At 65.4% G+C, this 42,177-nt stretch carries 40 protein-coding genes (1 of these 40 only partly in view); 34 read left to right on the plus strand and 6 right to left on the minus strand.

Annotation, left to right across the window (positions count from 1 at the left end; genetic code table 11):
- The 7 genes from mnmC to U4Z64_RS29565 form a co-directional block, all read left to right on the plus strand.
- Window positions 1-949, plus strand: the final stretch of a protein-coding gene (gene mnmC / locus U4Z64_RS29535) for a bifunctional tRNA (5-methylaminomethyl-2-thiouridine)(34)-methyltransferase MnmD/FAD-dependent 5-carboxymethylaminomethyl-2-thiouridine(34) oxidoreductase MnmC (RefSeq protein ID WP_321821823.1). It extends 1,013 nt beyond the left edge of the window; only the last 949 of its 1,962 coding nucleotides appear in the window; the start codon falls outside the window, past its left edge; the stop codon is at window positions 947-949.
- Window positions 950-1,624: 675 nt separating this feature from the next.
- The gene (locus U4Z64_RS29540; protein WP_044845215.1) at window positions 1,625-2,839 is read left to right on the plus strand and encodes a cation:proton antiporter; all 1,215 of its coding nucleotides are present in this window, start codon (window positions 1,625-1,627) and stop codon (window positions 2,837-2,839) included.
- Between the two features lie 14 nt (window positions 2,840-2,853).
- Window positions 2,854-3,969: a YbdK family carboxylate-amine ligase gene (locus U4Z64_RS29545; RefSeq protein WP_321821824.1), complete on the plus strand. Its 1,116-nt coding sequence runs from the start codon at window positions 2,854-2,856 to the stop codon at window positions 3,967-3,969.
- Window positions 3,970-4,474: 505 nt separating this feature from the next.
- Window positions 4,475-5,113 (plus strand): MarR family winged helix-turn-helix transcriptional regulator, encoded by a 639-nt coding sequence (locus U4Z64_RS29550; protein WP_044845216.1) that lies wholly within the window; start codon window positions 4,475-4,477, stop codon window positions 5,111-5,113.
- Between the two features lie 28 nt (window positions 5,114-5,141).
- On the plus strand, window positions 5,142-5,852 hold the full coding sequence (locus tag U4Z64_RS29555; protein WP_321821825.1) for a glutamine amidotransferase: 711 nt from the start codon (window positions 5,142-5,144) through the stop codon (window positions 5,850-5,852).
- Between the two features lie 203 nt (window positions 5,853-6,055).
- The gene (locus U4Z64_RS29560) at window positions 6,056-7,168 is read left to right on the plus strand and encodes an NADH:flavin oxidoreductase/NADH oxidase (protein WP_321821826.1); all 1,113 of its coding nucleotides are present in this window, start codon (window positions 6,056-6,058) and stop codon (window positions 7,166-7,168) included.
- Between the two features lie 188 nt (window positions 7,169-7,356).
- Entirely contained in the window at window positions 7,357-7,887 is a 531-nt protein-coding gene (locus U4Z64_RS29565) for an SET domain-containing protein (RefSeq protein WP_124486811.1), read from the plus strand.
- A gap of 94 nt (window positions 7,888-7,981) precedes the next feature.
- Here the strand turns inward: U4Z64_RS29565 and U4Z64_RS29570 are convergent, their stop codons facing one another.
- A complete protein-coding gene (locus tag U4Z64_RS29570) occupies window positions 7,982-9,466 on the minus strand; it encodes a sensor histidine kinase (RefSeq protein ID WP_321821827.1) in 1,485 nt (494 codons plus the stop codon).
- Window positions 9,467-9,582: 116 nt separating this feature from the next.
- Window positions 9,583-10,275 carry a response regulator transcription factor gene (locus U4Z64_RS29575; RefSeq protein ID WP_006401494.1) on the minus strand — a complete coding sequence of 231 codons (693 nt, stop codon included), beginning with the start codon at window positions 10,273-10,275 and terminating at the stop codon, window positions 9,583-9,585.
- 122 nt (window positions 10,276-10,397) lie between these two features.
- On the opposite strand from U4Z64_RS29575, the gene U4Z64_RS29580 reads away from it, so the two are divergent.
- A complete protein-coding gene (locus tag U4Z64_RS29580) occupies window positions 10,398-10,628 on the plus strand; it encodes a DUF3717 domain-containing protein (RefSeq protein ID WP_044845220.1) in 231 nt (76 codons plus the stop codon).
- Between the two features lie 92 nt (window positions 10,629-10,720).
- Here the strand turns inward: U4Z64_RS29580 and U4Z64_RS29585 are convergent, their stop codons facing one another.
- Together U4Z64_RS29585 and phhA are read right to left on the minus strand one after the other, a co-directional pair.
- A complete protein-coding gene (locus U4Z64_RS29585) occupies window positions 10,721-11,029 on the minus strand; it encodes a 4a-hydroxytetrahydrobiopterin dehydratase (protein ID WP_044845221.1) in 309 nt (102 codons plus the stop codon).
- A 170-nt stretch (window positions 11,030-11,199) separates the two neighbouring features.
- The gene (gene phhA / locus U4Z64_RS29590) at window positions 11,200-12,093 is read right to left on the minus strand and encodes a phenylalanine 4-monooxygenase (protein ID WP_321821828.1); all 894 of its coding nucleotides are present in this window, start codon (window positions 12,091-12,093) and stop codon (window positions 11,200-11,202) included.
- A 138-nt stretch (window positions 12,094-12,231) separates the two neighbouring features.
- On the opposite strand from phhA, the gene U4Z64_RS29595 reads away from it, so the two are divergent.
- Window positions 12,232-12,717 carry an Lrp/AsnC family transcriptional regulator gene (locus tag U4Z64_RS29595; protein WP_006408082.1) on the plus strand — a complete coding sequence of 162 codons (486 nt, stop codon included), beginning with the start codon at window positions 12,232-12,234 and terminating at the stop codon, window positions 12,715-12,717.
- A 54-nt stretch (window positions 12,718-12,771) separates the two neighbouring features.
- On the opposite strand, the gene U4Z64_RS29600 is transcribed toward U4Z64_RS29595, so the two are convergent.
- Window positions 12,772-13,305 (minus strand): class IV adenylate cyclase, encoded by a 534-nt coding sequence (locus tag U4Z64_RS29600; RefSeq protein ID WP_257775114.1) that lies wholly within the window; start codon window positions 13,303-13,305, stop codon window positions 12,772-12,774.
- 359 nt (window positions 13,306-13,664) lie between these two features.
- The gene (locus U4Z64_RS29605) at window positions 13,665-14,564 is read right to left on the minus strand and encodes a LysR family transcriptional regulator (protein ID WP_044845224.1); all 900 of its coding nucleotides are present in this window, start codon (window positions 14,562-14,564) and stop codon (window positions 13,665-13,667) included.
- Between the two features lie 353 nt (window positions 14,565-14,917).
- Here U4Z64_RS29605 and U4Z64_RS29610 point away from each other — a divergent pair, with 353 nt between their 5' ends.
- The 25 genes from U4Z64_RS29610 (at window position 14,918) to U4Z64_RS29730 (ending at window position 42,124) form a co-directional block, all read left to right on the plus strand.
- On the plus strand, window positions 14,918-16,603 hold the full coding sequence (locus tag U4Z64_RS29610) for a GMC family oxidoreductase (RefSeq protein ID WP_321821829.1): 1,686 nt from the start codon (window positions 14,918-14,920) through the stop codon (window positions 16,601-16,603).
- 498 nt (window positions 16,604-17,101) lie between these two features.
- On the plus strand, window positions 17,102-17,881 hold the full coding sequence (locus tag U4Z64_RS29615) for an ABC transporter ATP-binding protein (protein ID WP_040142748.1): 780 nt from the start codon (window positions 17,102-17,104) through the stop codon (window positions 17,879-17,881).
- A complete protein-coding gene (locus U4Z64_RS29620) occupies window positions 17,878-18,633 on the plus strand; it encodes an ABC transporter ATP-binding protein (RefSeq protein WP_044845226.1) in 756 nt (251 codons plus the stop codon). The genes U4Z64_RS29615 and U4Z64_RS29620 overlap by 4 nt, the downstream gene beginning before the upstream one ends.
- A 77-nt stretch (window positions 18,634-18,710) precedes the next feature.
- Window positions 18,711-19,910, plus strand: a complete 1,200-nt coding sequence (locus U4Z64_RS29625; protein ID WP_044845227.1) for an ABC transporter substrate-binding protein — start codon at window positions 18,711-18,713, stop codon at window positions 19,908-19,910.
- Between the two features lie 99 nt (window positions 19,911-20,009).
- Window positions 20,010-20,894, plus strand: a complete 885-nt coding sequence (locus U4Z64_RS29630; protein WP_044845228.1) for a branched-chain amino acid ABC transporter permease — start codon at window positions 20,010-20,012, stop codon at window positions 20,892-20,894.
- Window positions 20,894-21,868: a branched-chain amino acid ABC transporter permease gene (locus U4Z64_RS29635; RefSeq protein WP_044845249.1), complete on the plus strand. Its 975-nt coding sequence runs from the start codon at window positions 20,894-20,896 to the stop codon at window positions 21,866-21,868. Before U4Z64_RS29630 ends, U4Z64_RS29635 begins: the two co-directional genes overlap by 1 nt.
- Window positions 21,869-23,010: 1,142 nt before the next feature.
- Window positions 23,011-24,168 carry an ABC transporter substrate-binding protein gene (locus tag U4Z64_RS29640; protein ID WP_321821830.1) on the plus strand — a complete coding sequence of 386 codons (1,158 nt, stop codon included), beginning with the start codon at window positions 23,011-23,013 and terminating at the stop codon, window positions 24,166-24,168.
- Between the two features lie 189 nt (window positions 24,169-24,357).
- Window positions 24,358-25,413 carry a branched-chain amino acid ABC transporter permease gene (locus U4Z64_RS29645; RefSeq protein ID WP_321821831.1) on the plus strand — a complete coding sequence of 352 codons (1,056 nt, stop codon included), beginning with the start codon at window positions 24,358-24,360 and terminating at the stop codon, window positions 25,411-25,413.
- Window positions 25,414-25,417: 4 nt separating this feature from the next.
- Complete coding sequence (locus tag U4Z64_RS29650; protein WP_321821832.1) at window positions 25,418-27,202, plus strand: branched-chain amino acid ABC transporter ATP-binding protein/permease; 1,785 nt, start codon at window positions 25,418-25,420, stop codon at window positions 27,200-27,202.
- Complete coding sequence (locus U4Z64_RS29655; RefSeq protein ID WP_321821833.1) at window positions 27,202-27,957, plus strand: ABC transporter ATP-binding protein; 756 nt, start codon at window positions 27,202-27,204, stop codon at window positions 27,955-27,957. Before U4Z64_RS29650 ends, U4Z64_RS29655 begins: the two co-directional genes overlap by 1 nt.
- Window positions 27,958-28,472: 515 nt before the next feature.
- On the plus strand, window positions 28,473-30,443 hold the full coding sequence (mnmG, locus tag U4Z64_RS29660) for a tRNA uridine-5-carboxymethylaminomethyl(34) synthesis enzyme MnmG (RefSeq protein ID WP_321821834.1): 1,971 nt from the start codon (window positions 28,473-28,475) through the stop codon (window positions 30,441-30,443).
- On the plus strand, window positions 30,440-31,126 hold the full coding sequence (gene rsmG / locus U4Z64_RS29665) for a 16S rRNA (guanine(527)-N(7))-methyltransferase RsmG (RefSeq protein WP_124486820.1): 687 nt from the start codon (window positions 30,440-30,442) through the stop codon (window positions 31,124-31,126). Before mnmG ends, rsmG begins: the two co-directional genes overlap by 4 nt.
- Window positions 31,127-31,177: 51 nt before the next feature.
- On the plus strand, window positions 31,178-31,957 hold the full coding sequence (locus U4Z64_RS29670) for a ParA family protein (protein WP_044845234.1): 780 nt from the start codon (window positions 31,178-31,180) through the stop codon (window positions 31,955-31,957).
- 31 nt (window positions 31,958-31,988) lie between these two features.
- Window positions 31,989-32,882 (plus strand): ParB/RepB/Spo0J family partition protein, encoded by an 894-nt coding sequence (locus U4Z64_RS29675; protein ID WP_006482728.1) that lies wholly within the window; start codon window positions 31,989-31,991, stop codon window positions 32,880-32,882.
- 61 nt (window positions 32,883-32,943) lie between these two features.
- Window positions 32,944-34,026: an SLC13 family permease gene (locus U4Z64_RS29680; protein ID WP_321821835.1), complete on the plus strand. Its 1,083-nt coding sequence runs from the start codon at window positions 32,944-32,946 to the stop codon at window positions 34,024-34,026.
- 121 nt (window positions 34,027-34,147) lie between these two features.
- The gene (locus U4Z64_RS29685) at window positions 34,148-34,273 is read left to right on the plus strand and encodes a hypothetical protein (RefSeq protein ID WP_321802035.1); all 126 of its coding nucleotides are present in this window, start codon (window positions 34,148-34,150) and stop codon (window positions 34,271-34,273) included.
- Between the two features lie 324 nt (window positions 34,274-34,597).
- A complete protein-coding gene (locus tag U4Z64_RS29690; RefSeq protein ID WP_044845236.1) occupies window positions 34,598-35,125 on the plus strand; it encodes an ATP synthase subunit I in 528 nt (175 codons plus the stop codon).
- A 119-nt stretch (window positions 35,126-35,244) separates the two neighbouring features.
- Window positions 35,245-36,096, plus strand: coding sequence for a F0F1 ATP synthase subunit A (gene atpB / locus U4Z64_RS29695; RefSeq protein WP_039351439.1), 852 nt, complete (start codon window positions 35,245-35,247; stop codon window positions 36,094-36,096).
- Window positions 36,097-36,171: 75 nt separating this feature from the next.
- Window positions 36,172-36,444 carry a F0F1 ATP synthase subunit C gene (atpE, locus tag U4Z64_RS29700; protein ID WP_021160442.1) on the plus strand — a complete coding sequence of 91 codons (273 nt, stop codon included), beginning with the start codon at window positions 36,172-36,174 and terminating at the stop codon, window positions 36,442-36,444.
- A gap of 129 nt (window positions 36,445-36,573) precedes the next feature.
- Window positions 36,574-37,044: a F0F1 ATP synthase subunit B gene (locus U4Z64_RS29705; RefSeq protein WP_006477283.1), complete on the plus strand. Its 471-nt coding sequence runs from the start codon at window positions 36,574-36,576 to the stop codon at window positions 37,042-37,044.
- A 2-nt stretch (window positions 37,045-37,046) separates the two neighbouring features.
- A complete protein-coding gene (locus tag U4Z64_RS29710) occupies window positions 37,047-37,586 on the plus strand; it encodes a F0F1 ATP synthase subunit delta (protein WP_014895498.1) in 540 nt (179 codons plus the stop codon).
- A 44-nt stretch (window positions 37,587-37,630) separates the two neighbouring features.
- A complete protein-coding gene (atpA, locus tag U4Z64_RS29715; RefSeq protein WP_014895499.1) occupies window positions 37,631-39,172 on the plus strand; it encodes a F0F1 ATP synthase subunit alpha in 1,542 nt (513 codons plus the stop codon).
- 69 nt (window positions 39,173-39,241) lie between these two features.
- Window positions 39,242-40,117 (plus strand): F0F1 ATP synthase subunit gamma, encoded by an 876-nt coding sequence (atpG, locus tag U4Z64_RS29720; RefSeq protein ID WP_034209645.1) that lies wholly within the window; start codon window positions 39,242-39,244, stop codon window positions 40,115-40,117.
- A 66-nt stretch (window positions 40,118-40,183) separates the two neighbouring features.
- Window positions 40,184-41,578: a F0F1 ATP synthase subunit beta gene (gene atpD, locus U4Z64_RS29725; RefSeq protein WP_044845237.1), complete on the plus strand. Its 1,395-nt coding sequence runs from the start codon at window positions 40,184-40,186 to the stop codon at window positions 41,576-41,578.
- Between the two features lie 120 nt (window positions 41,579-41,698).
- Window positions 41,699-42,124, plus strand: coding sequence for a F0F1 ATP synthase subunit epsilon (locus tag U4Z64_RS29730; protein ID WP_006477288.1), 426 nt, complete (start codon window positions 41,699-41,701; stop codon window positions 42,122-42,124).
- Window positions 42,125-42,177 lie beyond the last annotated feature (53 nt).

Here is a 42,177-nt window from a genome sequence, read left to right on the forward strand (position 1 = left end):
GCGCAGCACGCGCGGGATGATCCATCTCGCGGAATCGGCCGACGATTTCGTGCGGATGCGCGACGCGTTCGACGCGCTCGGCGCACCGTCCGACTACGTGTCGCTGCTCGACACGGACGCCGCGCGCGCGCATCTGAACCTGCCGGTCGCACATGGCGGCCTGCTGTTTCCGCACGGCGGCGCCGTCTGGCCGGCCGGGGTCTGCGCCGCACAAGTCGCGGCGGCCGGTGAACGCGTGACACTGCTCGCCGGCACCGAAGTCGCGCGACTCGAGCGCGATGGCGACACGTGGCGCGCCGTCGACGCGGCAGGCGCGACGCTCGCCGAGGCGCCGGTCGTCGTGCTCGCGAACGCCGGCGACGCCGTGCGTCTAGCGGGCCTGCGGCACGTCGCGCTGCAGCCGGTGCGCGGCCAGCTCACGCTGCTGCCGCCCGGCAGCACGGCACCGCTGCCGTGCCCCGCGATCGGCGACGGCTATGCGGTACCGCTCGACGACGGCACGCTGCTGATCGGCGCGACGTTCGAACCCGACGACCTCGATCCGGCGATGCGCGGCGCCGGGCATATCGAAAATATCGAGCGCGTCCGGCATCTGCTGCCCGGCCTGATCGGCGAGCTGCCGGACGTCGATACGCTGCGCGGGCGCGTCGCGTTTCGCTGGGTCGTCGCCGACCGCGTGCCGGTGATCGGCCCGCTCGCCGACGAAGCGCAGGCCGTCGCGAACGCACGCGCGCTGAGCGGTGCGAGGGCGCGCGACCTGCCGCGCACCGCGGGCCTGTACGGCGCATTCGGCTACGGTTCCCGCGGCCTCGTGTGGGCCGCGCTCGGCGCGGAACTGATCGCGTCGCAACTGGAAGGCGAGCCGCTGCCGCTCGAGCGCGAACTCGCCGATGCCGTCGACCCGGCCCGGTTCCTGATCCGCGCGCTGCGCGGCCGCCAGATCGGCTGATCTCGTCAGCCGAATCCTCACAGTCCTTCGATTTTTTCGCGCAAGGTTATCCACGCGACGCTGTGGATAACCGCGCGGAATCCGCACGCACTTCGTGTGCAATCACAGTGGACGTAAACTGGGCAACTCGGCACAGCTGTGAAACGGCCCGAAAGTTGCCCAACTCAAACCTCTGTGAGCAAACAGCCTGTGCAACGACTTATGACCGCGCCAACACCTTGATCTTGTTGCGTAAACCGAAGTTATCCACAGAACTGTGAGCGCCTTGTTAACTTCTACTACGTATATATACAAGTAAACCATTGAAACCAAAGACCTGTGGCACCTCACAGCGCCACGAGTCGATTCAATCGGTTCCGGAGCGAAAAAGCTGTGGCACAATCGGTTTCCTTCGCGTTCGTTCGGCCAAGCGCCGGACATGCTTCAATGGAACGGTCGGCTCGATTTCGAATCTGAATCATCGAGACTGCGCAGTCCGTTCACACACCAGGCCGACAATCCAGATCGGCAGCCTGAACGACAGTTCCGCCGGATGGCGGAAAGAGGCGGATCCCATGTCCCGCCGTCGTCGACCACAACATTCACACTCGGGGCGATACCCAGCCGGCGCGCATCTCATTTCTGACGCTTGACCCCGCGCCGCTGGCGATTGCTTCCAAAGGAGAAGTCACCACGATGAAGTCGGCGTTCTCATTCCTGCCCAATTGGCCGCTCGCGCCGGATGCCGTGTTCTGGGCCGGGCTCGCGTTGTTCGCGGCCGGTCTGTGTGGCGAGCTGTGCTATCGCGCATGGCGGCTGCCGCGCATCACCGGGTATGCGGTGATCGGTCTCATCGCCGGTTCGTTCGGATTCGGCGTGATCGACGCGAGCACCGACGAAACCTCGCGGCTGCTGATCGACGTCGCGCTCGGCCTGCTGCTGTTCGAGCTCGGCAGCCGCCTCGACCTGAAATGGATCCGCCGCAATCCGTGGCTCATTGCGTCGAGCCTGGCCGAGGCGACGCTGACGTTCGTGCTCGTGCTGTTCGTGATGCTCGCGCTCGGCGTGTCGGGCATGGTCGCGCTCGTGCTGTCGGCGATCGCGATCGCGACGTCGCCGTCGATGGTGATCCAGCTCAAGACCGAGCTGCGCGCGGAAGGGCAGGTGTCGCAGCGCCTCATCACGCTGACCGCGCTGAACAGCGTGTACGCGATCGTGCTGACCAAGCTCGTCACGAGCTGGCTCCACCAGGAAGCGTACGGGAACGTTTTCGCGACGATCCTGCAACCCGCCTACCTGATCGCCGGTTCGTTCATCGTCGCGTACCTGGTCGCGCGGGCGTGCAATTACCTGTTCCGTCACATGACCGCGACGATGCGCGACGAGCATTCGTTCGTCGCGCTGTTCGGGCTCGTGATGCTCGCGATCGCGGTCGCGCAGGCGCTGAAGCTGTCGACGCTGCTCACGCTGCTGCTCGCCGGCATCATCGTGAAGAACCTCGAAGCGCGGCCGCAGCTGTGGCCCGAGCATTTCGGCACGGCCGGCTGGTTGCTGACGGTGATCCTGTTCGTGCTGACGCTCACGTCGTTCACGTGGGGCGACATCGCGCTCGGCGGCCTGCTCGCAATCGCGCTGATCGTCACGCGGCTCGCCGCCAAGCTCGCCGGCGTCGTCGCGTTCGCGAAGCCGAGCGGGCTCGGGATGAAGCAGGGCGTCGCGCTCGGCATCGCGCTGACACCGATGTCCGCGCTGTCGTACCTGCTCGTCGACGACACCTACCAGCTCTATCCGAATTTCGACCCGCACCTGCGCGCGATCGTGATGTGCACGATCGTGATCCTGCAGCTCGTCAGCCCGTTCGTCGTCTACCGCTGCCTGTCGGCGGTCAGCGAACGCAGCGACAGAAACTGATTCCGGAACCTGCCATGGCACTCGAAACCTTCGTCAATTCCGAACCGTTCACGTTCGGCGTCGAACTGGAGATCCAGGTCGTCAACACGCACAACTACGACCTCACCAAGGCTGCATCCGACCTGATGCGCCTGATCCAGGGCGAGACCTTCCCCGGCAACATCACGCCTGAAATCACCGAGAGCATGATCGAGCTGTCGACCGGCATCTGCCATTCGCACGAGCAGGCGGCCTCCGAGCTGCACGCGATCCGCGACGTGCTCGTGAAGGCGGCCGACCAGCTCAACGTCGGGCTCGCCGGCGGCGGCACGCACGCGTTCCAGCAATGGAGCGACCGGCAGATCTACGACGCGCCGCGCTTCCAGTACATCTCCGAGCTGTACGGCTATCTCGCGAAGCAGTTCACCGTGTTCGGCCAGCACGTGCACATCGGCTGTCCCGATCCGGACAGCGCGCTGTTCCTGCTGCACTCGATGTCGCGCTTCATTCCGCACTTCATCGCGCTGTCCGCGTCGTCGCCGTTCGTGCAGAACGTCGACACCGGCTTCCATTCGGCGCGCCTGAATTCGGTGTTCGCGTTCCCGCTGTCGGGCCGCGCGCCGTTCGTGCTGACCTGGGACAGCTTCGAGGAGTACTTCACGAAGATGGTCAACACGGGCGTCGTCAACTCGATGAAGGACTTTTACTGGGACATCCGGCCGAAGCCCGGCTACGGCACGATCGAGGTGCGCGTGATGGACACGCCGCTGTCGGTCGATCGCGCGGCCGCGATCGCGTGCTACATCCAGACGCTCGCGCGCTACCTGCTGACCGACCGGCCGCTGAAGCTGTCGGAGGACGACTATCTCGTCTACACATTCAACCGTTTCGAAGCCTGCCGCTTCGGGCTCGAGGGCACCTGCGTCAATCCTCAGACAGGTGAGCGCCGCACGATCGCGGAAGACATCCTCGACACGCTCGACCGGATCGCGCCGCATGCGGCCGCGCTCGGCTCGCGCGCGGCACTCGACGAGATCGGTGCGCTCGCGAAGGCGCGCGTGAATGACGCATCGTGGTTGAGAACCGTTTTCAAACAGGAAAAATCGCTGAACGAGACGGTCCGCCAGCAGTGCCTGCGCTGGCGTGAATGAAAAAATGTTTTGCAGATTACAGGCTCGACCGCGCGGCGATTCGCTGAATGCCGGTCGACGCCGATTCGGGCGTTCCGCGTCGCCAGTCCTCCTGAAAATCTGTGGATAACTGGATATTCCGCTGCAAAGTCAACGCACTGCGGTATGGATAACCCGGTGGATCGCCGCCAGCCGCACGATGGCCGATTCGAACAGGAAAATGTTTGCGCGTTGCGCCGTGAGGCCGGCAGGGATTGCCGGCATAACGAAAAAATCCGGTTATCCAGCGATTTTCCACAGAATGAAGGGGATAACTTAGCTGTGCGATTTTCCGCTCTCGCTTAGAATGTCGGCTTTGCGGACACCGGAACGACCAGTGTCTCACCGGTCGCCGCGAACGCGACCGCCGCGTGTGCCTCGCGACGGCCGTGTCGACGCTCCTCAACGAGCGTCTGTTTTGAGATAGACATTCGATCTCCACACTACGGCTGCTCGGCAATCCGGGCGGCGGCAAAGCGAAAAGACTATGAGCGAAGGCGTTTACGGGAATCAGGCTTCGGGACGTGTGACCCACAGCTTGCTGCGGTTGAGTACGGCCATGCGAAGCCAGGCATGGGATTGGGCGGAAGGCGCGGGCCTCACGCCGACGCAGGGCGAGATCCTCGTGCTGCTGCTGCAACGCAAGGGCCCGATGCGGCTCGGCGAGATCGCGCGCGAGACGCAGCTCACGGCTGCGACCACCAGCGATGCGGTCAGCACGCTCGAGACGAAGGGGCTCGTCGAGAAGCGCCGCGCGCTGGACGACGGCCGCGCGCTTGCCGTGCGCCTGTCGGCCCGCGGCCGTACTGCGGCGAAGAAGGCACTGCAATGGCCGGAATTCCTGACGAAGGCGGTCGGCAAGCTCGGCGCGGACGAGCAGGGCGCGCTGTACCGCGCGCTGCTGAAGACGCTGCGCGAACTGCAGGTGGCCGGCGCGACGCCGCCGCAGCGCATGTGCCTGACGTGCACGCATTTCCAGCCGGGCAAGCAGTCGAAGAAGACCGTGCATCACTGCGCGGCGCTCGACCTGTCGATGGCCGACAGCGATCTGCGTCTCGACTGTTCGGTGCACGAAGAAGCCGACGCGGCAACGCAAAAGAAGACCTGGAAGGTGTTCGCCGGCTGACGTCCGTCGATCGACCGGGAGGCCGATGATGAACGCTGAAGTGGTGGCGATCCGCCACGTGCATTTCGAGGACCTCGGCAGCTTCGAGCAGGTGCTCGGGGAGCGCGGGCGGCGGGTGCGCTACGTCGACGTCGGCGCGTCGCGCGTCGAGGTGCTCGACGCGCTCAAGCCGGCGCTGCTCGTGATGCTCGGCGGGCCGCTCAGCGTGTACGAGGACGCGCAGTATCCGTCGATCGCGCCGCTCACGGCGCTCGTGCGCCAGCGCATCGACGCCGGGCTGCCAATCCTCGGAATCTGCCTTGGCGCGCAGTTCATCGCCCGCGCGCTCGGTGCGCGCGTCTATCCGGCAGCGCAGAAGGAACTCGGCTGGGCGCCGCTGACGCTCACCGACGCGGGCCGCGCGTCGCCGCTGCGCCATCTCGACGGCGCGGCGACCTCGATGCTGCACTGGCACGGCGATACGTTCGACCTGCCGGGCGGCGCGATCCATCTCGCCTCGACACCGGCCTGCCGCCACCAGGCGTTCGCATGGGGGCAGCACGTGCTGGCGCTGCAATGCCATCCCGAAATCCGTGCTGACCGCTTCGAACCCTGGCTGATCGGCAACGCCGGCGAAATCGCGTCGACGCCCGGCATCGACGCACGCCAGCTGCGCGCCGACACCGTGCAGCACGGTCCCGCGCTGGAGGCGGCCGCGCGACGCATGTTCGCGGAGTGGCTCGACAGCGTCGGGCTTTGATCCCGAGCGAGCGACGCCGCGCGTGACCGGCCCGCAGGCCGTGCCGGCCGGCGCACCGCTGCATGCCGTGTGCGCGCGGCATCGCTGCCGGCGGTACGCCGGCGCTACCTGACCATCCGCTTACTGCCGAACCAGCCGCCAGCAGGCTTCGAGCCCGCATGCTACGCTCGTCCGCTGTTTCCCTTTCCTGGCGAGCGGCCTCCATGACTGCGCTGTTTTCCCCGTTCACGCTGCGCGGCGTGACCCTTCCGAACCGGATCGTGATCTCCCCGATGTGCCAGTACTCGGCCGAGCGCGGCGAGGCGACCGACTGGCACATGATTCACCTCGGCCATCTCGCGCTGTCCGGCGCGGGCCTGCTCTGCATCGAAGCGACCGCGGTCGAACCCGACGGGCGCATCACGGCCGGCGACCTCGGTTTGTGGGACGACGCGACCGAAGCAGCGCTCAAGCCCGTGCTGGCGGCGATCCGCAAGCATTCGCCGGTCCGCGTCGCGATGCAGCTGTCGCACGCGGGGCGCAAGGCGTCGAGCGAAGTGCCGTGGAAGGGCGGCCAGCTCGTGTCCGTCGCCGATGGCGGCTGGCTGCCGCATGCGCCGTCGGCCCTGCCGCACAAGGACGGCGAGACGCCGCCGCTCGCGCTCGACGCGGCCGGCCTGAACCGGATCCGCGACGCGTTCGCCGCCAGCGCGAAGCGTGCCGCGCGCCTCGGCATCGATGCGATCGAGGTGCACGCGGCGCACGGCTACCTGCTGCATCAGTTCCTGTCGCCGCTTGCGAACCAGCGTACCGACGAATACGGCGGCTCGCGCGAAAACCGGATGCGCTTTCCGCTCGAGATCTTCGAGATCGTGCGCGCGGCGTTTCCGGCGGACCGGCCGGTCGGCGTGCGCGTGTCGGCGACCGACTGGGTCGAGGGCTGCTGGGAACTCGAGGACACGATCGCGTTTGCGCACGAGCTGAAGCAGCGCGGCTGCGACTGGATCGACGTGTCGTCCGGCGGCGTGTCGCCGCTGCAGAAGATTCCGCTGTCGCCCGGTTACCAGGTGCCGTTCGCGCAGGCGGTGAAGCGCGCGGTCGGGATGCCGACGATCGCGGTCGGCCTGATCAACGATCCCGCGCATGCGAACCGGCTGATCGAGTCGGGCGATGCCGATCTCGTCGCGATGGCGCGCGCGATGCTGTACGACCCGCGCTGGCCGTGGCATGCGGCTGCCGAGCTCGGCGCGCAGGTGTCGGCGCCGCCGCAGTACTGGCGTTCGCAGCCGCGCGAGCACAAGGCGTTGTTCGGCGACATCGCATTCGGCCAGCGCTGAGCGTCATGCGCGCAATATTGTGCGCGATGTTGAGCGAAGCAATCTTGAACGTGTAGGATGCGGGTGATTCGCCGCATGTCCCGACGCGGCACCGACCGGTGCCGCGTTTTCGTTTTGCGCGACGCAGGGCCGCGCAAAACGAAAGCGCGGCCGTCTTCCATTCAAGTCGTCTTCAAAGGATTCGTTCGATGAGTTCACGCAGGATCGCGGTACGCCGCTCGGGAGTTCACGGCAAGGGCGTGTTCGCGGTGGAGCCGATCAAGGCCGGCGAACGCGTAGTGGAATACAAGGGCGAGCGAATTTCGTGGAAGGAAGCGCTGCGCCGCCATCCGCACGACCCGAACGAGCCGAACCATACGTTCTACTTCGCACTGGAAGAGGGCGGGGTGATCGACGGCAAGATCGACGGCAACAGCGCGCGCTGGATCAACCATTCGTGCGCGCCGAACTGCGAGGCCGAGGAGATCAAGGGCCGCGTGTTCATCCACGCACTGCGCGACATCGGGCCGGAAGAAGAGCTGTTCTACGACTACGGCCTCGTGATCGACGAGAAGCTGACGAAGAAACTCAAGCGGGAATACGCGTGCCATTGCGGCGCGACCGCATGCCGCGGCACGCTGCTCGCCACGCCGGACGACGACGGCAAGAAGAAAAAGAAGAAGGACAGGAAGGACGGCAAGTCCGAGTCCGGCGCGAAGGACAAGAAAAAGAAGAAGTGAACGGTGAGGCCGCGCATCGCGCGCGGCTGCGTCACCGCCGGATGGCCGCCGCGCGGCCGTCCATCCAGCCTGATGAGGGTTCGCCGCGCCTGCCTCAGTGCGTCGGCGCGGCGGCCGGCGTCTCGCTCGCCGGCTTCCCGGTGCGCTTGGCGAGCGGCACCCGCACCACGAAGCGCGAACCGCCTTCCGATGCATCCTCGTACGACACCGTGCCGCCGTGCATCGCGATGATGTCGTGCACGATCGCGAGCCCGAGCCCGGCGCCCGTCTCGACGCCGTTGCCGCTTTGCGCGTCGCCACGGAAGAAGCGCTTGAACAGGTCGGCCTGCTGATTGGCCGGCACGCCCGGGCCGTTGTCCTCGACGACGATCTCGGCGGCCGCTTCGCCGGTCTCGAGCGCGCCGCGCGCGACGTTCACCGTGATCCGCGCCCCGTGCGGCCGGGCGAGCGGCACGTATTTCAACGCATTGTCGAGCAGGTTCGCGATCACCTCGCGCAGCAGCACGGGGTTGCCGCGCACGTTCAGCGTTTCGTCCTCGCCGGGATCGTCGCTGCGCTGGAAGCCGAGGTCGACATGCGACGCGAGCGCGCGCGGTACCCATTCGGCACCCGTCTCGAACGCCATCGCGGCCAGGTCGACGTCGACGAAACGCGCGGCCTGTTCGCCCGGCTCCGCGCGCGCGAGCGACAGTAGCTGGTTCGACAGCCGCACCGCGCGGTCGGCGGCCGCGCGCAGTTCGCGCACCGCGGCATAGGTCTGCTGCGGGTCGCGCGCGACGGCGGCCTGCTCGGCATGCAGCTTCACGGCCGTGAGCGGCGTGCGCAGCTGGTGCGCGGCATCGGCGATGAACTTGCGCTGCGCGTCGAGGGCGGTCTTCAGGCGGCCGAGCAGCGCGTTCATCGCGCTCGTCAGCGGCCGGATCTCGAGCGGCACGTCGGTTTCGTCGACCGGCTCCAGCGACGTGTGGGTCTGCCGGTTCAGCGAATCGGCGAGATGCGTGAGCGGGCCGAGCTGCTGGTTCACGACGCGCCACACGATGCCCCAGCCCGCGAGCAGCAGCAGCAGCAGCGGCATCATGATCGCGACGAGGAATTCGGCCGCGATCCGGTAACGGTGCCGCACCGGCTGCGCGACCTCGACCACCATCGGCCGGCCGCCGTCGACTTCCTCGACGCGCACCTGCGCGACCCGCACCGCGCGGTTGTCGTACTCGGCCTCGAACACGTACGCGTGATGCATGCGGCGCACGTTGATGCCCCGCAGCGGCAGTTTCGGATCGCCGGCGAGTTCCTGCTCGCCGTCGCTGATCCGGTAGATCAGCGCCTCGGCCGGATCGGAGAACATCGCCTGCGCGAGCGGCGGCACCGTGAACGGCGCGTCGGGGCCGGCGATCTGGATCTGTTTGGAGATGGCGGTCGCGAGGTCGGCGAGCGAGCGGTCGATCACGTGTTGCGTGTATTGCCACGCGAGCCAGTAGGCGATCAGGCCGCTCATCAGCGCGAGCATCGACAGCGGCGCGGCGAGGCGCCGAAGCAGCGAGCGGCGCAGGCTGGTGGTCACAGCCGGATCAGAAGACATTTCGACGGGCAAATGGATAAGCGCCGCTCACGGGGAGCGGCGCGGACGTGCGCCGGACGGCGACGCGGGCAGGGCGGCTCGCCGGCGGCACGCGGCCGGCCGGCGTGCGGCGCCGCTCAGACGCTCGCGGTCTGGCGGATTTCCTGCAGCAGATAGCCGAAGCCGCGCACCGTGACGATTTCGACGCGGCACTGCTCGAGTTTCTTGCGCACGCGATGCACGTAGACTTCGATCGCGGTGTCGCCGAGATCGCCGCCGAAGTGCGTGAGGTGATCCTGCAGCTGGGCCTTGCTGACGACGCGGCCGTGACGCAGCAGCAGCATTTCCAGCACCGCGAATTCGCGCGGCGACAGTTCGAGCGGCTTGTCGTCGTTGAAGATGCGGCGATCGACGCCCGACAGGCGGACGCCGCCGAGCGACACTTCCGGACGCGGCATGTCGCTGTGCGGGCCGCTGCGGCGCATCACCGCGCGGATGCGCGCTTCGAGCTCGGCCGGCTCGAACGGCTTGAGCATGTAGTCGTCGGCGCCGGAGTTCAGGCCCTGGATCCGGTCGTTCAGTTCGTCGCGCGCGGTCAGCACGATGACCGGCGTGTGGCGGTTGGTCTGGCGGAAACGCGTGAGCAGCGTCATCCCGTCGATGCCCGGCAGGCCGAGGTCGAGGATCACGAGTTCGTGGCGGTTCTGTGCCAGCGCCTGTTCGGCAAAGATGCCGTCATGCACCATGTCGACGGTGAAGCCAGCCTGCTCGAGGCTGCTCTGGATACCGCGTGCGATGGGGCGGTCGTCTTCGATCAGAAGGAGTCGCATGAAGTTCGCTCAAGTACAATGGGTTGGCGGTTCAGGCACGCGGACAGCACGACGCCGTTTCCACAGGGGCGCCGCATCGCCTGACATCAAGCATGGCGGCCAGCGAACGATTAAATCCAATCATGTCCGATATTTCGATCCACGACCTCGAAGCCGCGATCAATTTCTGGCGCGCCCGCTCGCCGTCGAGCGGCGACGAACTCAAACTCTGCGAAGAGGCCAGCGCGCTCTCCAAGCCGTATGCGCTGCTGATTGTACAGCGCGCAAGCGCGCTGCAACTGGAAGGTTTGGACCCCAGGGCGCGGAAAGCGTACGAGACTTACGTGCGCCTTAAGGATGGCTTGGAAAGTTGAAGGCTTTCGCTGAGTACATCCTAGAAAACGTTCATCGAAATGAAAAGTTGACGCGCCGCGCGTCGAAAGACGCGCGGCGGTAGAGGACGACCTCAGGCGGCCGGTTGGGTATGTGCGCACACCTGGTCGATGAACGTCGCGAGCGCAATGTCGCGCTCGGTCAGGCCGTCCGCATCGTGGGTCGACAGCGTCACGTCGACGCGGTTGTATACGTTGAACCATTCCGGATGGTGGTTCATTTCCTGCGCCTTGATCGCGACGCGCGTCATGAAGCCGAAGGCCTCGTTGAAATCGGCGAAGCGCAGGCTGCGCTGGATCGCGTCGCGGCCCGGCACGGCCGTCCAGTGCGGCAGGCCTTCGAGCCGGGTCTTGCGTTCTTCTGATGTGAGCTTGTGGATCATGTTGCACCTCGTTCGGTAACGGCGCCCGCACGCGGGCAAAGGCCACGCGGCAAAGCCGGTACCGGTCATTGTTTCATAGTTGGGCGACGGGCATCCGGTGATGGCCACCTGGCGACGGGCATCGGAAGGCGGGCGCCGGCGCACGAATCACGCCGGCGTGGCCCGCGGCCTTACGCGTCCGCGTCGTCCGGCCAGCCTTCTCCCGTGCCGCGATGCAGCACGAGATCGCCGTCGAGTACCGTGCCGGCCGCGAATTCGGGCAGCGCGGCCAGCCGGTCGGCCAGCGCGCGGCCGTCGACGTCGGCCAGCGCGAACAGCTGCGCGAAATCGTCGATTACGAAGTAGGTCTTCTGGAACGTGTCGATCCGGTACCGCGTGCGCATCACACGCTCGAGGTCGAAACCGAGCCGGTTCGGCGCCGCGCTTTCGAGACTGTAGAGGCTCTCGCCCTTGCTCGACACGATCCCGGCGCCGTAGATCGACAGCCCGTTCGTGCCCTGCGGGTCGCGGATCAGGCCGAATTCCACCGTATACCAGTAGAGGCGCGCCAGCCGCGCGAGCGCCGCTTCGTCGTCCGCGACCGCGAGCGCGGTGCGGCCGTAGGCCTGCATGTAGTCGGCGAACACCGGTTCGATCAGCAGCGGCACGTGGCCGAACAGGTCGTGGAAGCAGTCGGGTTCCTGCAGGTAGTCGAGCTGGTCCGGGCGGCGCATCCACCAGGTGACCGGAAACCGCCGGTTCGCGAGGTGCTCGAAGAACACGCGATCGGGCACGAGGCCCGGCACCGCGACGATTTCCCAGCCGGTGGCCGGCTTCAGCTGGCGGTTCACGTCGGCGAACGACGGCACGCGATCGGCCGGCAGGTCGATCTTCCCGAGCCCGGCGACGAACGCGTCGCACGCGCGACCGCGCAGCAGCGCCGACTGGCGCGCATAGAGCTGCCGCCACACCGCGTGGTCGACCTGGCCGTAGCGTTCGAGCGGCTGGTCGATGGTGAAATCGGCGCGGGTTTCGAGGCCCGCATCGAACTGCTCCTGCAGTTTCGCGGTGACGACGGTGGACATGGTGAGGCTCTGCACGCTGTGATGGGAACCATGCAAGTGTAGAGCGGGGGACATGCGGAATGGGCGCAAAGATGGCGTTGATTCGCTTGATGATGCGATAATCGCGCATCAAAATAGGAATCAATGCGGAGAATGCTCATGCTGGAACTCGATCACTTCGATCTCGCGCTTCTCGACGTGCTGCAGCGCTTCGGCCGCGCGACGCACCAGCAGCTCGGCGAGGAGGTGCCGCTGTCGCCGTCGCAGATCGGCCGGCGGCTGCAGCGGCTCGAGGCGGCCGGCGTGATCGAAGGCTATCGCGTGATGTTGCGCCCCGAAAAGCTCGGGCTCGGCGTCACCGCGTTCACGAGCCTGAAGCTCAAGCACCACGGCGATTCGATCATCGAGCAGTTCCAGCAGCAGATCGACGTGCTGCCCGAGGTGCTCGAGTGCCATGCCGTGGTCGGCGATGCAGACTATCTGCTGCGGATCGTCGCGCCGGATCTCAACGCGCTGTCGCAGTTCGTGATGAAGAAGCTGATGCGCGTGCCGGGCGTCGACAGCGTGCGCTCGAACATCGTGCTGACGACGTTCAAGCGCAATGGCGCGCTGCCGCTCGCGCACCTGGCGCCCGGCGCCGCGTGACGCGGCGGCGGGGCTGGCAGCGGGGCGCAAGGCGGCGCCGCGGATAGGGCGCGATCAGGCCGCTTCGGATTGCGCGTCGGCGTTCAGCAGGTCGACGTACGCGACCGCGACGAGATCCTCGTGCGCCACGCCGAGCTTCGCGAACACGTCATGCGCCTCGGCTTCGCCGCCGGCTTCGTCGTCGTCGGGGCCGAGCACCACTTCCAGTTCGATGAAGTCGCCGAGGCCGTCGACGCGGTCGAGGTGGATCCGCGTGCGGCCGACGAGGTACACGTGCCGTTCCTTCGTCACGATGCCGCGCGTGGTCAGCGCGGTCGCGAGCAGCGAGTGCATCGCGTCCGGGTTCGTCACAGGGCTGCGCGTGTAGTACGACGCTTTCGGACCGTCGCGATCGTCGCGCTGGTAGAAGATCAGCTCGGCCGGCGTGCCGTCTTCGAAGCGGCGCAGCTTCAGCCGGCCGCGCGGCACGTCGTAGAAGAAATCCTGCTGGCGGTAGAAGAGCGGTGCTTCGGTTGCGAGCGTCGCAGCGCGTTCGCGCAGCTGGTCGAATTCGCGGGCGCGGGCTTTGATCTCGATGTTGCGGGCCATGCGGGTCTCCTTCAATCAGGGGTCTCGCGGTGTGCGAACGAACAATCTAGCAAAAAGCCTGCGATGGTGGCGTGACGAGCGACCGGCGCGCGGCAATGCGACGCGGAGCGGGCGATTGGGGCTCGTATGTGATTTCGCTGGTTATGCGCGGGTGTGTTGGCGATTTGTGATTCGCAAGATCCGCCGGAGACGCAAAAGACGCCGCAGACGCCAAAGACGCCGCAGACGCAGGGATGCAGGGATGCAGGGATGCAGGGATGTAGGGATGCAGAGGAGCAGTGACGAGAGGAACAGGAATAGCAGGAAGCGTCAGCCGCAAAAGTCCACTGCACGACCCGTCACACCGACATCAGCCACGCTCATATCGCCCACTGCGTCTCGATCAGCCGCAGCGCGGCCGCGATCGCCGGTTCGTCGCGCCGTTCGACGAGCGCCACGAAGGTCAGCTCGGTCGGCACCGTCACGCGTTCGACGATCGTCAGCGCGTGCGCGTGCGCTTCGGCCAGCGCGGTCGAGTCCCGCGCGAGCGTCAACCCGATCCCCGATTTCACGAGATCGAGCATCGACTGCTCCTGGTCGACCTCGGCGACCTTCACCGGCTGCGCGCCGGCCGCCGCGAACAGCCGCGACAGCAGCCGGTGATGGGCGGACGCCGGCGGCGTCCAGATCCACGGCAGCGCGGCGAGCGCGCGCCAGTCGTGCGCGCGCTGCACGCGCTCCTTCCAGCCGGCCGGCGCGAGCACGCGGTACTGGAAACGCGTGAGCGTGACCGTGTGGAACAGCGTGTCGTCGCGCGGCTCGTCCTCGCCGGGCCGGCCGATGTAGTAGCCGACGTCGAGCGCCCGCGCGCGCACCTGCTCGAGCACCCAGCCGGACATCCCGTGCCGCAGCGCGGTTTCTATCTGCGGATGGGTTTCGACCAGCGCGCGCAGGAAGCCGCCGAGCCGCAGGAAACCGGGGTCGAGGATCGTGCCGATCCGCAACCGGCCGCGCACCTCGTGCCGCAGCGCGGCAGCGGCGCGCTGCACGTCGGCGGCTGCGGCCAGCGCGCGCTCCGCGTGCGGCAGCAGCGTCTGGCCGTCGCGTGTGAGCGCGAGCCCGCGCGACGTGCGTGTGAACAGCGTGACGCCGAGCGTTTCCTGCAGATGCTTGATCTGCAGGCTGACGGCCGGCTGCGTCAGGTGCAACTGCACGGCGGCGCGCGTCAGGTTGCCTTCGCGGGCGACCGTCGCGAACGCGCGGAGCAGGGTGAGATCCATCGTCGTGATATGAGCGCAGCTTATAACGCAGTTCAGCATAACTCATTGGATCGGTGGGCGGCAGGCGGAGTACGCTTCATCGATCGCGTCGCCCGCGACGCACTATGCTGAAAACGACGCGCGGGATTGCGCCGCGCGGGACACAACAATGCGCTTTGCATGGGGCACGAGTAAGCGATGAAGTGCTAACTCGGGTCGACCGCAAAGCACGGGGCACGAGTAAGCGCTAAAGCGCCAACTCGAGTCGACCGCCGTGGGGATGGAGTAAGCGCTGAAGCGCCAACTCCATCCAACCACGCCATGGGACCCGAGTAAGCGCTAAAGCGCTAACTCGGGTCGACAGGAGACACGTCGTGACGACTCAACGCACGCTCGAGGGCGAATTCGATTACGTGATCGTCGGCGCGGGCACCGCAGGCTGCGTGCTCGCGAACCGCCTGACCGAGGATCCCGAGATCCGCGTGCTGCTGCTCGAAGCGGGCGGCAAGGACGACTATCACTGGATCCACATCCCGGTCGGCTATCTGTACTGCATCGGCAATCCACGCACGGACTGGCTGTACAAGACACAGCCGGAGGCGGCGCTGAACGGCCGCGCACTGTCGTATCCGCGCGGTCGCGTCCTCGGCGGCTGCTCGTCGATCAACGGGATGATCTACATGCGCGGCCAGCGCGAGGATTACGACAGCTGGGCACAGGAAACCGGCGACGCGGGCTGGTCGTGGGACAGCGTGCTGCCGATCTTCAAGCGCAGCGAGGACCACCACGCGGGTGCGAGCGACGCACACGGCGCAGGCGGCTACTGGCGCGTCGAGAAGCAGCGGCTGCGCTGGGAAATCCTCGAATCGTTCGCGCAGGCCGCGCAGCAGACGGGCATCCCGGCGACCGACGATTTCAACCGCGGCGACAACAGCGGGGTCGGCTATTTCGAGGTGAACCAGAAGCGCGGCGTGCGCTGGAATACGTCGAAGGCGTTCCTGCGGCCCGCGATGACGCGCCCGAACCTGACCGTGATAACCGGCGCGCATGCGCAGCGCGTGATCTTCGACGGGCGGCGCGCGGTCGGCGTCGAGTATCGCGGCGGCGGCACCGACTACGTCGCGCACGCACGCGCCGAAGTGCTGCTGACCGCCGGCGCGGTGAATTCGCCGCAGCTGCTCGAACTGTCGGGCATCGGTGCGGGCGCACGGCTGCAGGCGCTCGGCATCGACGTCGTGCAGGATCTGCCGGGCGTCGGCGAGAACCTGCAGGATCACCTGCAGCTGCGGATGGCGTTTCGCGTCGAAGGCGTGCGCACGTTGAACACGCTGTCCGCGCACTGGTGGGGCAAGCTGATGATCGGCGCCGAATACGCGCTGCTGCAGCGCGGGCCGATGTCGATGGCGCCGTCGCAGCTCGGCGCGTTTGCAAAATCCGATCCCGACGATCCCGCGCTCACGCGCCCCGATCTCGAATATCACGTGCAGCCGCTGTCGCTCGAGCGCTTCGGCGAGCCGCTGCACAGCTTCAACGCCTTTACGGCGTCCGTCTGCCATCTGCGGCCGAGTTCGCGCGGCAGCGTGCATATCGCGAGCCCCGATGCCGGCGTGGCGCCGTCGATCGCACCGAACTATCTGTCGACCGACCACGATCGCCAGGTCGCCGCGAACGCGCTGCGTCTCACGCGCCGCATCGCATCCGCGCCGGCGCTCGCGCGCTACCGTCCGGAGGAGATCCTGCCGGGCGAGCGATACCGGACCGAAGCCGAACTGATCGAAGCGGCGGGTGCGGTCGGCACGACGATCTTCCATCCGGTCGGTACGTGCCGGATGGGGCGCGCGGACGACGCGCGTGCCGTCGTCGACAGCCGGCTGCGCGTGCGCGGTATCGCCGGGCTGCGGATCGTCGACGCATCGGTGATGCCGTTCATCACGTCGGGCAACACGAATTCGCCGACGCTGATGATCGCCGAGCGCGCGAGCGACATGATCCGGGCCGATCGACGCGCGGCGCGTGACGCGACGCAGGTGCGAACGGACGCGACGATGACGGCTGCGTGACGCCACGCTGACACGCGCGACAGCGGGCTGTCATCCGAGCGCCCGCTGTTTCGCTATGCGAAGCAAAGGTGACGCGCGAGCATCACAATGACACGGGCCGGCGATGCGCACGGCAATTGCTTCGCGCACCCGCTTATCGCTTATGTCACGCGGCTTTTCTGTGCGACGACATGACGCGCAGCGTCACACGCATGCGTTCAATCAGGCACGTCCGATGCGAGCATGCGCACCTCGATGATGCGCGCGTCAAAAAAGCGCGTCGAAAATTCGCGCTCAGCCGCGCCCGATATGGCAGCCCGCCCTATAAGTGCAAATCCCGATGATTGCACTGCACCAACGGCGCGACAATGTTGCGCAGTGTGCATACGCGTCGGCGCGGGAGACCACCCTCGAGGCGTAATACGGCGCCCCGGGGGCAGCCCGCAGATCCGCGGACTTGTTCGCGGTCGCTTGCGCGAATCTTCCCGGTGCTTCGCCTGACTTCGTACGGAAGGGAACATGATTCTCGGCGACACGATTCTCGAAACACGCGGACTGACGAAGGAATTCAGGGGCTTCACCGCCGTGAACGGTGTCAACCTGCGTGTGCGGCGCGGCGCGATCCATGCGTTGATCGGACCGAACGGCGCGGGCAAGACCACCTGCTTCAACCTGCTGACCAAGTTCCTGACACCGACGGCCGGCCAGATCGTCTTCAACGGCATCGACATCACCGACGAGCGGCCCGCGCAGGTCGCGCGGCGCGGCATCATCCGTTCCTTCCAGATCTCGGCGGTATTCCCGCACCTGACCGCATTGCAGAACGTGCGCATCGGCCTGCAGCGCGCGCTCGGGACCGAATTCCATTTCTGGCGCAGCGAGCGCACGTTGCGGCGCCTCGACGATCGCGCGATGGATCTCCTCACGCAGGTCGGCCTCACCGATTTCGCGCACGTGCCGACGGTCGAACTCGCATACGGCCGCAAGCGCGCGCTCGAGATCGCGACGACGCTCGCGATGGAACCCGAACTGATGCTGCTCGACGAGCCCACGCAAGGGATGGGCCACGAGGACGTCGATCGCGTGACCGCGCTGATCAAGAAGGTGGCGAGCGGGCGCACGATCCTGATGGTCGAGCACAACATGAACGTGATCGCGGGCATCTCCGACACGATCACCGTCCTGCAACGCGGCGAAGTGCTGGCCGAGGGCTCGTATGCGGAAGTGTCGAAGAATCCGCTGGTGATCGAGGCCTACATGGGCAGCGCCGATGCGGCGCTCGCGGGGGCGCACGCATGAAGCACAGCGAACGGGAGGAACGCGAATTGAGCGGCGTCGAGAGCGGCACGCCCGCGCTGGAGATCACGGGCCTCGAGGCCTGGTACGGGGAATCCCACATATTGCACGGTGTCGACCTGAGCGTTCATCGCGGCGAGGTCGTCACGCTGCTCGGCCGCAACGGCGCGGGCCGCACCACGACGCTGCGCGCGATCATGGGCCTCACCGGCCGCCGCAGCGGCTCGATCAAGGTTTCGGGCAACGAGACGATCGGCCTCGCGACGCACCGCATCGCGCATTTCGGCGTCGGCTATTGCCCGGAGGAGCGCGGAATCTTCTCGAGCCTGTCGTGCGAGGAGAACCTGATGCTGCCGCCGCCGATCGGCCCGCGCGAGCACGCGATGTCGCTCGACGAGATCTACGCGATGTTCCCGAACCTCGCGTCGCGCCGGCAGAGCCAGGGCACGCGGCTGTCCGGCGGCGAGCAGCAGATGCTCGCGGTGGCGCGGATCCTGCGCACCGGCGCGAACCTGCTGCTGCTCGATGAAATTTCCGAAGGCCTCGCGCCGGTGATCGTGCAGGCGCTCGCGCGCATGATCGTCGCGCTGAAGGCGCGCGGCTACACGGTCGTGATGGTCGAACAGAATTTCCGCTTCGCCGCGCCGCTCGCCGACCGCTTCTACGTGATGGAACATGGCCGCATCGTCGAGCATTTCCGCTCATCCGAACTGGAAGGCAAGATGCCGATCCTTCACGACCTGCTCGGGGTGTGACGCCGCCCCGTTTCCCTTGCCGCTAGCCGTGGCGGCCTACGAACAACCACAACGCATCAGAACAACAGGAGACGTCAATGAAAATGAAGACCCTCGCACACGCGTGTCTGGCGGTCGCGACCGCAGCGTTCACCGCCGGCGCCGCACACGCCGCGGATAGCGTGAAGATCGGCTTCATCACCGACATGTCGGGGCTGTACGCGGACATCGACGGGCAGGGCGGCCTCGAGGCGATCCGGATGGCGGTCGCCGACTTCGGCGGCAAGGTGCTCGGCAAGCCGATCGAGGTCGTCTATGCCGATCACCAGAACAAGGCGGACATCGCCGCGTCGAAGGCGCGCGAATGGATGGACCGCGGCGGGCTCGACCTGCTGGTCGGCGGCACGAACTCCGCGACCGCGCTGTCGATGAACCAGGTCGCGGCCGAAAAGAAGAAGGTCTACATCAACATCGGCGCGGGCGCCGACACGCTGACCAACGAGCAGTGCACGCCGTACACGGTCCACTACGCATACGACACGATGGCGCTCGCGAAAGGCACCGGCTCGGCGGTGGTGAAGCAGGGCGGCAAGAGCTGGTTCTTCCTGACCGCCGACTACGCATTCGGCAAGGCGCTCGAGAAGAACACGTCGGACGTCGTGAAGGCGAGCGGCGGCCAGGTGCTCGGCACGGTGCGGCACCCGCTGTCGGCGTCGGACTTCTCGTCGTTCCTGCTGCAGGCGCAGTCGTCCAAGGCGCAGATCCTCGGCCTCGCGAACGCGGGCGGCGACACGATCAACTCGATCAAGGCCGCGAAGGAGTTCGGCATCACGAAGACGATGAAGATCGCCGCGCTGCTGATGTTCATCAACGACGTGCACAGCCTCGGCCTCGAGACGACGCAGGGCCTCGTGCTGACCGACAGCTGGTACTGGAACCGCGACGCGACGGCGCGCCAGTGGGCGCAGCGCTACTTCGGCAAGATGAAGAAGATGCCGTCGAGCCTGCAGGCGGCCGACTACTCGTCGGTGACGACCTACCTGAAGGCGGTCCAGGCGGCCGGCACGACCGACTCCGACAAGGTGATGGCCGAGCTGAAGAAGGCGAAGATCAACGACTTCTACGCGAAGGGCTACATCCGCCAGGACGGCAGCATGATTCACGACATGTACCTGATGGAAGTGAAGAAGCCGTCGGAATCGAAGGAGCCGTGGGACTACTACAAGGTGCTCGCGACGATTCCGGGCGAGCAGGCATTCACGACCAAGCAGGAGACGCGCTGCGCGGCATGGAAGTAAGCGCGGGCGCGGCCGCAGCGATGTGGCCGCTGCACCGCCCGCGTGCGCGACGGCAAGACGGTTGCGCACGCAACGAAACTCATTCGGACGGCTAAGTCGATGGAAATCTTTGGCATTCCGTTGCCTGCGATGCTGAGCCAGTTGCTGCTCGGGCTCGTCAACGGCTCGTTCTACGCGATCCTGAGCCTCGGGCTGGCGGTGATCTTCGGGCTGCTCAACGTGATCAACTTCGCGCACGGCGCGCTGTTCATGCTGGGCGCGATGCTCGCGTGGATGGGGCTGTCGTATTTCGGGTTGCCGTACTGGGCGATGCTCGCGCTCGCGCCGCTGATCGTCGGCGCGTTCGGGATCCTGGTCGAGCGCTCGATGCTGCGCTGGCTGTACAAGCTCGATCACCTGTACGGGCTGCTGCTCACGTTTGGGCTCACGCTCGTCGTCGAAGGCGTGTTCCGCTCGGTCTACGGGTCGTCCGGCCAGCCGTACGACGTGCCGTCGCAGCTGTCCGGCGCGACCAATCTCGGCTTCATGTTCCTGCCGAACTACCGCGCGTGGGTGGTCGTCGCGTCGCTCGCGGTGTGTCTCGCGACCTGGTTCGTGATCGAGAAGACGCGCCTGGGCGCCTATCTGCGCGCGGGCACCGAGAACCCGAAGCTCGTCGAGGCGTTCGGCGTGAACGTGCCGATGATGATCACGCTCACCTACGGCTTCGGCGTCGCGCTCGCGGCATTCGCGGGCGTGCTCGCGGCGCCGGTGATCCAGGTGTCGCCGCTGATGGGCCAGCCGATGATCATCACCGTGTTCGCGGTGGTCGTGATCGGCGGGATGGGCTCGATCCTCGGCTCGATCATCACCGGGCTGATGCTCGGCGTGATCGAGGGCTTCACGCGCGTGTTCTATCCGGAAGCGTCGGCCACGGTGGTGTTCGTGATCATGGCGATCGTGCTGCTGATCCGCCCGGCTGGCCTGTTCGGCAAGGAAAAATGATGCAGAGAAAAGTGCTCTACGGCGTGCTGCTCGCCGCACTGCTCGCCGCCCCCTTCATCGGCGCGTATCCGGTGTTCGTGATGAAGGTGCTCACGTTCGCGCTGTTCGCGGCCGCGTTCAACCTGCTGATCGGCTATACGGGGCTGCTGTCGTTCGGCCATGCGATGTTCCTCGCGACCGCCGGCTACGCGACCGGCTATACGATCCAGACGCTCGGCTTCACGCCGGAGCTCGGCGTGCTCGTCGGCACCTTCGCCGCGACGCTGCTCGGGCTCGTCGTCGGCCTGTTCGCGATCCGCCGGCAGGGCATCTACTTCGCGATGATCACGCTCGCGTTCGCGCAGATGGTCTATTTCATCTACCTGCAGGCGCCGTTCACGCACGGCGAGGACGGCCTGCAGGGCGTGCCGCGCGGGCATCTGTTCGGGGTCGTCGACCTGTCGAACGACGTCGCGCTCTACTACGTCGTGCTCGCGGTGATCGTCGCGGCGTGCGCGTTCATCGTGCGCATCGTGCACTCGCCGTTCGGCCAGGTGCTGGTCGCGATCAAGGAAAACGAGGCGCGGGCGATCTCGCTCGGCTACGACACCGACCGCTTCAAGCTGCTCGCGTTCATCCTGTCGGCCGGGCTCGCCGGGCTGGCCGGTTCGCTGAAGGTGCTGGTGCTCGGCTTCGAGACGCTGTCCGACGCGTACTGGACGATGTCGGGCCTCGTCGTGCTGATGACGCTCGTCGGCGGGATGGGCACGCTGTTCGGGCCGCTGCTCGGCGCGGCGCTGATCGTCGCGCTGGAGGACCGGCTCGGCGACATCGGCGAATGGCTCGCGTCGATGACGGGCATCGGCTGGTTCCACTCGCTCGGCGAATCGGCGACGATCGTCACCGGGCTGATCTTCATCGCATGCGTGCTTGCGTTCCGGCGCGGGATCGTCGGCGAGATGGTCGCACGGGTCAAGACGCTCAGGCCGTCCTGATTGCAGCGCGCCGCGGCGTGGCGACGCGTTGATGCGAAGCACCATCCGGCGCGGCCGGGAAGGGCGTCGCGGCGGCCTCGGGACGGTGCCGCGCGGCAAGGCTGGCGCCCCATTTTCGTGCGGCGATGCACCATAGGGGTAAATGCTAAGTTGTCGCAGGGTGAAAGGTCCTTTAATCTTCGTTTCAGTTCTGATGCACCGCGAAACGAATTTGCAGGTGGAGAACGAGGAGACAATCGAGGCACAAAGTGCCCGGACCCCAAAGCGCTGTTGGACGGAATCCAACAGCGCTTTTTCATTTGTGTGCGCGAATTTCCATTGATGGTGCAGGCGAGTGGCGCCGCGTTTCCCGCGCCCGTTTCTGCCTCACCTCATCTCGCATCGCTCGCGTTTCATCCCGTCCCCCCGTTTTCGTCCAATCCTGCCGGTCGATCGCCGCTGGCGCGCAGCCACGCGCATGCCGTCCGGGCTTACCCGGTTGGCGTGCGCAAAAAGCGTCCGTTACACTCAGCTTTCGCCGACCGTGCGGTCGGGAAAATAGTCGGCAGTTCTCCTACAAGCAAAATGCAGAAGAGGGAGTGCGGTTGGATGAGAAGCGCGGGACGATGGATCGGGGTGCGAAGGGCGGCTGGCGCCGCTCGTTCGGGGGCGGCGGTGCATCGGTATGCCCGGGCCTTCACGAGCCGTCCTGCGGCCGGTATGCGCGTTCTGGCGCGACTGCCCGGCACGGCTGCTTCTACGGTCGTTGCGTTCGCATCCGACGCGTCGTTCGGATGCGCATGAACGGCCGGTTTTCCGATCATGTGCCGCGCGCTTGCGGAGCCGAACCAGGCTCGGCCGGCCGACCTTCCCGCGATCGTTGCGTTCGCATCGATCGCGTCTTGCGCAACGCTGCGTTTCTCCGTTCCCTTCATCGTGACGACATTGCTGCCGCGCATCGTGGCGGTCGAACGACCGTTTCGGAACGCGCCGCGGCGCGGGCGTGCGTGCGATCGCCGGGGCTCGATTGCGACGCCGGCGTTTCACGGGAAAACGAGCGTAGACGCGGTACGGCGAGATAGTTAATTTATTAACTTGTTTGAGGCCCGGGAGCCGCCCGAGCGACCCACGGATTTTTCGAGCAGCGTTTGGAGACAACGTAAATGAAGATGAATCAATGGATGAAGGTTCTGCTTGCCGCGGGCCTCGTGGGTGCGGCGGCCACGGCGTCGGCGCAGGTGAAGATCGGCGTGACGCTGTCGGCCACCGGGCCGGCCGCCTCGCTCGGGATTCCGGAAAAGAACACGATCGCGCTGCTGCCGAAGGAAATCGCGGGCAAGAGCGTCCAGTACATCGTGCTCGACGATGCGTCCGACACGAGCCGCGCGGTGCAGAACGTGCGCAAGCTGATCGACGAGGATCACGTCGACGCGATCATCGGCTCGTCCGTCACGCCGAATTCGCTCGCGATGCTCGATCCGGTGTCGCAGGGCAAGACGCCGACGATCTCGCTCGCGGCGAGCGCGCAGATCATCTCGCCGATGGACGCGAAGCGCGCATGGATGTTCAAGGTGCCGCAGAACGACCAGCTGATGGCCGACGCGATCGCCGGCTACATGGCGAAGCACGGCGTGAAGACGGTCGGCTTCATCGGCTTCGCCGATGCGTACGGCGACAGCTGGTACAAGACGTTCAGCGCGGCGGCCGAGAAGAACGGCCTGAAGCTCGTGTCGAACGAGCGCTTCAACCGCACCGACGCGTCGGTGATGGGGCAGGTGCTGAAGCTGTTGGGCTCGAATCCCGACGCGGTGCTGATCGCCGGTTCGGGCACGCCGGCCGCGCTGCCGGCCAAGACGCTGAAGGAGCGCGGCTACAAGGGCAAGGTGTACCAGACGCACGGCGTCGCGAACAACGACTTCCTGCGCGTGTGCGGCAAGGACTGCGAAGGCGAGATCCTGCCGGCCGGCCCGGTGCTCGTGACCGACCAGCTGCCTGATTCGAATCCGGTGAAGAAGCCGGCGCTCGGCTACAAGGCCGCGTACGAAAAGGCGTACGGGGCCGGTTCGCTGGCGACCTTCGGCGGCCATGCGTGGGACGCGGGCTTGCTGCTGCAGCGTGCGATTCCCGATGCGCTGAAGAAGGGCCAGCCGGGCACCGAGGCGTTCCGCGAGGCGCTGCGCGCATCGCTCGAGAGCGTGAAGGACCTGCCCGTGTCGCACGGCGTGATCAACACGACGGCGACCGATCACAACGGCTTCGACACGCGGGCGCGCGTGATGGTGCAGATCGTCGACGGCAAGTGGAAGCTGCAGGCCGAGTAAGCATCACGTGAAACCGGCGGGCGCGGCGCGAACGGCGCCGTGCGCGCCGTCGGCGGCGCGGCGGTTCGTGCTCGCGCCGCATGGAATGCCGGGAAGCCCGCAACGCGACGCCTGACCCCCGGTCTTGCCGTCCGCGCGCGGGCCGTTCCCGTCGCCGTTTCTCCGCAGCATTCTCGATACACGAAACGTATGGATCTCTCGATTGCGGCGATCCTCGCGCAAGACGGCATCACGACCGGCGCCATTTATGCATTGCTGTCGCTGGCGCTCGTGCTGGTGTTTTCCGTCACGCGGGTGATCTTCATTCCCCAGGGCGAATTCGTCGCCTACGGTGCGCTCACGCTTGCTGCGTTGCAGGCGCAGAAATTTCCCGCCACCTGCTGGCTGCTGTTCGTGATGGGCATCGCGTGCTTCCTGCTGGAAGTCGGCGGCCTGGTCCGCCATCGCGAACGCCGCCATCAACTCGGCCGCACGCTCGCGACGCTCGGCAGCCGCTACGTGCTGCTGCCGCTCGCGGTGTTCGCTATCACGCGCAGCTTTGCCGCGCAGCCGCTGCCGATGCTTGCGCAGATCGCGTTGGCGCTCGCGATCGTCGTGCCGATGGGGCCGTTCGTCTACCGGCTCGTCTACCAGCCGATCGCCGAAGGCACGACGCTGCTGTTGCTGATCGTGTCGGTCGCCGTCCATTTCGCGATGGTCGGCCTCGGGCTCGTGATGTTCGGCGCTGAAGGCTCGCGCACCAACGGCTTCGCGGATGCGTCGCTGTCGGTCGGCAGCATGACGGTGTCGGTGCAGAGCATCCTCGTGGTCGTGACCGCGCTGGTGCTGATCGGCGCGCTCTACGTGTACTTCGGCCGCACGATCGCCGGCAAGGCGCTGCGCGCGACGTCGGTGAACCGGCTCGGCGCGCGGCTGGTCGGCATCGGCACGACCGAAGCAGGGCGGCTCGCATTCACGCTGGCGGCCGGGCTCGGTGTGCTGTCCGGCATCCTCGTCGGTCCGTTGACGACGATCTATTACGACTCCGGCTTCCTGATCGGCCTGAAGGGTTTCGTCGGCGCGATCATCGGCGGGCTGGTCAGTTATCCGCTCGCGGCCGCCGGCTCGCTGCTGGTCGGCGTGCTCGAATCGTATTCGTCGTTCTGGGCGAGCGCGTACAAGGAAGTGATCGTGTTCACGCTGATCATCCCGGTGCTGCTGTGGCGCAGTTTCGCGGCGCCGCATGCGGAAGAGGAAGAGGAGTGACGCGATGAAGACGATGGTACGCAACAAGACCTTCTGGGTGTTTCTCGTGGTGCTGTTCGCGCTGCCGGTGCTGCCCGGCGCGCTGCAGGTGCCCGAATACTGGATCACGCTGCTGAACTACATCGGCCTGTACGCGATCGTCGCGATCGGGCTCGTGCTGCTGACGGGCGTCGGCGGGATGACGAGCTTCGGGCAGGCCGCGTTCGTCGGCATCGGCGCGTATGCGACCGCATTCCTGACCACGCGATACGGCGTGTCGCCGTGGCTCGCGCTGATCGTCGGCGTCGTGCTGACGGCGCTCGTCGCGCTGGTACTGGGCGCGGTCACGATGCGCCTGTCCGGGCATTTCCTGCCGCTCGGCACGATCGCTTGGGGGCTCGCGCTGTTCTATCTGTTCGGCAACCTCGAGCTGCTCGGCAAGTACGACGGGATCAACGGGATTCCGGCACTGAACCTGTTCGGCATCGAGCTCGGCAGCGGGCGCAGCCTGTACTTCCTGATCTGGGCCGTCGTGCTGGCCGCGATCGTGTCGGTGCAGAACCTGCTCAACAGCCGGCCCGGCCGCGCGATCCGCGCGCTGCGCGGCGGCGGCGTGATGGCCGAAGCGATGGGCGTGAACACCGCGTGGATGCGCGTCGTGATCTTCACCTACGCGGCCGTGCTCGCCGCGGTATCGGGCTTCCTGTACGCGCACCTGCAGCGCGCGGTGAACCCGACCCCGTTCGGCCTGAACCACGGGATCGAATTCCTGTTCATGGCCGTGGTGGGGGGCGTGTCGCACGTATGGGGCGCGGTGCTCGGTGCGGCGATCCTCACCGTGCTGCAGGACTACCTGCAGACGCTGTTGCCGAAGCTGCTCGGCTCGGAAGGCAACTTCGAGATCATCGTGTTCGGCGTGCTGATGGTGCTGTTGCTGCAGTACGCGCGCCAGGGCGTATGGCCGTTCGTCGCGAAGCTGTTTCCACGCGGGCCGCGCGCACATGTGCCCGACCATGCCGACCCGTTGCCGCTGCGCACGAAGCCGGTGGCGGGCGAGCCGCTGCTCGTGGTCGACAACGCGCGCAAGCAGTTCGGCGGGCTGGTGGCCGTCAACGACGTCAGTTTCGACGTGAAAGCGGGGCAGATCGTCGGCCTGATCGGCCCGAACGGCGCGGGCAAGTCGACCACGTTCAACCTCGTGACCGGCGTGCTGCAGCCGACCGGCGGCACGATCACGTTCCGCGGCGAGCGGATCGACGGGCTCACGTCGCGCCAGATCGTCCGGCGCGGGATCGGCCGGACGTTCCAGCACGTGAAGCTGCTGCCGACGATGACGGTGCTCGAGAATGTCGCGATCGGCGCGCATTTGCGCGGCCATACGGGCGTCTGGCGCAGCATCGCGCGGCTCAATGCACATGAGGAAGCGCAGCTGCTGGCTGAAGCGGCACGACAGATCCGCCGCGTCGGGCTGGAGAAGCACATGTACGACGAAGCGGGCAGCCTCGCGCTTGGCCAGCAGCGGATTCTCGAAATCGCGCGCGCGCTGTGCTGCGATCCGACGCTGCTGCTGCTCGACGAGCCGGCGGCCGGGCTGCGCTACCAGGAGAAGCAGCAGCTCGCGGACCTGCTGCGGCGCCTGAAGGCCGAAGGGATGAGCGTGTTGCTCGTGGAACATGACATGGATTTCGTGATGAACCTCACTGACCGGCTGGTGGTGATGGAATTCGGCACGCGGATCGCGGAAGGGCTGCCGCAGGACGTGCAGCAGGATCCGGCGGTGCTCGAAGCGTATCTGGGCGGGGTGGAGTGATGACGGACACGACGATGCCGATTCTCGAGGTACGCGGGCTGGCGGTGCGGTACGGAAAGGTCGAGGCGCTGCACGGTGCGGCGATCAAGGTCGGCGCAGGGCAGATCGTCAGCGTGATCGGCCCGAACGGAGCCGGCAAGTCGACGCTGCTGAACGCGATCATGGGCGCGTTGCCGGTGACCGGGCACGCGTCGGGCGCGATCGTTTACCGCGGTAACGACGTAGGCGCATTGCCCGTCGAGCAGCGCGTCGCGCGCGGGATGTGCCTTGTGCCGGAAAAGCGCGAGCTGTTCAGCACGATGACCGTCGAGGACAACCTCGTGCTGGGCGCGTATCGCCGCAAGGTCGCGGGTGAGTCGAACTTCCTCGACCAGCTCGATCATGTGTTCACGCTGTTTCCGCGGCTCAAGGAGCGGCGCAAGCAGGCGGCCGGCACGCTGTCGGGCGGCGAACGGCAGATGCTTGCGGTGGGCCGCGCGCTGATGGGTAAGCCCGACCTGCTGATGCTGGACGAGCCGAGCCTCGGGCTGGCGCCGCTGATCGTGAAAGAGATTTTTCATATCATCAGCGCGTTGCGTGGCACGGGCGTCGCGACGCTGCTGATCGAGCAGAACGCGCGGGCCGCGCTACAGATCTCGGACTACGGCTATGTGCTGGAGACCGGCGAGTTTGCGCTGGAAGGGCCGGCTGCCGAGTTGGCACAGAATCCGCAGGTGATCGAAACGTATCTGGGGCTGGCGAAGAAAACGGCTTGATGGGTGAGGCGGTGGGCGGGAAACGGGCGGCGTGTTTCACGTGAAACACGCCGTTTTTGTTTTTGGAGGAGGGGGACGTGAGGGTGAATCGAGTGTGGGGATAAGTGCCGGAGCAACCAGCGGAAGCACTGTGATGAGAGTGCGGGTTCATCACGTCGGGTTGCACAGGGGAATGAGCGTTGCATGCGCGATAGTGGTCGGCCGCCAGAGAGGCGGGCGGCACAGGGGATAAGTGTCGGGCGATTCACCGGAAATACTGTGATGCCACGGTGATGTCGGTTCACGAGCCGCTACCTGGTCCTCGGTTTTGCACAGCGTGACCGATTGCGTCGAGGTCGTGCCAGCGCCGCCAAGGCCGCGCCAGGCGGCACGGTCGGCCGATCGGCCAAAAAAAACCGGCTAAATGAACGGTCCCTACCATTCGGACGGCCTTCGGGTGAAAAGCGAACCCGCTATAATTCGGCCCATACATTTCTCAGATAGGTTCGTGCGCAGTCCTGCGCGCGGAATCCACCATGCTTTTTCCCACAGAATTTGACGTCATCGTCGTCGGCGGCGGGCACGCCGGCACGGAGGCCGCGTTGGCATCGGCCCGTATGGGTGCGAAGACGTTGCTGCTGACCCATAACATCGAAACGCTCGGGCAGATGAGCTGCAATCCGTCGATCGGCGGCATTGGCAAGGGCCATCTGGTCAAGGAGGTCGATGCGCTTGGCGGTGCAATGGCCGCCGCGACGGACGAGAGCGGTATTCAGTTCCGGATCCTGAATTCGTCGAAAGGCCCGGCCGTGCGCGCGACGCGTGCGCAGGCCGACCGTATCCTGTACAAGGCTGCGATCCGCCATCGGCTCGAGAACCAGCCGAACCTGTGGCTGTTCCAGCAGGCCGTCGACGATCTGATGGTCGAAGGCGACCGCGTGGTGGGCGCCGTCACGCAGATCGGCATCCGCTTCCGCGCACGCGCGGTGGTGCTGACCGCGGGTACCTTCCTCGACGGCAAGATCCACGTCGGCCTGAACAATTACACGGGCGGTCGCGCGGGCGATCCGGCGGCCGTGTCGCTGTCGGCGCGTCTGAAGGAGCTGAAGCTGCCGCAGGGCCGCCTGAAGACCGGTACGCCGCCGCGTATCGACGGCCGCTCGATCGATTTTTCGAAGCTGGACGAGCAGCCGGGCGACCTCGATCCGATCCCGGTGTTCTCGTTCCTGGGCCGTGCGGAGCAACATCCGCAGCAGTTGCCGTGCTGGGTCACGCATACGAACGAGCGCACGCACGACATCATTCGCGGCGGCCTCGACCGGTCGCCCATGTATACAGGCGTGATCGAAGGTGTCGGCCCGCGTTACTGCCCGTCGATCGAGGACAAGATCCACCGGTTCGCGTCGAAGGAATCGCACCAGATCTTCCTCGAGCCGGAAGGGCTGACGACCAACGAGTTCTATCCGAACGGGATTTCGACGAGCCTGCCGTTCGACGTGCAGCTCGAACTCGTGCACTCGATGCGCGGCCTCGAGAACGCGCACATCCTCCGCCCCGGCTATGCGATCGAATACGATTACTTCGACCCGCGCGCGCTGAAGGCATCGCTCGAGACGAAGGCGATCAACGGGCTGTTCTTTGCGGGCCAGATCAACGGCACGACGGGCTATGAAGAAGCGGCCGCTCAAGGCCTGCTGGCCGGTCTGAACGCAGGCCGTTACGTGCAGGAGAAGGACGCATGGTGTCCGCGTCGCGACCAGGCGTACCTTGGCGTACTGGTCGACGACCTCGTCACGCGTGGCGTGGCCGAGCCGTACCGGATGTTCACGAGCCGTGCCGAGTATCGTTTGAGCCTGCGTGAAGACAATGCGGACATGCGCCTGACCGAGATCGGCCGCGAGCTGGGCCTGGTGGACGACGTGCGCTGGGATGCGTTCAGCCGGAAGCGCGACGCTGTTTCACGTGAAACCGAACGACTGAAGTCGACATGGGTCACGCCGAAGACGCTGCCGCCGGAAGAGGCGACCGCGCTGCTCGGCAAGGCGATCGATCACGAGTACAGCCTCGCGGAGCTGCTGCGTCGCCCGGGTATCAGCTACGACGGCGTGTGCGGCCTGAAGGGCGGGGAATGCGGTCCGGCGGAGCCGTTGGCCGACGATCCGGTGCTGCTCGAGCAGATCAAGGAGCAGGTCGAGATCGGTATCAAATATCAGGGCTATATCGAACGCCAGGCGAGCGAGATCGAGCGCAACGATGCGAACGAGAACACGCGCCTGCCGGACGGTATCGACTATCGCGAGGTGCGCGGCCTGTCGTTCGAAGTGAGCCAGAAGCTCAACGAGTTCCGGCCGGAAACGATCGGCCAGGCATCGCGGATCTCGGGCGTCACGCCGGCTGCGATCTCGCTGCTGATGGTGCACCTGAAGCGCCGTGGCCTCGGCCGTCGTAATGGCACTGCCGCAGAGGCGACCGAGCAGGGGGGCGGCACCGTCCCGACGCAACAATGACGGCGCGTCGCGCGCCGGCGGTTAATCGGGACGTACTTGAACAAATGCTCGTCGACGGCACGGCCGCGCTCGACATCGCATTGACGGATACACAACGCAACCAGCTGCTCGATTACGTCGCGCTGCTCGGCAAGTGGAACGCGGTCTACAACCTGACCGCGATCCGCGACCCGAAGCAGATGCTGATCCAGCACATTCTTGATTCACTCTCCATCGTTCCGCATCTGCGCGACCGTGCATCGGCGCGCGTGCTCGACGTGGGTTCGGGCGGCGGGTTGCCCGGTATCGTGCTGGCGATCGTCCGGCCGGACTGGCAAGTGACGCTGAACGATATCGTGCAGAAGAAGTCTGCATTCCAGACGCAGATGCGTGCGGAGCTGAAGCTCGCGAACCTGTCGGTCGTCACCGGGCGGGTCGAATCGCTGCAGCCGGGTGTCGAAGTGCCGGAAAAATTCGACATGATCGTATCCCGCGCCTTCGCGGATCTATCCGACTTCGTTAAACTTGCTCGACATCTCGTCGCGCCCGGCGGATCGATCTGGGCAATGAAGGGTGTCCACCCGGACGACGAAATTGCACGGCTGCCGGAAGGCAGTCGCGTAAAGCAGACGATGCGGCTGGCGGTACCGATGCTCGATGCCGAACGGCATCTGATCGAGGTCACCGTCGACGAGGCGAATTGAAGGCGCGCGGTAGCGCGCTGTTTGTTTGAAGGTAAAGGGAACACACCAACGATGGCAAAGATCTTCTGCGTTGCGAACCAGAAGGGGGGCGTCGGCAAGACGACGACATCGGTCAATCTCGCCGCAAGCCTTGCAGCGCAGGAGCAACGAGTCCTGCTGATCGATCTCGACCCGCAGGGCAACGCGACGATGGGCAGCGGGATCGACAAGGCCGCCTGCGAGTCGACCGTGTACGAAGTGCTGGTTGACGGCGTCTCGGTGACGGACGCGCGCGTGCGTCCGGAGGGCGTCACGTACGACGTGCTGCCGGCCAACCGCGAGCTGTCGGGTGCCGAGATCGAACTGATCAGCATCGACAACCGCGAGCGTCGGTTGAAGGCCGCGCTCGAGCATGTGGCCGACGACTACGACTTCGTGCTGATCGATTGCCCGCCGACGCTGTCGCTGCTGACGCTGAACGGGCTGTGCGCGGCGCATGGCGTCGTGATCCCGATGCAGTGCGAGTACTTCGCGCTGGAAGGGTTGTCGGATCTCGTCAACACGATCAAGCAGGTTCACGCGAACATGAACCGCGACCTGAAGATCATTGGCTTGTTGCGCGTGATGTTCGATCCGCGCATCACGCTGCAGCAGCAAGTCTCCGATCAACTGAAAGCGCACTTCGGCGACAAGGTGTTCGACGCGGTGATTCCGCGCAACGTGCGCCTCGCGGAAGCGCCGAGTTACGGGTTGCCGGGCGTCGTGTTCGACCGCAATTCGCGCGGTGCGCAGGCGTATCTCCAGTTCGGTGCCGAGATGATCGATCGCGTGCGCGCGTTCGAGGTGTCGTGATCCGGACATGAGCGAAGCGAGGAAGAAAGACATGAACGCGGTACCAAAGAAGAAGGGCTTGGGACGTGGCCTCGAAGCGCTGCTCGGCGGCAGTGCGGACATCACCGAAGCGGTGAAGATCGAAGGGGCACCGAACACGCTCGCGCTCGGCAAGCTGCAGGCCGGCAAGTACCAGCCGCGGACGCGGATGGACGAAGGCAGCCTGCAGGAGCTGGCGGCCAGCATTCGCGCGCAAGGCGTGATGCAGCCGATCCTGGTACGGCCCATTTCGTCTGACAAATACGAGATCATCGCAGGCGAGCGGCGTTTCCGCGCGGCACGCCTGGCCGGCCTCGACGAAGTGCCGGTGCTCGTGAAGGACGTGTCCGATCAGGCCGCCGCGGCGATGGCGCTGATCGAGAACATCCAGCGCGAGGACCTGAACCCGCTGGAAGAGGCGCACGGTATCCAGCGTCTGCTCGACGAGTTCGGTTTCACGCACGAACAGGCGGCCGAATCGGTCGGCCGTTCGCGCAGCGCGGTATCGAACCTGCTGCGCCTGCTGAACCTCGCTTCGCCGGTGCAGACGATGCTGCTGGCCGGCGATCTCGACATGGGGCACGCGCGCGCGCTGCTCGCGGTCGACGCCGCGACGCAGATCACGCTCGCGCACCAGGTCGTCAACAAGCGCATGTCGGTGCGCGAGACCGAGAAGCTGGTCGCGCACACGACGAAGGAAGCGCCGGCGGTGAAGGCGCGCGCGAAGGATGACGGCGGCCGCGACACGCGCCGTCTCGAGGAAGAGTTGTCCGACCTGCTCGCGTCGACGGTGAAGATCAAGCTCGGCCGCCGCGGGCGAGGGCAGGTGCTGATCGACTTCGGCAACCTCGACGCGCTCGAGGGCATTCTCGCGCGCCTTCGCGGCAACGTCGCGACGGAAGAGTAACGAGGTGCGATTGACGGAGAACACGGGCGCGGCCGCGCCGCGCCGATGGCTTGGATGGCTGATGCAGGAGCCGGTGCTGGCGGTGCTGGCGCTTGCACTGATTATTCTTCAATGGTTGCGTCCGCAACCAATTGCCACGTTGATCGGTCTCGTCGACTGGCAGACCGTCGCGACGCTCGCGGGCCTGCTGATGCTGACCAAGGCGCTCGAGCTGTCCGGGTGCCTGATGTGGCTCGCGCATCGCATCGTGCATCACGTGCATTCCGAGCGCGGGCTGGCGATGCTGCTCGTCGTGTTCGCGGCGGCGCTCGCGATGTGGCTCACCAACGATGTCGCGCTGTTCGTCGTCGTGCCGCTGATGGTGTCGCTGCGCCTGCTGACGCCGCTGCCTTTCCGGCGGCTCGTGATCGTGGTCGCGCTGGCCGTCAATGCGGGGTCCGTCGCGACACCGCTCGGCAATCCCCAGAACCTGTTCCTGTGGCAATTGAGCGGCGTGTCGTTCGGCCGCTTCGTCGTCACGCTCGGGCCGCTCGCGCTGGCGCTGATGGCGCTGCTGCTCGTGCTGACGGCGTGTGCGTTTCGCGCGAAGCCGCTCGACCTGTCGGGAGACGTCCAGGCCGTACCCGTCCAGCGCCTGCATGCGTTGCTCGCGGCGGTGCTGTTCGGTGCGTTCGTGCTGCTCGCCGACGCGCACCATCCCGTGCCGGGCCTGATCGCCGTCGTGATCGCGCTGCTGGTCGCGAGACGTGATGCAGTCCTGAAGATCGACTGGCTGCTGCTGCTGATCTTCGTGCTGATGTTCGTCGTGCTGCGCAGCGCGGCCGCGCTGCCCGTCGTCCACGACGCGATCGCGCGGACTCACCTCGATTCGCCGCTGCGCGTGTTCGCGGCAGGCGCGGTGCTGTCACAGGGCATCAGCAACGTGCCGGCGGCGATCCTGCTGTCGGAATTCACGCACGACTGGCGGGCGCTCGCGTTCGGCGTATCGGTCGGCGGTTTCGGTTTCGCGATCGGTTCGCTCGCGAACCTGATCGCGGTGCGTCTCGCGAAGGAGCCGCGCATGTGGCTGCCGTTTCACCTCGTGTCGATCCCGTTCGCGCTCGTGAGCGCGGCATTGGGTGCGTGGTTGCTCGTGCGCGGTTAAGCGATGCGGCCGCCTGCGGTGCAGGCGTGCTGCAAGCTTGACGGGGTGGGGCACAGCATTCGCAGTGGGTGAGAAGCCGGGGCTGTTGATAAGTGCGGCGATCCACAGTCGATAGACTGTGGTGGCACAACAACTGATTGCAGGCATCGACGCGCTCGCGTGCGAGCGTATTTCACGCATCGCGCTCGTCGCGGTGGTCACAGTATTTCCTCTCCTTCGCATCGCTGCGCCCGATCATTTTCCGTGATCGCGTCACAGCGGAATTCCTGCTGCAAACGCGTCGCGCCGGTGTCGCCCGCACCAGGCGTCGATGCCACGTCATTGCCTCGTCGCCGGACTTTTTCGGGCAAGAAATACCGGTGCAAAAAAGCGACCTTACAACTGTCATCGTACGTCGTGGATTCGCGCGTTTTTCACATGATGAGGCGTCGTTTTACGCAGGTTTTTGTCGCGTCTAAAGCCTTGAATCACTTGCAACTATCGCTTACAATCGCCCGGATTTGTTAGCTAGGCACCCCTGAAAGCTTTCGGAAAGCAGGGGCCGGGTTCAAGGATTTTGCGGAAGATTGCGATGGCGGGTCAGGCGCCGAACGACAGGCACGATGATCACCGAGCGCAACGCACCGCTTCAGCGGCCGGCGAGCGGCGCGAGTCCGATGACGACGACTGGGATGCCGAGCAGCAAGATAACAACATCGTTCCGCTCACGCGGACGGAAGCCGAGAGGTTGTTCGGTCCGGACGTGAGCAAGCCGTCGCGCGTGACCCCTTACAAGGTGGTGATCGCGCAGGTGGTCTTGTCCCTGGTTGCAACGCTGGCGTGGTGGCTGTTTTCAAAGTCGCCGGGCGCCGCTGCGCAATCCGCGTTTCTGGGCGGGGCGATCGGCTGGGTGCCAAGCGCGTTGTTCGTGGCACGACTGAAGGCAGGTGGCTCGGCCACCGTGATGAGCTGGGTGATGGGCGAAGCCCTGAAGCTCGGCGTGACGATCGGGATGTTCGCCGCAGTGGCATACGGCTACGCCGGCGTGCACTGGCCGGCACTCCTCGTCACCTACCTCGTCGTGCTGAAGACGTACTGGATCGCGCTGGCCTGGCGGTAAGCAACAAGCAGCGTGCGGTTTCGACAACGAACCGCACCGGCCCGTTCCCGCAATCGCGGCAATAGCGTATTGCGGAACGGGGCAAAACGATTTTCGACAATTTGGGTGGCATTAACGATATGGCAGCTAGCGAAGGCACGCGCGGTCCGGATCCGTCCGAGTACATTGCGCACCACTTGCAGAATTTCTCCACCTCGCATCAGACGTCGATTTTCGACATCCACGTCTGGAACCTCGACACGCTGTTCTGGTCGATCGTGTGCGGCATCGTGACGATCCTCCTGCTGCGTCTGGCCGCCCGCAAGGCGACGTCGGGCGTGCCGGGCCGTTTCCAGTGCGCAATCGAGATGCTCGTCGAAATGGTCGAGGATCAATCGAAGGCGATCGTCCACGGCAACCGCACCTTCATCGCTCCGCTCGCCCTCACGGTGTTCGTGTGGGTCGCGCTGATGAACTCCCTCGACTTCCTCCCCGTCGACCTGCCGGGCCGCGTGATCGGCCTGCTCGGTCTGTCGGACGTGATTTCCCACCATCGCATCGTCCCGACGGCCGACCTGAACGGCACGCTCGGCATCGCGCTCGGCGTGTTCGTCCTGATGATCTACTACAGCATCAAGATCAAGGGCGCGGGCGGCTTTGTGCATGAGCTGCTGTCGGCCCCGTTCGGTGCCCACCCGCTGCTGTGGATCCCTAACCTCGCGCTCAACATCGTCGAATATCTCGCGAAGACCGTCTCCCTCGGCATGCGGCTGTTCGGCAACATGTACGCGGGTGAGCTGTTGTTCCTGTTGATCGCCCTGCTCGGCAGCATGTGGAGCTTCGGTGGCGACGCAACGTTCCTCGGCTTCGTTGGTCACGTGATCGCGGGTAGCGTCTGGGCAATCTTCCACATCCTGATTGTTCTGTTGCAGGCATTCATCTTCATGATGCTGACGCTGGTGTATCTCGGCCAAGCGCACGACAAGCACTAAGCGCGGCGTGCAAAAAAGAGTTTCCGTTTTAGTTTTTTAAATCTCAGTTCCAAGTCTTTTCACAAAGGAGTGATCATGCAAGCTTACATCGCCAACATCCAGGGTCTGACCGCCATCGGTATCGGCATCATCATCGGCCTGGGTGCAATCGGCGCCTGTATCGGTATCGCGCTGATGGGTGGCAAGTACATCGAAGCCTGCGCACGTCAGCCGGAACTCATCAACCCGCTGCAAACGAAGATGTTCCTGCTGGCCGGCCTGATCGACGCTGCATTCCTGATCGGCGTTGGTGTCGCAATGCTGTTCGCGTTCGCGAACCCGCTCCTGTCGAAGCTCGTCGCAGGCTAAGGTTCCTCGGAAATATGCGACCGGCGTGAGCCGGCGCAGGGCGGAACGGAGACTTGGGGCGCTGATCGAATGCAACTCGATGAGCGCCTTACCGTTTCATTTTTCCGGAATAGCAGATAAGGAAACACCGTGAATCTCAACGCAACTCTGTTTGCGCAAATGGTCGTGTTCCTGGTCCTCGCGTGGTTCACGATGAAGTTCGTGTGGCCGCCGTTGATCAACGCCCTCGACGAACGTTCGAAGAAGATCGCCGACGGCCTCGCAGCCGCGGAGAAGGGCAAGGCGGAACTCGACGCAGCGCACAAGCGCGTGGACCAGGAACTCGCGCAGGCCCGCAACGACGGCCAGCAGCGCATCGCCGACGCTGAAAAGCGTGCGCAGGCGGTCGCCGAGGAAATCAAGGCCAACGCCCAGGCTGAAGCCGCCCGCATCGTCGCCCAGGCGAAAGCGGAAGCAGAACAGCAAATCGTGAAGGCGCGCGAAGCGCTGCGTGGCGAAGTCGCCGCGCTGGCCGTGAAGGGCGCCGAGCAGATCCTGAAGCGCGAAGTCGATCAAACGGCCCACGCCCAACTGCTGAATCAACTGAAAGCCGAGCTCTGATCATGGCCGAACTTGCAACCATCGCCCGCCCTTACGCAGAAGCGCTGTTCCGCGTGGCCGAGGGAGGTGACATCGCCGCCTGGTCCACGCTCGTGCAAGAGCTGGCCCAGGTTGCGCGTCTGCCGGAAGTGCTGTCGGTCGCGTCGAGCCCGAAGGTGACGCGCACGCAAGTAGCCGAGTTGCTGCTTGCTGCGGTGAAGTCGCCGGTCGCGGCCGGCGCCGAAGCGAAGAACTTCGTGCAGATGCTGGTCGACAATCATCGCATCGCGCTGCTGCCGGAAATCGCCGAGCAGTTCGAGGCGCTCAAGAACGAACGTGAAGGTGCAGCCGACGCCGAGATCGTGAGCGCGTTCCCGCTGAACGGCGCGGATCTCGAAAGCCTCGTCTCTGGCCTCGAACGCAAGTTCAAGCGCAAGCTGAAGCCGACGGTCGAAGTCGATTCGTCGCTGATCGGCGGCGTGCGCGTGACGGTCGGCGACGAAGTGCTCGACACCTCGGTTCGCGCGCGCCTCGCATCGATGCAGGCTGCCTTGACCGCCTGAGCGCCACGCCGGCACGCAACAGAATTGACTATCAGGAGCGAATAATGCAACTCAATCCCTCTGAGATCAGCGAGCTGATCAAGAGCCGGATCCAGGGCCTTGAAGCGAGCGCAGACGTTCGCAACCAGGGCACCGTGATCTCCGTGACCGACGGTATCGTGCGTATCCACGGCCTGTCGGACGTGATGCAGGGCGAAATGCTCGAGTTTCCGGGCAACACGTTCGGTCTCGCGCTGAACCTCGAGCGCGACTCGGTCGGCGCGGTGATTCTCGGCGAATACGAACACATCTCGGAAGGCGACATCGTCAAGACGACGGGCCGCATTCTCGAAGTCCCGGTTGGTCCGGAACTCGTCGGCCGCGTGGTCGATGCGCTCGGCAACCCGATCGACGGCAAGGGTCCGGTCAACGCGAAGCTGACCGACGCGATCGAAAAGATCGCCCCGGGCGTGATCTGGCGTAAGTCGGTGTCGCAGCCGGTGCAGACGGGCATCAAGTCGATCGACGCAATGGTGCCGATCGGCCGTGGCCAGCGTGAGCTGATCATCGGCGACCGTCAGTGCGGCAAGACCGCGGTGGCGCTCGACGCGATCATCAACCAGAAGGGCAAGGACCTGATCTGTATCTACGTCGCGATCGGCCAGAAGGCTTCGTCGATCATGAACGTGGTTCGCAAGCTCGAAGAAACGGGCGCGATGGAATACACGATCGTCGTCGCCGCTTCGGCTTCGGATTCGGCAGCGATGCAGTACCTCGCGCCGTACGCCGGCTGCACGATGGGCGAATACTTCCGCGACCGCGGCCAAGACGCGCTGATCATCTATGACGACTTGACCAAGCAGGCTTGGGCATACCGTCAGATCTCGCTGCTGCTGCGCCGCCCGCCGGGCCGTGAAGCATACCCGGGCGACGTGTTCTATCTGCACTCGCGTCTGCTCGAGCGTGCTGCTCGCGTGTCGGAAGAGTACGTCGAGAAGTTCACGAACGGCGAAGTGAAGGGCAAGAGCGGCTCGCTGACGGCACTGCCGGTCATCGAAACGCAGGCTGGCGACGTGACCGCGTTCGTTCCGACGAACGTGATCTCGATTACCGACGGCCAGATCTTCCTGGAAACCGACCTGTTCAACGCAGGCATCCGCCCGGCAATCAACGCCGGCGTGTCGGTGTCGCGCGTCGGTGGCGCTGCTCAGACGAAGGTCGTGAAGAAGCTGTCGGGCGGTATCCGTACCGACCTCGCGCAGTACCGTGAACTGGCCGCATTCGCGCAGTTCGCATCGGACCTCGACGAAGCGACCCGCAAGCAGCTCGAGCGCGGCCGCCGCGTGACGGAACTGCTGAAGCAGCCGCAGTACCAGCCGCTGCAGGTCTGGGAACTGGCCGTGTCGCTGTACGCCGCGAACAACGGTTACCTCGACGATCTCGACGTCAAGCAAGTGCTGTCGTTCGAGAAGGGCCTGCGCGACAACCTGAAGACCAGCCACGCTGACCTCATCAAGCGCATCGAAGACACCAAGGATCTCTCGAAGGACGACGAAGGCGCACTGCGCTCGGCGATCGAATCCTTCAAGAAGTCCGGTGCCTATTGATCCGCGAGTGACACACTGAGGCCGCGCGGGTGCTGATGCGCCCGCGCCGCTTCGGTCAAGGAGCAAGCTATGGCTGGAATGAAGGAAATTCGCGGCAAGATCAAGAGCGTGCAGAACACGCGCAAGATCACGAAGGCGATGGAGATGGTGGCTGCATCGAAGATGCGTCGCGCGCAGGAACGCATGCGCGCCGCTCGTCCGTATGCAGACAAGGTCCGTGCCATCGCCGCGCACATGAGCCGTGCGAACCCGGAGTACCGCCACCCGTTCATGGTGGCAAACGACGGCGCGCAGACGGCCGGCATCATCCTCGTCACGACGGACAAGGGTCTTTGCGGCGGTCTGAACACCAACGTGCTGCGTGCGACGGTGCAGAAGTTCAAGGAGCTGGAAGAGAAGGGCCAGAAGGTCGAAGCCACCGCGATCGGCGGCAAGGGCCTCGGGTTCCTGAACCGCTTCGGCGCGAAGGTGATGTCGCAGGTCGTGCACCTCGGCGACACCCCGCATCTGGACAAGCTGATCGGCGCCGTGAAGACGCAGCTCGATCTGTACTCGGAAGGCAAGCTGTCAGCGGTCTATATCGCTTACACGCGCTTCGTCAACACGATGAAGCAGGAAGCCGTGATCGAGCAGCTGCTGCCGCTGTCGTCGGAACACTTCGAAGCCGATGACGGTACGCCGGCCACGTCGTGGGACTACATCTACGAGCCGGACGCGCAGGCAGTCGTCGACGAACTGCTCGTGCGTTACGTCGAGGCGCTGGTGTACCAGGCCGTCGCGGAGAACATGGCGTCCGAGCAATCGGCGCGGATGGTCGCGATGAAGGCCGCGTCCGACAACGCGAAGACGGTGATCAGCGAACTGCAGCTCGTGTACAACAAGAGCCGCCAGGCCGCGATTACGAAAGAACTGTCGGAGATCGTCGGCGGCGCAGCCGCTGTTTAAGCGCGCGCCACGGACGACAACTGCGCCTTTGCGCGAGTAAAGAATCAGGTATTTAAAGGAAAAGCGATGAGTACTGCTGCTTTGGTAGAAGGCAAGATCGTACAGTGCATCGGCGCCGTTATCGACGTGGAATTCCCGCGCGACAGCATGCCGAAGATCTACGACGCGCTCATTCTCGATGGCTCGGAACTGACGCTCGAAGTCCAGCAGCAGCTGGGCGACGGCGTGGTCCGTACCATCTGTCTGGGTGCATCCGACGGCCTGCGCCGCGGCCTGACCGTGAAGAACACGAGCAAGCCGATTTCGGTTCCGGTCGGCAAGCCGACCCTCGGTCGTATCATGGACGTGCTCGGCCGTCCGATCGACGAAGCCGGCCCGATCGAAAGCGAAACGACGCGTTCGATCCACCAGAAGGCTCCGGCGTTCGACGAACTGTCGCCGTCGACCGAACTGCTCGAAACGGGTATCAAGGTCATCGACCTGATCTGCCCGTTCGCGAAGGGCGGCAAGGTTGGCCTGTTCGGCGGTGCTGGCGTGGGCAAGACCGTCAACATGATGGAGCTCATCAACAACATCGCGAAGGAACACGGCGGTTACTCCGTGTTCGCGGGCGTGGGCGAGCGTACCCGTGAAGGGAACGACTTCTACCACGAAATGAAGGACTCGAACGTTCTCGACAAGGTCGCGCTGGTGTACGGCCAGATGAACGAGCCGCCGGGCAACCGTCTGCGCGTCGCGCTGACCGGCCTGACGATGGCCGAGCACTTCCGTGACGAAGGCCTCGACGTGCTGTTCTTCGTCGACAACATCTACCGTTTCACGCTGGCCGGTACCGAAGTGTCGGCACTGCTCGGCCGTATGCCGTCGGCAGTGGGCTATCAGCCGACGCTGGCTGAAGAAATGGGCAAGCTGCAAGAGCGCATCACGTCGACCAAGAAGGGCTCGATTACGTCGGTTCAGGCCGTGTACGTCCCTGCGGACGACTTGACCGACCCGTCGCCGGCAACGACCTTCGGCCACCTGGACGCAACCGTCGTTCTGTCGCGTGACATCGCTTCGCTGGGTATCTACCCGGCGGTCGACCCGCTCGACTCGACGTCGCGCCAGATCGACCCGAACGTGATCGGTGAAGAGCACTACTCGATCACCCGTCGCGTTCAGCAGACGCTGCAGCGCTACAAGGAACTGCGCGACATCATCGCGATTCTGGGCATGGACGAACTGTCGCCGGAAGACAAGCTGTCGGTCGCACGTGCGCGTAAGATCCAGCGTTTCCTGTCGCAGCCGTTCCACGTCGCTGAAGTGTTCACGGGCTCGCCGGGCAAGTATGTGCCGCTGAAGGAAACGATCCGTGGCTTCAAGATGATCGTCGACGGCGAGTGCGACCACCTGCCGGAACAGGCGTTCTACATGGTCGGCACGATCGACGAAGCCTTCGAAAAGGCCAAGAAGATCCAGTAACGGCTTGAGTGAGTCGCAAGCCGGCGTGTGCCGGCCGGAGCAATCAGTCAGCGATGACTTTGTTCCGGCTGCTCGCGCCGGCCGCAATACGCTCAACCCGTGGATGAGATTGGAGTCGATATGGCAACCATCAAAGTAGACGTCGTCAGCGCGGAAGAGCAGATCTTCTCGGGCGAGGCGAAATTCGTCGCGCTGCCGGGCGAAACGGGTGAGCTGGGCATTCTGCCGGGCCACACGCCGCTCATCACCCGGATTCGTCCGGGTGCGGTGCGCATCGAAGTCGAGGGCGGCAACGACGAATTCGTGTTCGTCGCAGGCGGCATTCTCGAAGTGCAGCCGGGCGCCGTGACGGTGCTCGCCGATACCGCGATCCGCGGCAAGGACCTCGACGCGGCGAAAGCCGAGGAAGCGCGCAAGCGTGCCGAGGAAACGCTGCAGAACGCGAAGTCGGACCTCGACCTCGCAAAGGCGCAATCCGAGCTCGCGACCGCGATGGCGCAGCTCGAAGCGATCCAGCGTCTGGCGAAGATCCGCAGCCGGCACTGAGCCGCGCGCGCGTATCCCGCGAAAGAAAGCAGCCTTCGGGCTGCTTTTTTTTG

Source organism: Burkholderia sp. BCC1996, from assembly GCF_905339955.1.
Taxonomy (GTDB): Bacteria; Pseudomonadota; Gammaproteobacteria; order Burkholderiales; family Burkholderiaceae; genus Burkholderia.

What these genes read in the sequence shown, in the direction of transcription:
- U4Z64_RS29540 (WP_044845215.1), top strand. Translation starts at nt 1,625, where the DNA reads ATGAAGTCGGCGTTCTCATTCCTGCCCAATTGGCCGCTCGCGCCGGAT.
- U4Z64_RS29545 (WP_321821824.1), top strand. Translation starts at nt 2,854, where the DNA reads ATGGCACTCGAAACCTTCGTCAATTCCGAACCGTTCACGTTCGGCGTC.
- U4Z64_RS29550 (WP_044845216.1), top strand. Translation starts at nt 4,475, where the DNA reads ATGAGCGAAGGCGTTTACGGGAATCAGGCTTCGGGACGTGTGACCCAC.
- U4Z64_RS29555 (WP_321821825.1), top strand. Translation starts at nt 5,142, where the DNA reads ATGAACGCTGAAGTGGTGGCGATCCGCCACGTGCATTTCGAGGACCTC.
- U4Z64_RS29560 (WP_321821826.1), top strand. Translation starts at nt 6,056, where the DNA reads ATGACTGCGCTGTTTTCCCCGTTCACGCTGCGCGGCGTGACCCTTCCG.
- U4Z64_RS29565 (WP_124486811.1), top strand. Translation starts at nt 7,357, where the DNA reads ATGAGTTCACGCAGGATCGCGGTACGCCGCTCGGGAGTTCACGGCAAG.
- U4Z64_RS29570 (WP_321821827.1), bottom strand. Translation starts at nt 9,466, where the DNA reads ATGTCTTCTGATCCGGCTGTGACCACCAGCCTGCGCCGCTCGCTGCTT.
- U4Z64_RS29575 (WP_006401494.1), bottom strand. Translation starts at nt 10,275, where the DNA reads ATGCGACTCCTTCTGATCGAAGACGACCGCCCCATCGCACGCGGTATC.
- U4Z64_RS29580 (WP_044845220.1), top strand. Translation starts at nt 10,398, where the DNA reads ATGTCCGATATTTCGATCCACGACCTCGAAGCCGCGATCAATTTCTGG.
- U4Z64_RS29585 (WP_044845221.1), bottom strand. Translation starts at nt 11,029, where the DNA reads ATGATCCACAAGCTCACATCAGAAGAACGCAAGACCCGGCTCGAAGGC.
- phhA (WP_321821828.1), bottom strand. Translation starts at nt 12,093, where the DNA reads ATGTCCACCGTCGTCACCGCGAAACTGCAGGAGCAGTTCGATGCGGGC.
- U4Z64_RS29595 (WP_006408082.1), top strand. Translation starts at nt 12,232, where the DNA reads ATGCTGGAACTCGATCACTTCGATCTCGCGCTTCTCGACGTGCTGCAG.
- U4Z64_RS29600 (WP_257775114.1), bottom strand. Translation starts at nt 13,305, where the DNA reads ATGGCCCGCAACATCGAGATCAAAGCCCGCGCCCGCGAATTCGACCAG.
- U4Z64_RS29605 (WP_044845224.1), bottom strand. Translation starts at nt 14,564, where the DNA reads ATGGATCTCACCCTGCTCCGCGCGTTCGCGACGGTCGCCCGCGAAGGC.
- U4Z64_RS29615 (WP_040142748.1), top strand. Translation starts at nt 17,102, where the DNA reads ATGATTCTCGGCGACACGATTCTCGAAACACGCGGACTGACGAAGGAA.
- U4Z64_RS29620 (WP_044845226.1), top strand. Translation starts at nt 17,878, where the DNA reads ATGAAGCACAGCGAACGGGAGGAACGCGAATTGAGCGGCGTCGAGAGC.
- U4Z64_RS29625 (WP_044845227.1), top strand. Translation starts at nt 18,711, where the DNA reads ATGAAAATGAAGACCCTCGCACACGCGTGTCTGGCGGTCGCGACCGCA.
- U4Z64_RS29630 (WP_044845228.1), top strand. Translation starts at nt 20,010, where the DNA reads ATGGAAATCTTTGGCATTCCGTTGCCTGCGATGCTGAGCCAGTTGCTG.
- U4Z64_RS29635 (WP_044845249.1), top strand. Translation starts at nt 20,894, where the DNA reads ATGCAGAGAAAAGTGCTCTACGGCGTGCTGCTCGCCGCACTGCTCGCC.
- U4Z64_RS29640 (WP_321821830.1), top strand. Translation starts at nt 23,011, where the DNA reads ATGAAGATGAATCAATGGATGAAGGTTCTGCTTGCCGCGGGCCTCGTG.
- U4Z64_RS29645 (WP_321821831.1), top strand. Translation starts at nt 24,358, where the DNA reads ATGGATCTCTCGATTGCGGCGATCCTCGCGCAAGACGGCATCACGACC.
- U4Z64_RS29650 (WP_321821832.1), top strand. Translation starts at nt 25,418, where the DNA reads ATGAAGACGATGGTACGCAACAAGACCTTCTGGGTGTTTCTCGTGGTG.
- U4Z64_RS29655 (WP_321821833.1), top strand. Translation starts at nt 27,202, where the DNA reads ATGACGGACACGACGATGCCGATTCTCGAGGTACGCGGGCTGGCGGTG.
- mnmG (WP_321821834.1), top strand. Translation starts at nt 28,473, where the DNA reads ATGCTTTTTCCCACAGAATTTGACGTCATCGTCGTCGGCGGCGGGCAC.
- rsmG (WP_124486820.1), top strand. Translation starts at nt 30,440, where the DNA reads ATGACGGCGCGTCGCGCGCCGGCGGTTAATCGGGACGTACTTGAACAA.
- U4Z64_RS29670 (WP_044845234.1), top strand. Translation starts at nt 31,178, where the DNA reads ATGGCAAAGATCTTCTGCGTTGCGAACCAGAAGGGGGGCGTCGGCAAG.
- U4Z64_RS29675 (WP_006482728.1), top strand. Translation starts at nt 31,989, where the DNA reads ATGAACGCGGTACCAAAGAAGAAGGGCTTGGGACGTGGCCTCGAAGCG.
- U4Z64_RS29680 (WP_321821835.1), top strand. Translation starts at nt 32,944, where the DNA reads ATGCAGGAGCCGGTGCTGGCGGTGCTGGCGCTTGCACTGATTATTCTT.
- U4Z64_RS29690 (WP_044845236.1), top strand. Translation starts at nt 34,598, where the DNA reads ATGGCGGGTCAGGCGCCGAACGACAGGCACGATGATCACCGAGCGCAA.
- atpB (WP_039351439.1), top strand. Translation starts at nt 35,245, where the DNA reads ATGGCAGCTAGCGAAGGCACGCGCGGTCCGGATCCGTCCGAGTACATT.
- atpE (WP_021160442.1), top strand. Translation starts at nt 36,172, where the DNA reads ATGCAAGCTTACATCGCCAACATCCAGGGTCTGACCGCCATCGGTATC.
- U4Z64_RS29710 (WP_014895498.1), top strand. Translation starts at nt 37,047, where the DNA reads ATGGCCGAACTTGCAACCATCGCCCGCCCTTACGCAGAAGCGCTGTTC.
- atpA (WP_014895499.1), top strand. Translation starts at nt 37,631, where the DNA reads ATGCAACTCAATCCCTCTGAGATCAGCGAGCTGATCAAGAGCCGGATC.
- atpG (WP_034209645.1), top strand. Translation starts at nt 39,242, where the DNA reads ATGGCTGGAATGAAGGAAATTCGCGGCAAGATCAAGAGCGTGCAGAAC.
- atpD (WP_044845237.1), top strand. Translation starts at nt 40,184, where the DNA reads ATGAGTACTGCTGCTTTGGTAGAAGGCAAGATCGTACAGTGCATCGGC.
- U4Z64_RS29730 (WP_006477288.1), top strand. Translation starts at nt 41,699, where the DNA reads ATGGCAACCATCAAAGTAGACGTCGTCAGCGCGGAAGAGCAGATCTTC.